At 59.9% G+C, this 57,671-nt stretch carries 48 protein-coding genes (2 of these 48 only partly in view); 31 read left to right on the forward strand and 17 right to left on the reverse strand.

Annotated features, from left to right (window positions below):
* The 3 genes in view from AC02Y0_RS19050 to AC02Y0_RS19060 are tightly spaced (at most 33 nt apart) and all read right to left on the reverse strand, a layout consistent with a single transcriptional unit that may run on beyond the window.
* Positions 1 to 464: the 5' portion of a shikimate dehydrogenase gene (locus AC02Y0_RS19050; RefSeq protein WP_476380479.1), read on the reverse strand. It extends 397 nt beyond the left edge of the window; the window shows 464 of its 861 coding nt (coding positions 1-464); the start codon lies at positions 462 to 464; its stop codon lies beyond the left edge, outside the window.
* Positions 457 to 1,056: a Maf family protein gene (locus AC02Y0_RS19055; RefSeq protein WP_476380481.1), complete on the reverse strand. Its 600-nt coding sequence runs from the start codon at positions 1,054 to 1,056 to the stop codon at positions 457 to 459. Before AC02Y0_RS19055 ends, AC02Y0_RS19050 begins: the two co-directional genes overlap by 8 nt.
* Before the next feature lie 33 nt (positions 1,057 to 1,089).
* Positions 1,090 to 1,911 carry a pyruvate, water dikinase regulatory protein gene (locus AC02Y0_RS19060; RefSeq protein WP_476380483.1) on the reverse strand — a complete coding sequence of 274 codons (822 nt, stop codon included), beginning with the start codon at positions 1,909 to 1,911 and terminating at the stop codon, positions 1,090 to 1,092.
* A 405-nt stretch (positions 1,912 to 2,316) separates the two neighbouring features.
* Between AC02Y0_RS19060 and hemE the strand changes: the two genes are divergently transcribed.
* The 8 genes from hemE to AC02Y0_RS19100 all read left to right on the forward strand — a co-directional run bounded on the left by hemE (position 2,317) and on the right by AC02Y0_RS19100 (position 10,962).
* On the forward strand, positions 2,317 to 3,348 hold the full coding sequence (gene hemE / locus AC02Y0_RS19065; RefSeq protein ID WP_476380484.1) for a uroporphyrinogen decarboxylase: 1,032 nt from the start codon (positions 2,317 to 2,319) through the stop codon (positions 3,346 to 3,348).
* 2 nt (positions 3,349 to 3,350) lie between these two features.
* Positions 3,351 to 3,887 (forward strand): protoporphyrinogen oxidase HemJ, encoded by a 537-nt coding sequence (gene hemJ, locus AC02Y0_RS19070; protein WP_476380486.1) that lies wholly within the window; start codon positions 3,351 to 3,353, stop codon positions 3,885 to 3,887.
* A 194-nt stretch (positions 3,888 to 4,081) separates the two neighbouring features.
* Complete coding sequence (rho, locus tag AC02Y0_RS19075; protein ID WP_102021196.1) at positions 4,082 to 5,347, forward strand: transcription termination factor Rho; 1,266 nt, start codon at positions 4,082 to 4,084, stop codon at positions 5,345 to 5,347.
* A gap of 51 nt (positions 5,348 to 5,398) precedes the next feature.
* On the forward strand, positions 5,399 to 6,721 hold the full coding sequence (gene mnmE / locus AC02Y0_RS19080; protein WP_476380488.1) for a tRNA uridine-5-carboxymethylaminomethyl(34) synthesis GTPase MnmE: 1,323 nt from the start codon (positions 5,399 to 5,401) through the stop codon (positions 6,719 to 6,721).
* Positions 6,722 to 6,746: 25 nt separating this feature from the next.
* The gene (gene mnmG / locus AC02Y0_RS19085; protein ID WP_476380490.1) at positions 6,747 to 8,618 is read left to right on the forward strand and encodes a tRNA uridine-5-carboxymethylaminomethyl(34) synthesis enzyme MnmG; all 1,872 of its coding nucleotides are present in this window, start codon (positions 6,747 to 6,749) and stop codon (positions 8,616 to 8,618) included.
* A 1-nt stretch (position 8,619) separates the two neighbouring features.
* Positions 8,620 to 9,249, forward strand: coding sequence for a 16S rRNA (guanine(527)-N(7))-methyltransferase RsmG (gene rsmG, locus AC02Y0_RS19090; RefSeq protein WP_476380492.1), 630 nt, complete (start codon positions 8,620 to 8,622; stop codon positions 9,247 to 9,249).
* 15 nt (positions 9,250 to 9,264) lie between these two features.
* Positions 9,265 to 10,059: a ParA family protein gene (locus AC02Y0_RS19095; protein WP_476380494.1), complete on the forward strand. Its 795-nt coding sequence runs from the start codon at positions 9,265 to 9,267 to the stop codon at positions 10,057 to 10,059.
* Positions 10,060 to 10,080: 21 nt separating this feature from the next.
* Positions 10,081 to 10,962: a ParB/RepB/Spo0J family partition protein gene (locus AC02Y0_RS19100; RefSeq protein WP_476380496.1), complete on the forward strand. Its 882-nt coding sequence runs from the start codon at positions 10,081 to 10,083 to the stop codon at positions 10,960 to 10,962.
* Here AC02Y0_RS19100 and holA read toward each other — a convergent pair whose 3' ends face one another.
* The 3 genes from holA to leuS are packed head-to-tail and all read right to left on the reverse strand — an operon-like array spanning position 10,963 to position 15,145.
* Positions 10,963 to 12,009 carry a DNA polymerase III subunit delta gene (gene holA / locus AC02Y0_RS19105; protein ID WP_476380498.1) on the reverse strand — a complete coding sequence of 349 codons (1,047 nt, stop codon included), beginning with the start codon at positions 12,007 to 12,009 and terminating at the stop codon, positions 10,963 to 10,965.
* 9 nt (positions 12,010 to 12,018) lie between these two features.
* Positions 12,019 to 12,534, reverse strand: coding sequence for a hypothetical protein (locus tag AC02Y0_RS19110; RefSeq protein WP_476380499.1), 516 nt, complete (start codon positions 12,532 to 12,534; stop codon positions 12,019 to 12,021).
* Positions 12,524 to 15,145 carry a leucine--tRNA ligase gene (gene leuS / locus AC02Y0_RS19115; protein ID WP_476380501.1) on the reverse strand — a complete coding sequence of 874 codons (2,622 nt, stop codon included), beginning with the start codon at positions 15,143 to 15,145 and terminating at the stop codon, positions 12,524 to 12,526. Before leuS ends, AC02Y0_RS19110 begins: the two co-directional genes overlap by 11 nt.
* Before the next feature lie 193 nt (positions 15,146 to 15,338).
* On the opposite strand from leuS, the gene AC02Y0_RS19120 reads away from it, so the two are divergent.
* Entirely contained in the window at positions 15,339 to 15,998 is a 660-nt protein-coding gene (locus AC02Y0_RS19120; protein ID WP_476380503.1) for a YggS family pyridoxal phosphate-dependent enzyme, read from the forward strand.
* Between the two features lie 110 nt (positions 15,999 to 16,108).
* Positions 16,109 to 18,046 (forward strand): propionyl-CoA synthetase, encoded by a 1,938-nt coding sequence (locus AC02Y0_RS19125; protein WP_476380505.1) that lies wholly within the window; start codon positions 16,109 to 16,111, stop codon positions 18,044 to 18,046.
* A gap of 70 nt (positions 18,047 to 18,116) precedes the next feature.
* On the opposite strand, the gene AC02Y0_RS19130 is transcribed toward AC02Y0_RS19125, so the two are convergent.
* Positions 18,117 to 18,818: a DUF1013 domain-containing protein gene (locus AC02Y0_RS19130; RefSeq protein WP_476380507.1), complete on the reverse strand. Its 702-nt coding sequence runs from the start codon at positions 18,816 to 18,818 to the stop codon at positions 18,117 to 18,119.
* Between the two features lie 233 nt (positions 18,819 to 19,051).
* On the opposite strand from AC02Y0_RS19130, the gene acs reads away from it, so the two are divergent.
* Positions 19,052 to 21,004 (forward strand): acetate--CoA ligase, encoded by a 1,953-nt coding sequence (acs, locus tag AC02Y0_RS19135; RefSeq protein ID WP_476380509.1) that lies wholly within the window; start codon positions 19,052 to 19,054, stop codon positions 21,002 to 21,004.
* Positions 21,005 to 21,059: 55 nt separating this feature from the next.
* On the opposite strand, the gene AC02Y0_RS19140 is transcribed toward acs, so the two are convergent.
* A complete protein-coding gene (locus AC02Y0_RS19140; protein WP_476380511.1) occupies positions 21,060 to 21,557 on the reverse strand; it encodes a thermonuclease family protein in 498 nt (165 codons plus the stop codon).
* A gap of 7 nt (positions 21,558 to 21,564) precedes the next feature.
* On the reverse strand, positions 21,565 to 21,771 hold the full coding sequence (locus tag AC02Y0_RS19145) for a DUF1674 domain-containing protein (RefSeq protein ID WP_476380513.1): 207 nt from the start codon (positions 21,769 to 21,771) through the stop codon (positions 21,565 to 21,567).
* 125 nt (positions 21,772 to 21,896) lie between these two features.
* On the opposite strand from AC02Y0_RS19145, the gene htpX reads away from it, so the two are divergent.
* The 4 genes from htpX (at position 21,897) to purH (ending at position 27,826) form a co-directional block, all read left to right on the forward strand.
* A complete protein-coding gene (htpX, locus tag AC02Y0_RS19150) occupies positions 21,897 to 22,859 on the forward strand; it encodes a zinc metalloprotease HtpX (RefSeq protein WP_476380514.1) in 963 nt (320 codons plus the stop codon).
* The gene (locus tag AC02Y0_RS19155) at positions 22,850 to 24,238 is read left to right on the forward strand and encodes an RsmB/NOP family class I SAM-dependent RNA methyltransferase (protein ID WP_476380516.1); all 1,389 of its coding nucleotides are present in this window, start codon (positions 22,850 to 22,852) and stop codon (positions 24,236 to 24,238) included. The genes htpX and AC02Y0_RS19155 overlap by 10 nt, the downstream gene beginning before the upstream one ends.
* Positions 24,239 to 24,431: 193 nt before the next feature.
* Positions 24,432 to 26,108, forward strand: coding sequence for a heparinase II/III family protein (locus AC02Y0_RS19160; RefSeq protein ID WP_476380518.1), 1,677 nt, complete (start codon positions 24,432 to 24,434; stop codon positions 26,106 to 26,108).
* Positions 26,109 to 26,209: 101 nt separating this feature from the next.
* Entirely contained in the window at positions 26,210 to 27,826 is a 1,617-nt protein-coding gene (purH, locus tag AC02Y0_RS19165) for a bifunctional phosphoribosylaminoimidazolecarboxamide formyltransferase/IMP cyclohydrolase (protein ID WP_476380519.1), read from the forward strand.
* Positions 27,827 to 27,886: 60 nt separating this feature from the next.
* Here the strand turns inward: purH and AC02Y0_RS19170 are convergent, their stop codons facing one another.
* Both AC02Y0_RS19170 and AC02Y0_RS19175 read right to left on the reverse strand, forming a co-directional pair.
* Positions 27,887 to 29,206 carry an MFS transporter gene (locus AC02Y0_RS19170; RefSeq protein WP_476384086.1) on the reverse strand — a complete coding sequence of 440 codons (1,320 nt, stop codon included), beginning with the start codon at positions 29,204 to 29,206 and terminating at the stop codon, positions 27,887 to 27,889.
* A 98-nt stretch (positions 29,207 to 29,304) separates the two neighbouring features.
* Positions 29,305 to 34,092 (reverse strand): NAD-glutamate dehydrogenase, encoded by a 4,788-nt coding sequence (locus AC02Y0_RS19175; protein WP_476380521.1) that lies wholly within the window; start codon positions 34,090 to 34,092, stop codon positions 29,305 to 29,307.
* 188 nt (positions 34,093 to 34,280) lie between these two features.
* Here AC02Y0_RS19175 and pdxY point away from each other — a divergent pair, with 188 nt between their 5' ends.
* Together pdxY and AC02Y0_RS19185 are read left to right on the forward strand one after the other, a co-directional pair.
* On the forward strand, positions 34,281 to 35,165 hold the full coding sequence (gene pdxY / locus AC02Y0_RS19180) for a pyridoxal kinase PdxY (RefSeq protein ID WP_476380523.1): 885 nt from the start codon (positions 34,281 to 34,283) through the stop codon (positions 35,163 to 35,165).
* A 62-nt stretch (positions 35,166 to 35,227) separates the two neighbouring features.
* Entirely contained in the window at positions 35,228 to 35,881 is a 654-nt protein-coding gene (locus AC02Y0_RS19185) for a carbonic anhydrase (RefSeq protein ID WP_102021178.1), read from the forward strand.
* Between the two features lie 68 nt (positions 35,882 to 35,949).
* Here AC02Y0_RS19185 and AC02Y0_RS19190 read toward each other — a convergent pair whose 3' ends face one another.
* Together AC02Y0_RS19190 and AC02Y0_RS19195 are read right to left on the reverse strand one after the other, a co-directional pair.
* Positions 35,950 to 36,771 carry a lytic murein transglycosylase gene (locus AC02Y0_RS19190; RefSeq protein ID WP_444556763.1) on the reverse strand — a complete coding sequence of 274 codons (822 nt, stop codon included), beginning with the start codon at positions 36,769 to 36,771 and terminating at the stop codon, positions 35,950 to 35,952.
* 179 nt (positions 36,772 to 36,950) lie between these two features.
* Complete coding sequence (locus AC02Y0_RS19195; protein WP_476380526.1) at positions 36,951 to 37,982, reverse strand: aspartate-semialdehyde dehydrogenase; 1,032 nt, start codon at positions 37,980 to 37,982, stop codon at positions 36,951 to 36,953.
* Between the two features lie 411 nt (positions 37,983 to 38,393).
* On the opposite strand from AC02Y0_RS19195, the gene AC02Y0_RS19200 reads away from it, so the two are divergent.
* Positions 38,394 to 38,945: an N-acetyltransferase family protein gene (locus tag AC02Y0_RS19200; protein ID WP_476384087.1), complete on the forward strand. Its 552-nt coding sequence runs from the start codon at positions 38,394 to 38,396 to the stop codon at positions 38,943 to 38,945.
* A 3-nt stretch (positions 38,946 to 38,948) separates the two neighbouring features.
* Here the strand turns inward: AC02Y0_RS19200 and AC02Y0_RS19205 are convergent, their stop codons facing one another.
* Positions 38,949 to 39,347: a DUF2794 domain-containing protein gene (locus AC02Y0_RS19205; protein ID WP_476380528.1), complete on the reverse strand. Its 399-nt coding sequence runs from the start codon at positions 39,345 to 39,347 to the stop codon at positions 38,949 to 38,951.
* A gap of 103 nt (positions 39,348 to 39,450) precedes the next feature.
* Positions 39,451 to 40,389 (reverse strand): LysR family transcriptional regulator, encoded by a 939-nt coding sequence (locus AC02Y0_RS19210; protein WP_102021174.1) that lies wholly within the window; start codon positions 40,387 to 40,389, stop codon positions 39,451 to 39,453.
* A 171-nt stretch (positions 40,390 to 40,560) separates the two neighbouring features.
* On the opposite strand from AC02Y0_RS19210, the gene chvE reads away from it, so the two are divergent.
* From chvE to AC02Y0_RS19255, 9 genes are all read left to right on the forward strand, one after another.
* The gene (gene chvE / locus AC02Y0_RS19215; protein WP_444556766.1) at positions 40,561 to 41,631 is read left to right on the forward strand and encodes a multiple monosaccharide ABC transporter substrate-binding protein; all 1,071 of its coding nucleotides are present in this window, start codon (positions 40,561 to 40,563) and stop codon (positions 41,629 to 41,631) included.
* Between the two features lie 120 nt (positions 41,632 to 41,751).
* Positions 41,752 to 43,287, forward strand: a complete 1,536-nt coding sequence (gene mmsA, locus AC02Y0_RS19220; RefSeq protein ID WP_476380530.1) for a multiple monosaccharide ABC transporter ATP-binding protein — start codon at positions 41,752 to 41,754, stop codon at positions 43,285 to 43,287.
* Positions 43,287 to 44,498: a multiple monosaccharide ABC transporter permease gene (mmsB, locus tag AC02Y0_RS19225; protein ID WP_102021171.1), complete on the forward strand. Its 1,212-nt coding sequence runs from the start codon at positions 43,287 to 43,289 to the stop codon at positions 44,496 to 44,498. Before mmsA ends, mmsB begins: the two co-directional genes overlap by 1 nt.
* 10 nt (positions 44,499 to 44,508) lie before the next feature.
* The gene (gene araD1 / locus AC02Y0_RS19230) at positions 44,509 to 45,474 is read left to right on the forward strand and encodes an AraD1 family protein (protein ID WP_476380532.1); all 966 of its coding nucleotides are present in this window, start codon (positions 44,509 to 44,511) and stop codon (positions 45,472 to 45,474) included.
* 49 nt (positions 45,475 to 45,523) lie between these two features.
* Positions 45,524 to 47,269 carry an L-arabinonate dehydratase gene (gene araD / locus AC02Y0_RS19235; RefSeq protein ID WP_476380534.1) on the forward strand — a complete coding sequence of 582 codons (1,746 nt, stop codon included), beginning with the start codon at positions 45,524 to 45,526 and terminating at the stop codon, positions 47,267 to 47,269.
* Between the two features lie 11 nt (positions 47,270 to 47,280).
* Positions 47,281 to 48,210 (forward strand): Gfo/Idh/MocA family protein, encoded by a 930-nt coding sequence (locus AC02Y0_RS19240; protein WP_476380536.1) that lies wholly within the window; start codon positions 47,281 to 47,283, stop codon positions 48,208 to 48,210.
* A 21-nt stretch (positions 48,211 to 48,231) separates the two neighbouring features.
* Positions 48,232 to 49,746 (forward strand): aldehyde dehydrogenase (NADP(+)), encoded by a 1,515-nt coding sequence (locus AC02Y0_RS19245; RefSeq protein ID WP_476380538.1) that lies wholly within the window; start codon positions 48,232 to 48,234, stop codon positions 49,744 to 49,746.
* Between the two features lie 9 nt (positions 49,747 to 49,755).
* Complete coding sequence (locus tag AC02Y0_RS19250; protein ID WP_476380540.1) at positions 49,756 to 50,685, forward strand: 2-dehydro-3-deoxygalactonokinase; 930 nt, start codon at positions 49,756 to 49,758, stop codon at positions 50,683 to 50,685.
* 4 nt (positions 50,686 to 50,689) lie between these two features.
* Entirely contained in the window at positions 50,690 to 51,322 is a 633-nt protein-coding gene (locus AC02Y0_RS19255; protein WP_476380542.1) for a 2-dehydro-3-deoxy-6-phosphogalactonate aldolase, read from the forward strand.
* 281 nt (positions 51,323 to 51,603) lie between these two features.
* On the opposite strand, the gene AC02Y0_RS19260 is transcribed toward AC02Y0_RS19255, so the two are convergent.
* Positions 51,604 to 52,392 carry a DUF1223 domain-containing protein gene (locus AC02Y0_RS19260; RefSeq protein ID WP_476384089.1) on the reverse strand — a complete coding sequence of 263 codons (789 nt, stop codon included), beginning with the start codon at positions 52,390 to 52,392 and terminating at the stop codon, positions 51,604 to 51,606.
* Positions 52,393 to 52,551: 159 nt separating this feature from the next.
* A complete protein-coding gene (acnA, locus tag AC02Y0_RS19265) occupies positions 52,552 to 55,245 on the reverse strand; it encodes an aconitate hydratase AcnA (protein ID WP_476380544.1) in 2,694 nt (897 codons plus the stop codon).
* A 273-nt stretch (positions 55,246 to 55,518) separates the two neighbouring features.
* Here acnA and ccmA point away from each other — a divergent pair, with 273 nt between their 5' ends.
* The 4 genes in view from ccmA to ccmD are tightly spaced (at most 59 nt apart) and all read left to right on the forward strand, a layout consistent with a single transcriptional unit that may run on beyond the window.
* On the forward strand, positions 55,519 to 56,166 hold the full coding sequence (ccmA, locus tag AC02Y0_RS19270; protein ID WP_476384090.1) for a heme ABC exporter ATP-binding protein CcmA: 648 nt from the start codon (positions 55,519 to 55,521) through the stop codon (positions 56,164 to 56,166).
* A complete protein-coding gene (gene ccmB / locus AC02Y0_RS19275) occupies positions 56,163 to 56,822 on the forward strand; it encodes a heme exporter protein CcmB (protein ID WP_102021163.1) in 660 nt (219 codons plus the stop codon). Before ccmA ends, ccmB begins: the two co-directional genes overlap by 4 nt.
* A 59-nt stretch (positions 56,823 to 56,881) precedes the next feature.
* Positions 56,882 to 57,649 carry a heme ABC transporter permease gene (locus AC02Y0_RS19280; protein WP_476380546.1) on the forward strand — a complete coding sequence of 256 codons (768 nt, stop codon included), beginning with the start codon at positions 56,882 to 56,884 and terminating at the stop codon, positions 57,647 to 57,649.
* Positions 57,646 to 57,671, forward strand: partial view of a heme exporter protein CcmD gene (gene ccmD, locus AC02Y0_RS19285; protein ID WP_476380548.1) — the beginning only. Its footprint extends 154 nt past the window's final position; only the first 26 of its 180 coding nucleotides appear in the window; its start codon is at positions 57,646 to 57,648; the stop codon falls past the right edge of the window. Before AC02Y0_RS19280 ends, ccmD begins: the two co-directional genes overlap by 4 nt.

Genomic DNA, 57,671 nt, shown 5'->3' on the forward strand with positions numbered 1-57,671 from the left:
TCAGAAATACCGCGGTCGCGAAGCGACTGAAGGATCGCCCTGCTGGCGCCCCCTGCCCCCAGAACAACAGCGCGTTCTGCCCGGTCCCAGCCAGGATGCTGCGTGTCGAGATTGGCGATGAAGCCGATGCCATCGGTATTGGTGGCATGCAGAAGCCCGTCCTTGCGCCACAAGGTATTGGCTGCACCGAGTTCCTCGGCGATCGGATCTACTCGATCCGCAAGCCGGCACGCGGCTTCCTTATGCGGGATCGTGACATTGCCGCCGCAAAACGAAATCGTCTCCTGCTTCAGCGCATTGACGAATTCCGCAAACCGATCGGGCTCCACTGCGATTTTCTCGTAGGAGCCAGGTAGGTCATATGTCTTCAGCCAGTGCCCATGGATGAGTGGCGAGCGCGAATGCTTAATCGGATAGCCGGCGACAAATGCACACGGCGAAAATGTTTCACGTGAATCACGCATGGTTAATCTCGTGTTCACGCAGGGCCTCGAGGAGCGGAAGAAGCGGCAAGCCGAGGATCGTGAAGTAGTCACCTCCGATAGCATCGAAGAGTTGGATGCCCTCCCCTTCGAGCTGGTAGCAGCCGACGCTGGAGAGGATCGTCTCGCCGTTGCGCTCCATATAGCCATCAAGGAATGCATCCGAGAAGTCCCGAACTTGCATGCAGGCGCGAACCACCTCGCTCCACAGCAACTCTCCGTCTCGCACGAGGCATACGGCGCTGTTCAGAAAATGCGCCTTGCCCCTCAGCTGCGTGAGGGTATCCCGTGCCTCGTCGACAGACGCTGCCTTGTGGAAGATCTGATCGCCGAGCGACATTGTCTGGTCGCAGCCGACTACGTAGGCGCCTGGATGACGCTGGGATACTTCGATGGCCTTGGCGAGTGCAAGGTGGCACGCGACCGAAACCGGATCCCGACCCGCCAGCGGCAGGTTCTCTTCTATGGCGCGTTCGTCCACCGCAGCCGGGACTGCCAGAAACTGCAGCCCCGCATTCTTCAGAAGCGCCTGGCGGGTCTTGCTGCCGGACGCCAGGATCAAAGGTGAACCCATGATAGATACCTTGATGATAGCAATAGACGTGGATTAGCGCGGCTTCGGACGGAGAGCAACAATGGCCGCCGCCGTCTCTTCGATCGATCGCCGGGTGACATCGATCAGCGGCCAGTTGTTGCGGGCGCACAATGCGCGGGCATATTTCAGCTCTTCGGTGATCGACGCGCGATCGACATATTCGCTTCGATCATAGCCTGGCGTTGTTCCCAGAATGCGGTTCTCGCGCACCTGAGAGATCCGGTCTGATGTTGCAATCAATCCGACGACGAGCGGCCGGGTCGCCTTCAAGAGACCGTCGGGCAATGGCACGCCAGGAACGATCGGCAGGTTTGCCGTCTTGATACCCCTGTTGGCGAGGTAAATGCTCGTCGGCGTCTTTGACGTCCTGCTGATCCCAATGATAACGACATCGGCCTGATCATAGTCTTCCGGCGCCTGACCATCATCATGGTCCATCGTGAAATTCAGCGCCTCGATGCGTGCGAAGTAGTCGGCGTTCAGCACGTGCTGGGCGCCCACCCGGCCGCGCGACGGTGCTCCGAGATAGGTTTGAAACTTTTCGATGATCGGCGCCAAGACGTTGACACAGGGCAGACCGAGCTCGTGACACCCTGTCTCGATCAGCGCCGCCAAGTCCTGATCGACAATCGTATAGAGGACGATGCCCGGTTCTCGGTCGAGTGCGTCGATCAGGGCCTTGATCTGTTTTTTGCTGCGGATCAGCGGATAGACATGCTCGATGGCATTGGATCCACGAAACTGCGCGGCTGCGGCGCGCCCTGCAGAGATGAGAGTCTCACCTGTTGAGTCAGAAATCAGGTGGAGATGGAAGAAGTTTTTCCGGTTCTCCACGTTGTTCACCGTACCCTGTTGATAGTTTGGGATAAACAGAGGTAGCGGCGACGACGGCCGGGGGGCAAGGGGAAAAGTGCCGATTTATCCACAATCCCGCACCACGATGGATGTGTTTGGCGAGGGTTGTGAATAACGGTGATCAAACGATGTCATCCTTTGGTGATCGACTCCTGATCCCCGGTTAAGAACGCGTTGGCGTGAAACTGAAGCCGCTGGAATCGCGGGTTAATTTCGACTTATCCCCACTATCCCCAAATTGCCGTCTGAGCGATGATGGGAGCTGTGACGGATCACGCGTCATAAGGAACAAGCTGTGATCCCGGATTAATCCTTGATAGTCAGAGACTCTTAGAAATAGAAGAAGAGTCTATATATCTTTTCTTTATTGAAAGGGCCTGAGCCTTGAGCACGCCGAACCGTAAAGTCCTCGACGTTCTGAATGGGAAGACGGTGACGCCGCCCCCGATCTGGCTCATGAGGCAGGCAGGCCGATACCTTCCGGAATATCGGGAAACGCGACAGAAAGCCGGAAGCTTTCTCGATCTCTGTTATTCGCCTGAGTTCGCCACCGAAGTGACGCTTCAGCCGATCCGGCGCTATGGCTTCGATGCGGCGATCCTGTTCTCGGATATCCTGGTCATCCCTGATGCACTGCATCGGAATGTCACCTTCACGGAGGGACATGGGCCACAGATGGATCCGATCGATGCCGATGGCATCGCCAAGCTGTCACCCGACGGCGTCATGGATCACCTGAAGCCAGTCATCGAGACCGTTGCGCGTCTTCGTGCAGAGCTTCCCGCTGAGACCACGCTGCTCGGCTTCTGTGGTGCGCCCTGGACAGTGGCGACCTATATGATCGCTGGCCACGGCACACCGGACCAGGCGCCTGCGAGATTGTTCGCCTATCGTCATCCGGAGGCATTCCGACGCCTGCTGGATTTTTTGGCGGAAGTTTCTGCGGATTACCTTGTCGCCCAGATTGATGCTGGAGCAGACGCGGTTCAGATCTTCGATTCCTGGGCTGGCGTGCTCGGTGAGGCCGAGTTCGAAGCCTTCGCAGTTCGGCCCGTTCGCCGCATCATCGATCTTGTCAAATCCCGTCGACCGCAGGCCAAGGTCATCGCCTTTGCCAAGGGCGCCGGGATCCTGTTGAAGCGATATCGCCAGGACACGAATGCGGATGCGATCGGTCTCGACTGGTCGATTCCGTTGAGCTTTGCAGTGGAGCTCCAAAAGGATGGCCCAGTGCAGGGCAACCTTGATCCGATGCGCGTCGTGGCGGGCGGTGTGGCTCTGAGGGACGGTATCGATGCCATCCTTCAGTCTCTCGGACATGGACCTCTGATTTTCAATCTCGGCCACGGGATTACGCCGCAGGCAGATCCTGCGCATGTCACCGAACTGGTCGCACAGGTCCGGAGTTTCGGCTGACGATGGAAAAGCAGATCGATGCCAAGCCGGGAGCTCGCGCTGCGCGGAAGGCAGCCACGGCCTTGCTGTTTTTCGGTCTCGTGGGTGGTGGCATCATGCTGGCGGGACTTGACCAGGCTTATCCCTGGATCAAGGCGCTTCACGTGATTGCCATCATCTCCTGGATGGCCGGCATGCTCTATCTGCCGCGGCTGTTCATCTATCATTCGGATTGCGATCCGGCCTCCGATCAGGCGCGGACATTTTCCGTGATGGAAAGCCGTCTGATGAACGTGATCATGAACCCTGCCATGGTCGTGTCATGGGTGTTGGGCCTTTATCTCGCCTGGCAGGTCTTTGGGTTTCAGGGTGGCTGGCTGCATGCGAAGATTGCCGCAGTGTTTGCGCTTTCTGGCGTGCATGGCTATTTCGCCAAGTCGGTGAAATCTTTCGGCCGGGGCCAATATGTTGGGTCGCCTCGCTATTGGCGGATGATGAACGAAGCCCCTACCCTTCTGATGATCCTCATCGTCGTGCTTGCCGTCGTCAAACCTTTCTGAGCATTTTCAGCACGGTCGTATTATTTTCGTGATCCCGGGCTTTTCGCTTGCGGTCGAATCCGCGAGTCGCTATTTTCGCGCCACTCCCTCTTTTGGCTTGCGTATTATTCAGTCATTTGCGGCCTTCGCGATCGTACCGAATTCCACCAGCTCGCCGTTCCCCTTGAAAATTCTATCTGACGTGGTCCCTCTTCATGGCTGAAATGAAGCTACAAGAACTCAAAAGCAAATCGCCGACCGATCTTCTGACGTTTGCCGAATCGCTCGAAGTTGAAAATGCGAGCACGATGCGCAAGCAGGAGCTCATGTTTGCGATCCTCAAGATGCTGGCGAGCCAGGATGTGGAGATCATCGGCGAAGGCGTGGTGGAAGTTCTGCAGGATGGTTTCGGCTTCTTGCGCTCCGCAAACGCAAACTATCTGCCCGGTCCTGACGATATCTACATCTCGCCCTCGCAGATCCGCCGTTTCTCGCTGAAGACCGGTGACACAGTCGAAGGCCCGATCCGGGGACCGAAGGAAGGCGAACGCTATTTCGCGCTCCTGAAGGTCAACACGATCAATTTCGAGGATCCCGAAAAGATCCGCCATAAGGTTCATTTCGACAACCTGACGCCGCTCTATCCGAACGAGCGCTTCAAGATGGAACTCGATGTTCCGACATCGAAGGATCTTTCGTCTCGCGTCATCGATCTCGTGGCACCGCTCGGCAAGGGCCAGCGCGGTCTGATCGTTGCTCCGCCGCGTACGGGTAAGACAGTTCTTCTCCAGAACATCGCCCATTCCATCACGGCCAATCATCCGGAATGCTACCTGATCGTTCTTCTGATCGACGAGCGGCCGGAAGAAGTGACTGATATGCAGCGATCGGTGAAGGGTGAGGTCGTCTCCTCCACCTTCGACGAACCCGCCGTGCGGCACGTCCAAGTCGCGGAAATGGTCATCGAGAAGGCCAAGCGCCTTGTCGAACATGGCCGCGATGTCGTCATCCTGCTGGATTCGATCACCCGCCTCGGCCGCGCTTACAACACCGTAGTACCGTCTTCGGGCAAGGTTCTGACCGGTGGTGTGGACGCCAATGCACTGCAGCGCCCGAAGCGCTTCTTCGGTGCTGCGCGTAACATTGAAGAAGGTGGCTCGCTGACGATCATTGCCACGGCTCTGATCGACACCGGCAGCCGTATGGACGAAGTCATCTTCGAAGAATTCAAGGGTACCGGTAACTCGGAAATCGTGCTGGACCGCAAGGTTGCCGACAAGCGTATCTTCCCGTCCATGGACATTCTCAAGTCCGGCACGCGTAAGGAAGACCTGCTCGTACCGCGCCAGGATCTGCAGAAGATCTTCGTTCTGCGCCGCATCTTGGCACCGATGGGAACGACCGATGCAATCGAGTTCCTCATCGACAAGCTCAAGCAGACGAAGAACAATGGCGATTTCTTCGACTCCATGAATACGTGAATGTCGACCGGCGATAGTCGGTCGGTTTCGTTCAGCGGCTGAGGTTGTCTCGTGACCACGCACTCTGACACGATTTTTGCTTTGGCTTCTGGTGCTTTGCCGGCCGGTGTTGCTGTTCTGAGGATCAGCGGACCGGCCGCTTTCACTATGGTACGGGCCCTCGCAGGGGAACTCCCTGCCCCGCGTGTAGCTGCCCTCCGCACGATCCGCACGCCCGATGGAATGTTCCTCGATCGTGGATTGGTCCTTGTCTTCCAGGGGCCTCATTCCTTCACGGGTGAGGACTGTGCTGAACTGCATCTCCACGGAGGGCGTGCAGTCGTGACCGCTGTTCTGACTTCATTAGCCGGATTCAATGGCGCCAGGTTGGCTGAAGCAGGCGAGTTCTCGCGGCGAGCCTTTGAGAATGGCAAGATGGATCTCGTGGAAGTCGAGGGTTTGGCGGACCTGCTGGCGGCAGACACCGAGATGCAGCGACGTCTGGCTGCCGAACAGGCAAGCGGTCAGTTGTCCAGCGTTTACGAAGGCTGGCGTGAAAAGCTCGTCTTTGCCCGCTCCATGCTTGAGGCAGAGTTGGATTTCAGCGATGAAGGCGATATTCCCGGCTCCGTGTCGGACCGGATCTGGAGTGAAGTCGCCAGGCTCAAGGGTGAGGTAGACGACGCACTCTCCAAACTGCGCGCTGGTGAGATCTTGCGTGATGGCTTCAGGGTGGCGCTCGCCGGCAAACCCAACGCGGGCAAGTCGAGCCTGATGAACGCGTTGGCGCAAAGGGATGTCGCGATTGTGACCCCCATCGCCGGCACAACGAGAGACATTGTTAGATGCGAGCTGGATATTGAAGGCTACAAGTTCGAGCTGTTCGATACGGCCGGGTTGAGAGATACGGACGATGTTATTGAGCGCGAAGGCATACGTCGCGCGGTGAAGACGATCAGCGATGCCGATCTTGTCCTCAATGTTATAGATCTTAGCGCGCTTGGCGATATTGGCCCTAGTGAGTATGCCGGGCTGCGGGTGGGGTCGAAACTTGATCTCGTCGATGGGGAAGTCGATCCCTCCATTCGCTTCGATGTGTCGGTTTCCTCGTCCACTGGGGCGGGTCTCAATGAGTTGAGAAGCCATCTACTGCAGGCCGTGCGAAGCAGTACGAATGTCGGCAGTCTTGCAATTCCCAGCCGTATGAGGCATGCAGAGCGGCTTCGCTCTGCATCTCAACATTTGCGGTCGGCTCTGGACGGGGTGTCTTATCCCCTCGAGCTGCGAGCTGAGGATTTACGGCTAGCTTCAGTTGAGTTGGCGCGTGTGACTGGTCGAATCGATACCGAAACGCTTTTGGGCAAAATCTTCTCCGAATTCTGTGTCGGCAAGTGATTCACGTGAAACAGGCTTACTGTACATGTCTCAGAGAGATTTTGATGTAATCGTTGTCGGTGGAGGCCATGCCGGTACGGAAGCTGCGGCGGCAGCTGCTCGTATGGGAGCAAAAACCGCTCTGGTTACCCACCGCTCCGATACAATTGGCGTTATGTCCTGCAACCCGGCAATTGGCGGCCTTGGAAAAGGACATTTGGTTCGGGAGATCGACGCACTCGACGGTCTGATGGGTCGCGCTGCCGATGAAGGCGGAATTCAGTTCCGCATGTTGAATAAGAAAAAAGGCCCTGCCGTCTGGGGACCCCGCACACAGGCAGATCGCAAGCTTTACCGACGTGCGGTTCAGCGCTTGATCCAGGAAACCGAAAATCTTGAAGTTATCGAGGGGGGTGTGACAGCCCTCATTCGTGACTCATCCGAAATAAATGGCGTTGTGCTCGGTGATGGAAGGCGCCTGCGAGCTTCGGCAGTGGTCTTGACGACCGGCACGTTCTTGAACGGGCTCATTCATATTGGTGATCGGAAAATTCCCGCTGGACGGGTTGGCGAGTCACCTGCCCTGGGCCTGAGCCATGATCTGGCCGACCTTGGACTGAAACTCGGCCGTCTGAAGACCGGTACGCCGGCGCGTCTCGACAGAAAGACGATCTGCTGGGAAGGGCTGGAGCTTCAGGAGGCTGATCCTGATCCCGTGCCGTTCTCCTTCATGACGGAGTCCATCACCACGTCTCAGATCGCCTGCGGGATCACGCGTACGACTGCCCAAACCCATGAAATCATTCGGGAAAATATCCACCGGTCCGCCATGTATTCCGGTCAGATCGAGGGTGTGGGCCCGCGCTATTGCCCGTCGATCGAAGACAAGATCAACCGTTTCGGCGATCGTGACGGCCACCAGATCTTCCTCGAGCCGGAAGGCTTGGACGACGATACGATTTATCCCAATGGGATATCCACGTCGCTACCCGAGGATGTCCAGGAGCTCTTCATCCGCTCCATTCCCGGTCTGGAGAATGTGCGAATTCTGCAGCCTGGCTACGCAATTGAATATGACTATGTGGATCCGCAGCAACTTGATCTCGGTCTTGCCGTGAAGGGCGCGAATGGTCTCTTCCTTGCGGGGCAGATCAATGGCACGACGGGTTATGAAGAAGCCGGGGCACAGGGCCTGGTCGCCGGTATCAATGCAGCACGGTTTGCTGCCAACGAACCAGGTGTCAAGTTCAGCCGCACGGATTCCTACATCGGTGTGATGATTGATGACCTGACATCGCGGGGGGTCGCTGAGCCCTACCGCATGTTCACCTCCCGGGCGGAATATCGGCTCTCGCTTCGTGCTGACAATGCTGACATGCGCCTGACCCCGTTGGGCCTTGCTGTCGGCTGTGTTCGCTCGGACAGGGCGGCCAAGTTCACTCGATATCAAGAGCAGCGTATTGGTCTTTATGACAGATTGGGCTCACTGACAGCTTCGCCAAACGATATGTCTGCGGTCGGCCTGAGTGTGAATCAGGACGGGCGCCGTCGCTCAGCGCGCGAGATACTCTCTTATCCCGATATCACCTGGGCTGACGTCGTCCGTGCCTGGCCAGATCTCTCCAGCGTAGATGCTACGATCGCGGCCGCGGTAGAGATTGATTGTCTCTACCATGTTTATCTGGAACGGCAGTCTGCAGATGTCGCCGGTTTGCGCGCTGAAGAGGAGCGCCAGATTCCGGATGAGTTCAGCTACGAAGCGTTGCCTGGTCTTTCGAATGAGCTGAAGTCAAAGCTCTCAGCACTTCGCCCAGCCAATGTGGCGCAGGCTAGCCGTATCGAAGGTATGACGCCAGCGGCGGTGGCTTTGTTGGTGGCACATCTGCGCAAAAACTCGATTGGTCGATTGGCTTCGTAAAATGAAATCTATAGTTCGAGATTACGGAATCGATGTTTCACGTGAAACGCAGGAACGCCTCGAGCGGTTTGCAGACCTGTTCCTGAAATGGGCTGCACGCATAAATCTGATCGCCCCTTCGACAATTGAACAGGTCTGGGCGCGCCATATCGTCGACTCGTTGCAGATTCGAAACATTGTGTCCCAACCAGGACGCTGGATCGATATTGGAAGCGGTGGCGGCTTCCCTGGCATCATTACCGCCATCACTCTTGCGGAAAGCCAGGACGGCTGGATTGATCTCGTTGAGAGCAACAACAAGAAGTGCAGCTTCCTGCGCATGGCCCTCACCGAGACGGGCGGTCGTGGCAAAGTCCACCCTGTGAGGATCGAAGAGGCGGTCAAGTCGCTCGCCGCTCCGGATTTCATTTCCGCCAGGGCGCTTGCCGACCTGGATAGCTTGTTCGGCCATGTTATGCCCTGGGCCGAAACCAATCCCGATCTCCGCCTGGTTTTTCATAAAGGCAGGGATTATCAGGCCGAAATCGATAAAGCGCGTGGTCGCTGGGACTTTGATCTGATAAAACATCAAAGCGTGGTCGAGGCAGATTCCGTCATCCTAGAGATCGCCTCCCTGACGCGCAGGGTTTAACGCTTCGGGTGCCAAATGAGTCTCGAGAAAAACCGTATCATTACCATTGCCAACCAAAAGGGCGGCGTGGGGAAGACCACGACGGCCATTAATCTGGCAACCGCGCTGGCCGCCATCGGCGAGCGCGTGCTCATCGTCGACCTCGACCCCCAGGGTAATGCGAGTACTGGCCTCGGAATCGACCGTCGAGATCGCCATCTGTCCTCCTATGATGTGCTGATCGGTACGCATTCGATCTCAGATGCAGTCTTGGACACGGCTGTGCCCAATCTGTCCATCGTCCCCTCAACGATGGATCTTCTCGGCTTCGAGATGGAGATTTCACAGCAGTCCGATCGCGTGTTTCGCCTCCGTAAGGCGCTCAATCTCGATGATGCGCGTGCCTACAGTTATGTTCTTCTCGATTGCCCGCCGTCGTTCAATCTGTTGACGATGAATGCCATGGCTGCAGCCCATTCCGTGCTTGTGCCCTTGCAGTGTGAGTTCTTCGCGCTGGAGGGTCTGAGCCAGCTCCTCGATACGATCAACCAGGTCCGGCAGACGGTCAATCCTACTCTGGATATCCAGGGTATCGTGCTGACGATGTTCGATTCCCGCAATAACCTCGCTCAGCAGGTGGTGAGCGACGTTCGCGAGCATCTCGGTGAAAAAGTCTACACGACCTTGATACCCCGCAATGTCCGGGTATCGGAAGCGCCGTCTTATGGTAAGCCGGCTATCCTTTATGATCTGAAATGCGCGGGTAGTCAGGCATATCTGCAGTTGGCTTCCGAGGTCATTCAGCGCGAGCGGCAGCGAAAAGCCGCGTAATCTTCGTACAAGGGTGTGAGTATGAGCGAAGACGTATCGAAACGCCGCCTCGGGCGCGGCCTGGCAGCGTTGATCGGTGAAATGGATCAACCGGTTCCCGCCGGCGAAGCGCGGCCGACCGTCAATCCGGATCGTACCGTTCCAATCGAGTTCGTCGCTCGCAGTCCGAGAAACCCCCGTCGTTATTTCGATGAAGCCGAGTTGCAGGACCTCGCCGGTTCCATTCGCCAGCATGGGATCGTGCAGCCTGTCGTCGTTCGCACTGTCGGAACAGACCGCTTCGAGATTATCGCAGGCGAGCGTCGTTGGCGTGCGGCCCAGCTGGCCGGGCTTGTCCAGATTCCCGTCATCGTCCGTGATGTTGATGATCGGACTGCTCTCGAACTGGCCATTGTCGAAAACGTTCAGCGTGCAGACCTCAATCCCCTCGAAGAAGCGCTTGGCTATGAGCAGCTGATTGCCGAGCATGGCTATACCCAGAATGATCTGGGTGAGATCATCGGCAAAAGCCGTAGCCATGTGGCCAACAGCCTTCGGCTGCTGAAGCTTCCCGATCCCGTCCGCGACATGTTGGCGGATGGAAGCCTGTCGGCCGGACATGCGCGTGCCCTGGTTTCCACGCCTGATCCAGTCGTTCTCGCGAAAACGATCGCACAGAAGGGCCTGTCCGTCCGTGATGCCGAGAAGCTGGCTCAGAACCACATCAAGGCACAGCAGGCGCCAGCCCCGACCGAGGTTCGTGAATCCAAGGATTCGGACACGATTGCTTTGGAGCGTAGCCTTTCGGATCGCCTGGGTCTGTCTGTCTCTATCAATCACAAGGGCGGCGGCGGGCAGCTCAAGATCAATTACAAGACGCTGGACCAACTCGAAGAGATCTGCAGGCTTCTGGAAGCCCGATAATCAGCCGCGGCGATTGCGGCGCGCGGATTGCAGCGTCGTTGCGAGCAGCGTCTGGATGGCAAGATTGTCTTCGAGTGCTGCGTTCTGACGGCTCTGCAGAATTGCTACGTTGAGGCGTGCCCCTTCGCGGGCCAGATCAGAACTGTTCCAGTTCCGTAACGCTTTCTCGATGATCGGCTTCCGTTTGAAATGGATGCCGCGCCCGAGGGTTTGAAGAACCTGCGCCGGCTGCTGCTGGCGCTCTTCCATTTCGATCCGCATCGTCTCGAGCAACTGGACCTGCTTCATCGTGCCTTGCAGCACGAGAAAGACGGCCGTCTTGGAGGCTATGACCTTTTGAATCGCATGCAGGAAGCCATCGGGGTCGCCGGATAGCACGGCATCGACGACCTCGTCCGTCGAGACGGCGCTGGCGTCTCCAACGATCTCGAAGACATGCTTTTCGTCGATGAGATCGTCATTCATGCAATAGAGAAGGAGCTTCTGGATCTCGTTGCGTGACGCGATCCGATCGCCGCCGATGGAATCGAGCAAGAGTTCGCGCGCAGCAGGCGTGATCCGCAAGTTCGCTGCGGCAAGCTCCGCGTCTATCAAGGCATTCAAGGCTCTCGCATCGTCCTGATAACAGGCGATACAAGCCACGCTGCGCTCCCCTTCCGCAACTTTGCGCAAGGCTGAGCCCTTCTTGAGGTCCCCCGCTTCGATCAGCAGGTAACTTCCTTCCGGCGGATGTGCGGCGAGATGCGCCAGCCCATCGACCAACTGTTTTTCATTGGCAGCGCCGCGCACCCATATCAGCTTCTCGCCGCCGAAGAGCCCAAACGCGTTCACCTCGTCGATCAGCCGACCGGGATCCGATTGAACATCAGATGCGTCCAGCCTGATCAGAGCAAACCCATCGCTTAGGTCAACGCCCGTTGTGGCAGCGACCTGCGCCGCGCGCTCCGCCACAAGCCCACGGTCGGGGCCATAGACGACAACCAGCCTGTAGTGCCTGGCCGACTTGGCCAGGAATCCATCAAACTCGTGGGATTTAACTTCCACCATGGTCGCCGATCAGCGACCAAGTGCCATTGCGAGATCGGCGTAAATGAACTCGGCCAGTTCACGGGCGGCGCGTGTCTCTGCGTCTCGCGCAGCACGGAGTTTGGCGAATTCCTGACGTGGATAGTCGAAGAGCGCCACACCGGTTCTGCGACCCGTCTTGACGACGGTGTCGTCCGAGATGCGCTTCAAGGTATACGTACCGACAATCGCTGCCCGACCCGCGTTTGGCGTGTCCGCAGCCTCGTCGAGCAGGATACCTTCGACGCCGCCGCTGACGACCAGCTCGACCCGGTATTCGGGGGTCTGCGATTCCTTGCCGCCGCTGGTCAGGAAGATCAAACGGTTACGCGTCTCCAGCCCGACGCGGCTGGTTGCTTCCGAATAGGAAATGGCGGCCAGAGCGCCACGGGTTTCCCCATTGGCGTCCTGGTACAGGGGACGTGCCTGGCATCCCGCCAGAAGCAGGGCGGCACCGATCAGAAGCGAGCGCCGAAGCACCGTGGATGGCTTGAGTTCAGAGGACAATATTCACGATCCTTAGCGGGACGACGATGATCTTCTTCGGAGCCTGACCGTTGAGCGCGGTCTTCACGGCATCGAGCGCGAGTGCGGCTGCCTGAACTGCATTCTGGTCTGCGTCGCGCGCGATTGTCAATTCAGTGCGCTTCTTGCCATTGATCTGCACAGGCAGAACAATTTCGTTTTCAGCGACCAGACCTTCATCGAATTGCGGCCAGGCTGCCTTGGCAATCAGGCCTTCGTTGCCGAGGATGGACCAGCACTCTTCCGCCAGATGCGGCGTCATCGGCGCAATCAACTGGACGAGAATCTCGGCCGCGTTGCGCACGGCTGCAATATAGGCGGTATCGCCCTGCCCTGCTGCGACATTGGTCAGCGGCGCGGCAAGTGCGTTGACAAGTTCGTAGATGCGCGCGATCGCCTTGTTGAAGGCAAGCTTGTCCAAGTCGCCCTGCACAGCCTTCAGGGTCTTGTGCGCGATCTGCGAGACGGCGAGCGCTTCGCCTTCCTTAGCCGGATTCGGTGCGACGGACTTCAGTCTGTCGGCCGCTTCCGAGACCAGGCGCCAGACGCGCTGCACGAAGCGGTGCGCACCTTCGACGCCGGCTTCAGACCAGATGACGTCACGATCCGGCGGCGAGTCGGAGAGAACGAAGAAGCGAGCCGTATCGGCGCCGTAGGAGCCTATGATGTCATCGGGGTCGACGACATTCTTCTTCGACTTCGACATCTTCTCGATAGAGCCGATCTTCGCTTCTTGGCCATTGGTCAGGAGATATGCCCGGCGCGCGCCGTCGGTTTCCTCGATCCGCAGATCGACAGGGGCAACCCATTCGCGCGTCAGGCCCTCTCCGATGCTATAGGTCTCGTGCACGACCATGCCCTGGGTGAAGAGACCCTTGAAGGGTTCCTTGATCCCTACATGGCCTGTCTCGCGCATCGCGCGGGTGAAGAAGCGCGAATAGAGCAGATGCAGGATCGCATGCTCGATGCCGCCGATATACTGATCGACCGGCAGCCAATGGCTGGCGACCGCCGGATCCGTCGGATTGTCTTCCCACGGCGCGGTGAAGCGGGCGAAGTACCAGCTGGAATCGACGAACGTGTCCATCGTGTCCGTCTCGCGACGGGCATCCTTGCCGCAGCAAGGGCAGGCCACATGCCGCCAGGTGGCATGACGGTCGAGCGGGTTGCCAGGCTTGTCGAAGCTGACGTCATCGGGCAGACGGACCGGAAGATCCTTCTTCGGGACCGGCACGACGCCGCAATCATCGCAGTGAATGACCGGGATCGGGCAACCCCAGTAACGCTGACGGGAGATGCCCCAGTCGCGCAGGCGGAAGTTGACCTTGCGCTCGCCCTGCGGCGCGCCGTTCAGCTGCTGCGAGGACAGGCGCTTGGCCACTTCCTCAAAGGCTTCCGTCGTGGACATGCCATCCAGGAAGCGCGAATTGATCATCACGCCGTCATCGGTAAACGCGGTGTCGCCGATCTCAAAGGTTGCAGCCTCGCTGTCCTTCGGCATGACGACCGGAACCACAGGCAAATCATATTTGCGGGCGAAATCCAGGTCGCGCTGGTCGCCGGAAGGGCAGCCGAAGATCGCGCCCGTGCCGTATTCCATGAGCACGAAATTGGCGACATAGACCGGCAGTTCCCAGCTCGGATCGAGCGGGTGCTTTACCCGGATACCGGTGTCGATGCCCTTTTTCTCGGCGGTTTCTAGCGCGGCCAAAGACGTGCCGGCATGACGGCATTCATGGCAGAAGGCGTCAACGGCTTCGTCACGCGCTGCAGCTTCTTTCGCCATCGGATGATCGGCGGCGATCGCCAGGAACGACGCACCGAACAGGGTATCGGGACGGGTCGTGTAAACAGTGACTTCCCCAGCCGCGCTGCCGGAGGCCACTTCCCAACGCACGGCCATGCCTTCAGAACGGCCGATCCAGTTTTTCTGCATCAGCCGGACCTTTTCAGGCCACTGGTCGAGCTCATCGAGCGCGTCGAGCAGATCCTGGCTGAAATCGGTGATCTTGAAGAACCACTGCGTCAGTTCGCGCTGTTCGACCAGCGCACCCGAGCGCCAGCCGCGCCCGTCGATGACCTGCTCGTTGGCGAGCACGGTCATATCCTCGGGGTCCCAGTTGACCTTGGAATTCTTGCGATAGACGAGGCCCTTTTCCAGGAAATCCAGGAAGAGGTGCTGCTGGCGATGGTAGTAGTCGACGTCGCAGGTCGCGAACTCGCGCGACCAGTCGAGCGACAGGCCCATGGACTTCAGCTGACCACGCATGGTGGCAATGTTTTCATAGGTCCAGGCCTTGGGATGAACCTTGTTCTTCATCGCCGCATTTTCGGCCGGCATACCGAAGGCGTCCCAGCCCATCGGATGCAGGACGTTGTAGCCGCGGGCACGCTTGTAGCGAGCCACAACGTCGCCCATCGCATAGTTGCGGACATGGCCCATATGGATGCGTCCCGACGGATAGGGGAACATCTCGAGGACGTAGTATTTCTCGCGCGGATCAGCATTGTCCGTCTCGAAGACCTTGTCTTCGGACCATTTCACCTGCCAACGGGGCTCGGCGTCGCGCGGATTGTAACGTTCGGTAGCCATGGATTGCATTTCCGGGAATAGCATCAAAAAGAGAGGGCCGACCTTCATCATGAAACCGGCCAAGCGTCAAGTTTTTGAGGCATTCGCGCGGCCTTTCCGCGCCTGCGCTTGCCATCGTCCAAGGCTGCGATTAACCCCTTGCAGAAAGTTCTGGTGACGCCAGATATCGAGCAGATCAAAACGAGGGTTTGGCATGTCAGTTGAAGAGCGGCTTCAGGACGTTCGGGACAAAATCGCGAAGGCAGCGGAAGAAGCAGGTCGTGAGCCGGATTCGGTTTCACTCGCTGCAGTGTCGAAAACCTTCGATGCCGAGCATATCAGGCCGACAATTCAACTCGGACAGCGGGTATTCGGTGAAAACCGGGTGCAGGAAGCGCAGGGCAAATGGCCAGCCTTGAAGGCTGAAACACCTGCCATCGAACTGCATCTCATCGGCCCCCTTCAGTCGAACAAGGCCGCCGATGCCGTGGCGCTTTTTGATGTCGTCGAGACTGTCGATCGCGAGAAGATCGCGCGTGCACTTGCAGAGGAAGTGAAACGCCAGGCGCGCAGCATTCGCTTCTACATTCAGGTCAACACGGGGCTTGAACCGCAGAAGGCCGGGATCGCGCCCGACGATGTGGCTTCGTTCGTCGGGCTCTGCCGGGATGAACTGGGCATGCAGATCGAGGGGCTGATGTGCATCCCGCCGGTCGATGAAAACCCGGGCCCGCATTTTGCACTTCTGGCAAAGCTCGCCGGGGAAAACGGTCTTGAGAAGTTGTCGATGGGCATGTCGGGTGATTTCGAGACGGCCATCGGCTTCGGGGCGACCAGTGTGCGTGTCGGTTCGGCGATTTTTGGCACACGTTAAGTCGCCTTAGACCTTCGGCATAGCGCTTTGGTCTCTCTTCCCTCCTCCCTTCGTCGATCCTAAAATGACGGTAAAGGCGAAAGCCGAAGCGTTGTCACGGGAGGATCGACATGCGCGACAGTTATCAGGACATCTATGATTCCTGGAAAGCGAACCCCGAGGGCTTTTGGGGTGGCGTGGCGGAGGAGATCCATTGGTACAAAGCCCCCGATGTTGTCTTCGATCCTTCACAAGGTAGCTACGGCCGCTGGTTTTCCGGTGGTGAGACCAATACCTGCTTCAACTGCATCGACCGCCACATTGAGACAGGGCGCGGGGCGGAGACGGCGGTCATCTACGATAGTCCGATGACCGGGCAGACTGCCCGCTATAGCTATGATGACGTGTTGACCGAGGTCTCGGCGATTGCCGCCGTGCTGCGCAATCATGGCGTCGGCAAGGGGGACCGCGTCATCATCTACATGCCGATGATCCCGGAAGCCGTTTTCTCCATGCTCGCCTGCGCGCGCATCGGTGCCGTGCACTCCGTAGTCTTTGGAGGATTTGCGGCGCACGAGCTTGCCACCCGTATCGATGATTCCGGGGCCAAGGTCGTGATCGGCGCGAGCTGCGGTCTTGAGCCGGGGCGTATCGTTCCCTACAAACCACTGCTCGACCAGGCGATCGACATGGCCAAGGTCAAACCTGATTTCTGCCTGATCCTTCAGCGTGACCAATATCATGCGCCGTTACGCTACGAGCACGGCGATGTGGATCTCGCCCAGGCGATCGAGCAGGAAAAGGTCAACGGGACCAAAGTCGATTGCGTGCCGGTGGCGGCAACCGATCCGCTCTATATCCTCTACACATCCGGGACGACGGGCCAACCCAAGGGCGTCGTGCGCGACAATGGCGGGCACATGGTCGCCCTCAACTGGACCATGAAGAACGTCTATGGCGTCAAGCCAGGGGAGGTCTTCTGGGCGGCATCCGACATCGGTTGGGTCGTCGGGCATTCCTATATCGTCTATGGCCCGCTGCTGGCCGGCAACGCGACAGTCATCTTCGAAGGCAAGCCCGTGGGGACGCCGGACGCTGGCACCTTCTGGCGCGTGGTGAGCGATCATGATGTCAAAGTCCTGTTCACCGCGCCAACGGCATTCCGTGCGATCCGGCGCGACGATCCCGAAGGTGACCATGTCGCCCGTTATGACCTGTCAGGGCTGCGCGCGCTCTTTCTCGCGGGCGAGCGGGCCGATCCGGAAACCCTCAAATGGGCGGAGCGGATCCTCAAAATCCCTGTGATCGATCACTGGTGGCAGACGGAGACGGGCTGGGCGATCGCCGCCAATCCGGCAGGTCTCGGTCTGCTTCCCGTGAAACACGGATCACCGACCAAGGCTATGCCGGGTTACGCGCTTGATGTTCTCGATGACGCCGGCCATCCGGTGGCCCCCGGCACGCTCGGCAACATCGTCGCAAAGCTGCCGCTACCCCCGGGTTGCCTTGTAACCTTCTGGAATGCCGACGAACGTTTCCGGACCTCGTGCCTCGAAGAATTCCCCGGCTACTACAAGACGGCCGATGCCGGTGTTATCGACGAGGACGGTTATGTCTTCGTCATGGCCCGCACCGACGACATCATCAATTGCGCCGGCCACCGCCTCTCGACGGGCGGGATGGAAGAAGTCTGCGCGATGCATCCCGATGTGGCCGAATGCGCTGTCATCGGTATCGCCGACGAGCTCAAGGGCCAGATCCCCTGCGGCTTCCTCGTGTTGAAGAAAAACGTGCACCGCGACCATGCCCTGATCGCCAAGGAAGTCGTTCAGCTGGTGCGGGACGAGATCGGCCCGGTGGCCGCCTTCAAGATGGTGTTGATGGTGGATCGTCTGCCGAAAACGCGTTCGGGGAAAATCCTACGCGGCACCATGCAGAAGATCGCCGATGGTCTGCCCTGGAAGATGCCGGCGACGATCGACGATCCCGCGATCCTGGACGAGATTACGGCCGTCCTGCAGGCGCATGGGCAGGTTCCTGCCGTCGCGAAGACAGCTGCTATCGTGTGACCTGATTTCAAGACAATAAAAAACCCCGGCTGCCATGGGCGGCCGGGGCTGAATTCGTCGATCAGGCAGCTCAGTACTGATCGTCTTCGTCGTCGTTGCGACGGTCGGACTTCAGCGACTGGAGCTTGGCGAAGACGGCGTTTGCGTCAATTTCCTTCTCTTCCTCGCGCTCATAGCTGAAACCGACATTCTCGGTTTCGCTAGCAGCCTGCAAGGTCGCGCCGAGTTCGGCAGCGGTCGGCAGCGGACGACCCTTGGAGGCCTTTTCGACTTCCAGGTCGAGGTCGATCTGGCTGCAGAGGCCGAGCGTCACGGGATCCATTGGCGTCAGGTTGGCAGAATTCCAGTGGGTGCGGTCACGGATCTGCTCGATCGTCGACTTGGTGGTGCCGACGAGACGGGAAATCTGGGCGTCCTTGAGTTCAGCATGGTTGCGAACCAGCCAGAGAATAGCGTTCGGGCGATCCTGGCGCTTCGAGACCGGCGTGTAACGCGGACCACGACGCTTCGAGTCCGGCACGCGAACCTTCGGCTCCGAAATCTTCAGCTTGTAGTTCACATCCTTCTCAGCGCGGGCGATCTCGTCGCGCGAAAGCTGGCCGGTTGCGATCGGGTCCAGACCCTTGATGCCCTGGGCTGCTTCGCCGTCCGCAATAGCCTTCACCTCGAGCGGGTGCAGCTTGCAGAACTGCGCGATCTGGTCGAATGACAGCGCGGTATTGTCGACGAGCCAAACGGCGGTCGCCTTCGGCATGAGCAGTGTCTGGGCCATGGATACAATCCTTCTGAGGGTCCGCGCCGGTTGTCGCGGGCCGTGGGTTTAAACCACTATTTCCGGGAATTCGGCGTCCTTATAGCGATTATGTAACGAAATTGCAATTCGCGAAGTCGCGAATGACCTTTGTCTAATTGCTGGCCATGTTGCACCTGCTATGTATGTCGGCGATAGGCCGGGGAGGACGGTCCTGGTCGCCAGTTGTGGCCCGTCAACATGAGGAGGAATTCATGTCAGCCAAAACCTATCCGGTGCTGAAATCGGCAAAAGTCCGCGCTCTGATCGATGATGACAAGTACCAGAAATGGTACCAGGAAAGCATCGAAGACCCCGAGAGATTCTGGGGTAAACACGGCAAGCGCATCGACTGGTTCAAGCCTTACACGAAGGTCAAGAACACGTCTTTCAAGGGCAAAGTCCCGATCAAGTGGTTCGAGGATGGGCTGACAAACGTCTCCTATAATTGCATCGACCGCCACCTGAAGACGCATGGGGAACGCACCGCCATCATCTGGGAAGGTGACAACCCGTATATCGACAAGAAGATCACCTATAACGAGCTCTACGAGCATGTTTGCCGGATGGCGAACGTCTTGAAGAAGCACGGCGTGAAGAAGGGCGATCGCGTCACCATCTACATGCCGATGATCCCGGAAGCCGCCTATGCCATGCTGGCATGCGCGCGCATCGGGGCCATTCACTCGGTCGTGTTCGGCGGCTTTTCGCCCGAAGCACTGGCCGGACGCATCGTCGACTGTGAATCGACTTTCGTCATCACTTGCGACGAAGGCGTGCGCGGTGGCAAACCGGTGCCGCTCAAGGAAAACACCGATATCGCGATCGACATTGCTGCCAAGCAGTATGTCATCGTCAACAAGGTTCTGGTCGTACGCCGCACCGGCGGCAAGATCGGTTGGGCGCCGGGCCGTGACATCTGGCATCACCAGGAAGTGCACACGGTCAAAGCCGAATGCCCGCCGGTGAAGATGAAGGCGGAGGATCCGCTGTTCATCCTCTACACGTCCGGTTCCACGGGCAAGCCGAAGGGCGTCATGCACACGACGGGTGGCTATCTCGTCTATGCCTCGATGACGCATGAATATGTCTTCGATTATCACGATGGGGACGTCTACTGGTGCACGGCCGACGTCGGCTGGGTCACCGGCCACTCCTACATCGTCTACGGCCCGCTCTCGAACTGCGCCACGACGTTGATGTTCGAAGGCATTCCGACCTTCCCGGACCAGGGTCGGTTCTGGGAAGTGATCGAGAAGCACAAGGTCAATATCTTCTACACGGCACCCACGGCCATCCGTTCGCTGATGGGCGCCGGAGATGATTTCGTGAAGCGGTCGGATCGTTCTTCTCTGCGCCTTCTTGGATCAGTCGGTGAGCCGATCAATCCGGAAGCCTGGGAGTGGTATTACAATGTCGTCGGCGAGCAGAAGTCGCCGGTTGTCGATACCTGGTGGCAGACGGAAACCGGCGGCATCATGATCACGCCGCTGCCGGGGGCAACTCCGCTCAAGCCGGGTTCTGCCACGCGTCCGTTCTTCGGCGTGAAGCCGGAGCTGGTCGATAACGAAGGCAATGTTCTGGAGGGTGCCACCGACGGCAACCTCTGCATTACCGAAAGCTGGCCGGGCCAGGCGCGATCCGTCTACGGCGATCATGATCGCTACATCCAGACCTACTTCTCGACCTATAAGGGCAAGTATTTCACCGGAGACGGCTGCCGCCGCGACGAGGATGGATACTACTGGATCACCGGTCGCGTTGATGACGTCCTCAACGTCTCGGGTCACCGGCTTGGCACCGCAGAAGTCGAATCGGCACTGGTGTCGCACCATCTCGTGTCGGAAGCGGCCGTCGTTGGTTATCCGCACAACATCAAGGGTCAGGGCATCTACTGCTACGTCACCCTGATGTCGGGTCATGAAGGCACTGATGCGCTGCGCGCGGACCTCGTGAAACACGTCCGTACCGAAATCGGCCCGATCGCAACCCCCGACAAGATCCAGTTCTCGCCTGGCCTGCCGAAGACCCGTTCGGGCAAGATCATGCGCCGCATCCTGCGCAAGATCGCCGAGGACGATTTCGGCGCGCTTGGTGACACCTCGACCCTGGCCGATCCGGCCGTGGTCGACGATCTCATCGCCAACCGGCAGAACAAGATCGGCTGATCATTCTTCGTAGAAAATGAAGAAAGGGGCTTCCGCAAGGGAGCCCCTTTCCTATTCAGTCATTCGGGCAGGGTCGTTTGCTCTTCGATCGTCCCTGGTATGGTTCGACAAGACCTTCATCGAGGAGATGTTGTGCCGGGCGCATTCCATCCTGAAGCGTGAGATCAGCGACCACGCGGCCAAAATATTTGTCGCCCGAGATGGCTGTCAGCGACACAACGTCCTGCCCGTCCATAAGGTCAGTCAGTTCTTCCTTGGCGCGCAGGGCTGCTTTTCGGAATGTTGGGCATTTCGATTTCAGTTCGGGTGCATCGATGCCGCGGAGCCTGACATAGGTGCTCACCTTGTGATCCGGCCAAGGCATGGCCTCAACCAGCACCGTATCGCCGTCCACGACCTTGACGAGATGCGCCAGAATCGGCCCCTCGATCTGTCGGCTGGCTGCCTGTCCCGGCGCTGCAACCGCCGAGGCAAGGAAAATCATCACATAAGCGAGCGCTGACCGGAACATAATAGGAACATATTCCGATAACTCTCGCAAATCAATAGGCAACTATTCCTCAGAAGTCGATGGCACGACCCTTGATCTCCCAGTCGCCAAATCGGGCGGGATCGGCACCTCCGCGCCCGCCGATCTCAGGCGGCATCTCGGCGGCTGCCTCCTTGCGGCGTCGCTCCTCCGCTTCCGCGAGTGCCCGCTTCGCAGCTGGGCTCAACTCACGTGGCTGTTCTTCCACGCTGACATCGGCTTCACGATCTTCTGACATCACATCGTCCTTTGCTGAGACGGCATTTCATGCGCAAACATTGAAATTGGGGTCGCCGCTTTTTAAATCAACAGGTGAAAACGGCAATAGAATTGCCTTGAGTGCTGCTTTGAGAGGACCACGCCATGAATACCATGCGGACTGCCATGCTGCTTGCCTTCATGACCGCCCTCTTCATGGGCGTCGGCTTCCTGATCGGTGGCAAGGGCGGCATGATGATCGCCTTTGTCGTTGCGGCAGGCATGAACTTCTTCTCCTACTGGAATTCCGACAAGATGGTGCTCCGGGCCTATCGGGCGCAGGAGGTCGATGAGCGGACGGCACCGGAATTCTACATCATGGTCCGGGATCTGGCCCGCAATGCGGGTCTGCCGATGCCGAAGGTCTATGTTTTCGATAATCCTCAACCGAACGCCTTTGCAACGGGTCGCAATCCGCAGAATGCCGCGGTTGCCGCTTCGACCGGTCTTCTCCAGCGCCTCACACCGGAAGAGGTGGCTGGCGTCATGGCACATGAACTCGCCCATATTGAGAACCGCGATACGCTGACCATGACGATCACCGCGACACTCGCCGGTGCCATCTCGATGCTTTCGAACTTCGCCTTCCTGTTTTCCAGTGGCCGCGATGATCGCAACAATCCCTTCGGTTTCATCGGCGTCATCATCGCCATGATCGTGGCACCGCTTGCCGCCATGCTGGTTCAGATGGCGATCAGCCGGACGCGCGAATACGCGGCCGATCGACGGGGGGCCGAGATCTGCGGTCAGCCCCGCTGGCTGGCTTCCGCCCTGCAGAAGATCGCAGGCGATGCCTCGCAAATCGAGAACATGGATGCCGAGCGCAATCCCGCAACGGCCCACATGTTCATCATCAATCCCTTGAACGGCCAGCGGATGGATAATCTGTTCTCCACCCATCCGAACACGCGAAACCGTATCGAAGCGCTTCTTGCTATGACGGATATCCGCTCTGGGGGATCGACGCCGCCGGAGGCCCCTGTTAAGGCAACGCGCACGGCGCGTTCCGTTCCGACCACCGGTTGGCGGCGCGGCAAAGCCGAACCACCCAAAGGACCATGGTCTTGAGCGATCGATCGACGGGCAAACCGAAAAACAATCAGGCCGGACGCAGGAGCTACGGCGAGCGCGCGCCTCGGCAACCTTTGAAGCCTGGTCTTGAGGCGCGCATCGCCGCGACACGCATTCTGGCGGCGGTTGTCGACCGAAAGACATCGCTCGACGGAATGCTCGATTCCGAGCATGGAAACCCTGCCTATCTGCCGCTCAACGAGGCTGACCGCGGTCTGGTGAAGGCCATTCTCCAGAGCGCCTTGCGTCATCTGCCGCGGATCGACGCCATCATCGCAGGGATGCTCGACAACCCGCTGCCGGAAGGCGCGCGCTCCCTCCATCACCTGCTGGTCGTTGCGGCCGCCCAGATGCTTTATCTCGATGTCCCGGATCACTCGGCCGTCGATCTTGCTGTGGAGCAGGCTAATGGTGATCCGCGCAGCCGTCGTTTCGCCAAGCTGGTGAACGCCATCCTGCGGCGCATCGGGCGGGAAAAAGAGGAACTGCTCGCGGCTGTCGACGATCTTCCCAGCATGCCCGACTGGTTCATGAAGCGGCTCGAAGCGGTCTATGGTCAGGAGCATGCGTTGGCAATTGCTGCCTCGCAGCTCCAACCGCCAACGATCGACCTTACCGTGAAATCCGATGCTGCCGGCTGGGCCGAACGGCTGGGCGGTCAGGTTATGCCGACCGGCACTGTGCGGCTTGATCGTTTTCGCGGCGCGATTACCACCCTCGAGGGGTTCGAGGACGGTGTCTGGTGGGTTCAAGATGCCGCTGCTGCCATTCCGGCAAAGCTGTTCGGCGATCTTCACGGAAAGCGCGTTGCCGATCTCTGTGCCGCTCCCGGCGGCAAGACTGCCCAGCTTGTGCTGGCTGGGGGCGATGTTGTCGCCATCGAACAGTCCAAGTCGCGGGTCAAGCGGCTCGAAAGCAATCTGGCGCGGCTCGGTCTGCCAGCCGAGACCCGATGCGTCGATCTTCTGACCATCGGTGCCGAGGACAGCTTCGATGCGATCCTGCTCGATGCTCCCTGCTCGTCCACGGGCACCACGCGTCGCCATCCCGATGTCCTGTGGACCAAGGATGCCGCAGATATCGCGAAGCTGGCTGCTCTTCAGGAGAAGCTACTTCGCCACGCGGTCACACTCCTGAAGCCGGGTGGTCGCCTCGTGTTTTCCAACTGTTCGATCGATCCCTCTGAGGGCGAAGAAATCATCGATCGTCTGCTGGTCGACTTCCCTGATTTGCGCCTGCTGCCGATCGCTCCAGAGGACTGGCCAGGGCTCGAGGCGGCGATCACGCCGAAGGGCGAGTTCCGGACCACGCCCGCGATGCTTGCCGATCAAGGTGGCCTCGACGGTTTCTACGCGGCGGTCGTTGCTAAAATTTAACTAATATCTCAATAAACCTGTTGGCAAGTCTGCGTGGACATCACGGGTCGCTCCGCATGTCCGCGACATGGCGGTATGACATGAAATTTCGTGCCCCAGAAAATCGGGTTCGGAGGACCCTTGTCCTTCCGGCTCACGATTGTCGGACAACAGGAATTGGCTGGATCATCAGGATCCGGTTACAGGAACCAGTATGCGAATCAATGATCGCGCTCGACTGATTTCGCTTCACATTGCCGAAGCCTGGCGGCAGATGCGGCAGACGGCTGCCGTTTTGACCCCGCCATTCGTTCTCCTGGGTCGTTTCCGGATCAATCGTGTGGTTGTTGCACCGACCGATCTGAGGGCGGTTGATTCCTTCGTCGCCGAAGAAATTCTCAACGGTCGCTATCCGCTTGCCGGTCGGGTTCTCGATGCCGGGCAGCAATCCCCGTTTGAACTGGAGCTGCCGTCTGTGCAATTTGCGCGGCGTCTCCATGGTTTCGGCTGGTTGCGGCATGTTCGTGCCGACAAGAGCAGTGTTGCCTGCAACAATGCCCGCTGGATTACGGATCAATGGATTGGCCTTCATGGCAATCGCACTCGCGGTCTGGCCTGGGACAGCGAGGTCGTTTCGCGGCGTATCATCAGCTGGCTATCCCATTCGCCGGTCGTGCTTCAGGATGCCGATGCCGGGTTTTATCGTCGGTTTACAGCTTCCCTCGGTCAGCAGGTGCGTTTCCTCCAGCGGCGCGTCGATTCACTCCCGGAGGGATTGCCCCGTCTGAAGGCGCGCATCGCAATTGCCATGGCATCCATTGCCGCGGAAGCCCGTCCAGCCGCCGTGCGCCGTGCCGGCCGTTTGCTCGACCGGGAACTGGAACGGCAAGTCTTGCCGGATGGGAGCCACATTTCTCGCAACCCGCAAGCTTCGGTTGATTTGCTCTTCGACCTCCTGCCGCTGCGCCAGAGCTACATCAACCTCGGTCACGACGTACCATCCAAGCTGATCCCCGTGATCGACCGGATCTTTCCGGCGGTCCGCTTCTTCCGGCACAGCAGTGGTGATCTTGCCTTGTTCAATGGGGCCAGTTCCTCGCTTGCAACAGATCTGATGAGTGTCTTGCGCTACGACGAGACATCCGGCCAACCGTTCAAGGCCTTGCCCCACGGCGGCTTTCATCGATTGTCGGCCGGGGATACGGTGATCCTCGTCGACACCGGAAAGCCGATTTCGGCCCGGCTGTCGACAACAGCTCATGCTGGCTGCCTTTCGTTCGAGCTGTCTTCCGGGCGCAACCGTTTCATGATCAACAGCGGATCGCCCAGGTTTGCCGGAGAGCGGTTGCGGCAGCTTGCCCGTACCACGGCGGCGCACAGCGCCGTCTGCATCGGCGATATGTCGTCTGCGCGCATCGCGCATTCCTCCCATCTCGGCCCCATCATCGTGGCTGGTCCATCGCGGATTGAGGTTGATCGCCAGACGGGCCCCGATGCCAGCGATCGTCTCTCCGCCCGGCACGACGGCTATGTTGAGCGTTTCGGCGTCTTGCATGAGCGGGAAATCCGCATCAACGAGCAGGGCACCAAGATTGCCGGTCGCGATCGTCTTCTCCTGCCTGATGGGCTTCCGACACCGAACCTGCCCGGTGCCGAAGTCGTCGCGCGTTTTCACATCCATCCGTCGATCACTGTCGAGCGTTCCGACGATCGCAAAGTGCGTCTCGTCGCACCCGATGGGGAAAGCTGGTCCTTCTCCATTCCGGTCGGTGAGATCTCCGTCGGAGAGGACGTATTCTTTGCCGATGTCTCCGGCATCCGGCCGTCGCAACAGTTGGAGATCGTCTTCCAGGGGCCGGAAATACGCTGGTTTCTGGCGCATCACGCCTAATGGCAGCGATCTTGCAGTTTCCTCACACATGAAGCTGTGCTAGGCGGCGGCATCGCGCCCGCTGCCGATTGTCCGGGCGCCCGCCAGCTCGGAGTGAACCCATGGCCGTCGTATCCAAGAAGATCCCCGCCCCTGACCTCGTGCGCGTGCGTACCGCGCTTCTTTCGGTGTCCGACAAGACCGGCATCGTCGAGTTTGCGCAGGCACTGCACCAGCGCGGTGTTCGCCTGCTGTCGACGGGCGGCACCCACAAGACGCTTGCGGCTGCCGGTCTGCCGGTGATCGACGTTTCCGAAATCACGGGTTTCCCGGAGATCATGGATGGGCGCGTAAAGACGCTTCATCCGCTCGTTCACGGTGGCCTCCTCTCGATCCGCGATGATGCCGAGCATGTCGAGGCCATGAAGGCGCATGGCATTGAAGCCATCGACCTCTCGGTCATCAATCTCTATCCGTTTGAGCAGGTCCGTGCGGCGGGTGGCGATTATCCGACGACCGTCGAGAACATCGATATCGGTGGCCCCGCGATGATCCGCGCTTCCGCAAAGAACCACGCTTATGTCACCGTCGTCACCGACGCTGCCGATTACGCCGAGGTGATTGCTGCGCTTGGCGAAAACGATGGACAGACGACCTATACGCTGCGTCAGCGGCTGGCTGCCAAGGCCTATGCCCGTACGGCTGCCTATGACGCCGCGATCTCGAACTGGTTTGCCGAAGCGCTCGAGATCGATATGCCGGCCTACCGCGTGGTTGGCGGCGTCTTGAAGGAAAAGATGCGCTACGGCGAGAACCCGCACCAGAGCGCTGGCTTCTACGTGACCGGCGAGAACCGGCCCGGTGTCGCCACGGCCACCCTGCTCCAGGGCAAGCAGCTCTCCTACAACAACATCAACGATACGGACGCTGCCTTCGAACTGGTCGCCGAATTCCCGCCGGAGAACGGCCCGGCCTGCGCGATCATCAAGCACGCAAACCCCTGCGGCGTTGCCACCGGCTCGAGCCTTGTCGAGGCTTACAAGCGGGCACTCGCTTGCGACAGCACCTCGGCCTTCGGCGGCATCATCGCGCTAAACCAGATCCTCGATGCTGAGACGGCGCAGGAAATCGTCAAGCTCTTTACCGAGGTTATCATTGCGCCAGAGGTGACCGATGAAGCCAAGGGCATCATCGCGGCCAAGCCGAACCTGCGCTTGCTGACGACTGGCGCCCTGCCCGATCCGCGTTCGCATGGCATCATGGCGAAGACCGTCTCCGGCGGCCTGCTCGTCCAGAGCCGTGACAATGTCATGGTGGAAGATCTCGACCTGAAGGTCGTGACCAAGCGCGCGCCGACGGCGACCGAACTCGAAGACATGAAGTTTGCCTTCAAGATCGCCAAGCATGTGAAGTCGAACGCGGTGATCTATGCAAAGGATGGCCAGACGGCCGGTATCGGCGCTGGCCAGATGAGCCGCGTGGATTCGGCTCGCATTGCCGCTCTGAAGGCCGAGGATGCCGCCAAGGCACTGGGACTTTCCGAGCCTCTCACCAAGGGTTCGGCGGTCGCTTCAGAGGCCTTCTATCCCTTCGCAGATGGCCTGCTGGCCGCCATCGCCGCGGGTGCTACGGCCGTCATTCAGCCAGGTGGCTCTATGCGGGATGAAGAAGTCATCGCCGCTGCCGACGAACACGGCGTTGCCATGGTCTTTACGGGCGTTCGCCACTTCCGCCACTGAAGACGATCGAGTTTGGACAGAGAAACGGCCGGTGGAGCGATCCGCCGGCCGTTTCTGTTGTCATCGGTCTGTAGCCGGATATCTGGTCGTCCAGAGCATCAGCAACCCGCCTATCAGGAAGACCAGCAAGGTGGCCATGCCGGCACGCGCCGAACCCGACCATGCGGTGACGACAGAGAAGCTAAGCGTTGCAAGAAAGCTCGTTGCACGCCCAGACAGGGAATAGATGCCGAAATAGCGGCCCGCCTCATGGAGTTCCACGCTGCGCGCCAGATAGGAGCGCGACGAGGCCTGGACGGGGCCGAAGGACATCCCGATCAGCAGGCCATAGAGGATATAGGCCTTCTCTGCCGGCGTGGCGAAGAGACCTTCCGTTCCGGTGATCGGCAAGCTCACGAGCCCGAAAAGGGTGAAATCGACGCCTGTCGAGATGATGCCGAATGTCGCGAGAATGAGCATGACCAGGCTCACGAGAACGACGACCTTCGAGCCGAGTGCTCTGTCGACGCGGCCGGCGACGAGGCAACCGAAGATGGCGACGACGTTGAGGATGATGCCGTAAATCCCGATCTCCATCGTCGACCAGCCGAACATGGCGGCGGCGAAAACGCCGCCCAGAACGAGCAGGCCGTTGACACCATCCTGATAGATCATGCGCGCGATCAGGAAGCGCAGGATATTGGTGCGGTGGCGTAATTCCCCAAGCGTCGAGCGGATTTCCCGGAGCCCCGAGCGAACGGCAGCCCCCAGCGGCTTTCCCTTGGCCACATCCGGCGTGAAGAAAAACATCGGCAGGATGAACAGGAAATACCAGACCGCTGAGATCGGGCCCGTGATGCGGGCGTCTTCGCCGGCTGCAGGATCCAGTCCGAAGAGAGGATCGAGCCCGATCAGCGTTTTACCCGTCGTGGGGCTGCCGGCCAGGAAAAGAACGACAAAGATCAGAACGATGATGCCGCCCATGTATCCCATGCCCCAGGCGATGTTGGAGACGCGACCGACATCCTGCTGACTGACCAGCCGCGGCATCATGGAATCGTTGAAGACGATGGAAAACTCGGCGGCCACGCTCGCCAGGATGATCAGGAGCATCACCAGAGCGACGGATGATCCGGGCGCTGCAGTCCACAAGAGCGCGAGGCACAGGATCTTGATGAACGCGAAGAAGGCAATCCAGGGTTTTCGTGCGCCGGATTCGTCGGCGATCGAGCCCAGGATCGGGGCAAGAACGGCGATGATGACGCCGGAAATTGTTGCCGCGTTGCTCCAGTCTGTCTGCGCGCTGACCGGATCATCCGTCATGCGCGACACGAAGTAGGGACCGAAGATGAACGTGGTCACGACCGTGAAGAATGGTTGTGCCGCCCAGTCAAAGAACATCCAGCCACGGACCCCCCTGTTAATGGGGTCGTGGCTGGTCTTTGTCACTGCACTTGTCGTCACGCACACCCCCACAGGCTATCAGGCCCGCGACAGTGTCACCTCACATGCTCTTGTGCAAGATCACCCAAAAGGCCGGCAGCGACTGCCAGTTTGGAAATGCTCGGCTCGCCGCTGTCGACGATCGAGGCCAGCTCCTTGCCGATGCGCTCGACACGGGTCTTGTCCGTCGCAATCCAGGCCTGAACCGGCTGGGCGTCCTTTCCGTGGCTGGTCAGAGCTGCACAAACGATCTGCCGGCGTGCCTGGCCAATCCGGTCCAGGCTGCGTGTCAGAGCCAGGCTGTCGTAGTGATCGGTCGTCTGGATCCGGCTTGCATTTTCGATGATGCGGCCGATCCGGAACGCTTCGGAGACTGCGAAGAAGCCACGCATCGCCGAGGCGAAGTCTGCTCCTGTTCTTTCCGCGATCTGCAGGATCTCCGGCAGAAGCTGCATGGTCTGCAGGTTGACGACGTCTGCCGCCAGTGCTGCCGGTGCGCCAGCTTCGGTCAGTTCCGTGATCTGGTCGTCGAAATGCTGACGGAGCGCTGTTGGCAAGGCTTTCTTGAACACTGGGGAAGCTGCCGCAACAGCGGCCGTCAGCTGGGACACGGCATCGCCGACCGATCCCTTGACCAGACCGGTGTCGATCAGAAGCCGGGTCATTGCCGTGTAGACGTCCGCAATGATCGCATAGAGCCGGTTCTGCGTGTGACCCGGCATCTTGGCATCCAGCGCGTCGATCTTGTCCCAGAGAGCGGATAGACCAAGGGCGTCGCGTGTTACCAGAGCGGCCTTGACGGCTTCATCTGGGGCGCTGCCCGTCGCATCGCAAACCGAAACCACGAAGCCCGGGCCTCCGCGGTTGATCGCGTGGTTGGCGAGAACCGTTGCAATAATCTCCCGGCGCAGGCGGTGGCCGGCGATGTCGTTCGCGAAGGCCTTGCGCATAGCTGCAGGGAAGTAATTAGCAAGCGTCGTCTCGCAATAGGGATCGTCCGGCAGATCCGACTCGATCAACTGGTCGAAGAGCACGATCTTCGCGTAGGACAGGAGCACACCGATTTCGGGGCGGGTAAGTGCCTTGCCGGAAACATAGCGTTCTGCGACGGCAGCAGAATCCGGCAGCATCTCGACCTTGCGGTTGAGACGCCCCATGCCCTCGAGATAATCCATCAGCCGGCTCAGTTCCTCCCGGTTGCCGGCGCCCTTGGCTTCGGTCAGGGAGATGGCCAGCGACTGCAGATAGTTGTTGCGCAGCACGAGGCCCGCCACTTCATCCGTCATCTCGGCCAGCAGCACGTTGCGCTTTTCGCGGGGCAAGCGGCCATCCTGCATCGCGGGGCTCAGCGCGATCTTGATGTTGACCTCGACGTCCGACGAATTCACGCCAGCCGAGTTGTCGATCGCGTCGGAATTGCAGCGTCCGCCGTTCAATGCATAGGCAATACGGCCCTTCTGGGTGACGCCCAGGTTGGCACCTTCACCGATCACCTTGGCGCGCACGTCAGTGCCATTGATACGGATCGCGTCATTGGCCCGGTCGCCGACGTCTGCATCCGTTTCCGCAGCAGCCTTGATGTAAGTGCCGATCCCGCCGAACCAGAGTAGGTCGACCGGTGCCTTCAGGATGGCCGTCATGATGTCCATCGGTGTCGCGGTCGTTGTTTCAAGCCCGATGGCAGTTGCGGCTTCAGGCGTGAGTTTGACGGACTTCTCGGCGCGAGAAATGATCATTGCGCCGGCCGAGAGGGTGGACTTGTCGTAGTCCTGCCAGCTGGAGCGCGGCAGGTTGAACATGCGCTTGCGCTCCGCAAACGAGATCGCCGGATCCGGATTGGGGTCGATCACGATGTCGCGGTGGTCGAATGCAGCGATCAGCCTGATCTTTTCCGACAGCAGCATGCCGTTGCCGAAAACGTCACCCGACATGTCGCCAACGCCTGCCACGGTGAAAGGCGTCGTCTGAATGTCAGTATCGATCTCGCGGAAGTGACGCTTCACCGTCTCCCAGCCGCCGCGGGCCGTGATGCCCATCTTCTTGTGGTCGTAACCTGCAGAACCACCCGAAGCGAACGCGTCGTCCAGCCAGAAGCCTGCTGCCTGGGCCAGACCGTTCGCCGTGTCGGAGAAGGTCGCCGTGCCCTTGTCGGCTGCCACGACGAAATAGGGATCGTCACCATCCGGGCGCAGCGTGTCGGCAGGCGGTGAAATCTCGCCACCGACGATGTTGTCGGTGATCGACAGGAGCGTCCGGATGTATGTCTTGTAGGCTTCCGTTCCGGCGGCAAGCCATGCCTCGCGGTTGGTTTGGGGCGGCAGGAGTTTCGGGAAGAAGCCACCCTTTGCGCCGACGGGAACGATGACCGCGTTCTTTACCTGCTGTGCCTTCACCAGGCCCAGAACTTCCGTGCGGTAATCCTGCGCGCGATCCGACCAGCGGAGGCCACCACGGGCAACCTTGCCGAAGCGCAGGTGTACGCCTTCCACTTCGACGCCATAGACGAAGATTTCGCGGAATGGGCGCGGCTCAGGCAGACCTTCGAGCTTGTGGGGATCGAACTTGAAGGCGAGCATCGGACGCTCGCTCTGCTGGTAGCCCTTCTGGAAGAAGTTGGTGCGCAGCGTCGCTTCGATCGCATTGATGTAGCGACGCAAAATGCGGTCTTCGTCCAGGCTCTTGACGTCGGTCAGCCTGCTTTCCAGCGTTTGCAGTAGTTCTGCGTGACGGCTCTTCCGGATTTTCTCCGCCACGGCAACATCGAAACGATTGCGGAAGAGCGCCACCAGATCCGAGGCGATGGCCGGATGCTTGGTCAGCGTTTCTGCCATGTAGGTCAGCGAATAGACTGCGCCTGCCTGGCGAAGATAGGCGGCATAGGCTCTGAGCACCGATGCCTCGCGGGCGCTCACGCCGGCAGCGAGGATAAGGCGGTTGAAAGAGTCGTTGTCGACCGCACCGGTGAAGGCGGCGAGGAAGGCTTCCTCGACCTGGCTCCCGTGCAGCTTGTTGTCGAAGTTCACGCCTTCCGGGATCTGCAGTTCCATGTCGTGCAGGACGATCGCTTGCTGCTCGTCTTTAGAGCCCGCGATGTCGATATCGAATGTGCGCTCGCTGATCACCCGGAAGCCGAGGTTTTCGAGTAGCGGCACGCGCCTGGAGAGCGGCAGATGGTCGCCAGCGTGGAAGATCTTCAGATAGAGCAGTGGCCCGTCTTCTGCCGCGACCTGATGGAATTCCAGCGAGAGCGGTGCGCCGGCCATGCAGGCCTTGATATGCTTCAGGTCGCTGACGGCTTCTTCAGGCGTGAAGGCTTCCTGGAAAGCCTGTCCGACATCGAGCGTCGGGGCTCCGGTGCCGGCGAGTGCTGCAAAGCGATCCGTCCAGCGGGCCGTGATTTCGCGCACGGCATCTTCAAGGGTCTGCTGCGGGATCTGAGGCGTTTCGCCTTCCCGACGGCCGATAATGATGTGAACGCGCGCTACGCCGCCTTCAGGAAAGGCCGGGTAGAAGGCGGACACATGTCCCTTGTAGACGGATTGGAAATAGAGCCCGATCTTCTCGCGGACCATGGAGTTATAGTCTTCGCGCGGTACATAGACGATCAGGGAGACGAAACGGTCAAAGTGATCGATGCGCGGCAAGACGCGGACGCGGGGGCGTTCAGACAGATCGTTGATCTGTTCGCAGAATTTGGCGAGGAGATCCGGCGTAATCTGGAAGAGGTCGTCGCGAGGATAGTTCTCGAGCGTATTCTGCAGCATGCGGCCTGAATGGCTGCGGGGGTCGAAATCGAAGTGGGACACCACTTTCTCGACCTTGGCGCGCAGGAGCGGGATTTGGTTGACAGAGCGCGTGTAGGCCGTGGCGGTAAAGAGGCCGACAATGCGCAATTCGCCGATGACCTTGCCATTCGGGCCGAAGCGCTTGATGCCCACATAGTCCATATAGGCACGGCGATGGACGACCGATTTGACGTTGGCCTTCGTGACGATCAGATAGTCTGGCCCCTGCAGGAATGCCAGGATTTCGGGTGTGGTCGTCACATGGTTCTGCCCCTGGCGAAGGACCAGGACGCTGGGGTCCGACAGGATACCGAGGCCGCTTCCCTTGTCGCGTTCCACCGTGGCGTCGGCGCCTTCGCCGGAATAGACGTATTCCCGCATGCCAAGGAAGGTGAAATTGTTGTTGCGCAGCCATTCCAGGAAGGCGACTGCCTCGTCACGTTCTGCTTCGCTTCTTCCGGCCGAGAGATCCCGCAGCTCCGAAAGCGTCCTCTCCAGGAGGTTGAGCATCGGCTTCCAGTCGGTGGCGGCCATCTTGACCTGGCCCAGCACGTGCTGAAGCCTCTGGACAAGCTCGGCCGACTGTTCTGCCGTGAGCGGTGCCAGATGGAGCTGGATGTAACTGACCTTGATTGCGCCTTCCGGATCCGAATCCGGGTTCGACAGCGAGATGTCGCCTCGCGGTGTCACAGCCAGGATAGGATGCACCGCCATGTAGATGTCGCGGTAGTGGCTGGTGACCTCTCCCATCAGGGAGTCGTAGAGGAAAGACTTGTTGTGATCGACGATGGAGAGAACGCTGACGGGGATCCCGCCGGGGCTGACACCTTCGATTGTCTCGATGCGGATATGAGGTGTCTGGCGATCCCAGGCAGCAATGTCGCTGGCCGCTCGCACCGATGCGCGCGCAAGCATCGCGTCGTCGTAGCGGTTGATGTCGTCATTGCTGGCTCTGCTGAAAATGACCGTTGGCGGGACAAATGCATGGTCGAGCCTGCGAGCCTCCTCCGTTGCTCTCTCCAGAAGCTCCTCGCGCTTCGTTTTCCCAGTCACGCCCATTGACCCCTCCGTAGCTCGCGTCGTTTCGCGTCATGTTCCCGCAAATGATTTGCGAAATTATGTATGGAACAGGAATATAAAGAATTCGGGCAAAAATATGCGGCCAGATTTATGTGATCCGAGAAATTTTCACACAGATCGGTCGTTGAACGCTTCGAATGCCGGATTTGAGAAGGGAATCACGCAAAATGCACGAAATGGCCAGGGGTGCTGTCATCGTCATATCCAGCCATGTTGTCCGCGGATCGGTCGGAAATCGAGCCGCGGTCTTCGCTCTGGAGGTCCTTGGTCATCCCGTCTGGGCACTTCCGACCATCGTCCTTCCCTGGCATCCGGGGCACGGACCGGCCACGCGGCTGCGGTTTCCGGACGATGATTTCGAAAGTGCCATCGACGATCTGATCCGGGCTCCGTGGCTTGGAGAAGTCTCTGCGATCCTGACTGGATATTTCGGCAGTCCGCGGCAGCCGGCGGCAGTGGCGCGATTGGTTCGCGCTGCCAAAGAGTGCAATCCGAAACTCACCTATGTCTGCGATCCCGTGATGGGGGATCTGGGCGGATTGTACATACCCGTCGAAACCGCAACTGCCATCCGTGATCACCTGATCCCGATCGCAGATATTGCGACCCCCAACCGCTACGAACTTCAATGGATGGTCGGCGGTGAATTGCTGAGCAATCCGCAGATCATCGACGCCGCCCTGTCGCTCGGACCGAAGCGCATGCTGGTGACTTCTGCCGTGCCGATGATGGCTGGAGGTACGGGCAATCTCCTGCTCAGCGGTCGCTCCGCGCTTCTGGCCGAGCACAGGTTGATCGACAATCCGCCGAATGGACTGGGTGATCTGCTGGCGGCCGTCTTCCTTGCCCGCCTGCTCGACGGTGTCGATGAAGAGACCGCGCTTCGCACTGCGACAGCCAGTGTCTTCGAGATCCTTGCCCGCACCGCCAAACGTGGAGGAGACGAACTTGCCCTGGAAAGCGATGCGTCCAGCCTCTCCACACCCATGGCGATGGTGCAGATGCGTCGTCTCATGCATCCGGCACAGCGCAAGCCCGTCCGCTCAGACTGATCGCTCAGGCAAACCTTGTTCCCGGTGTTGCAACGGCTGGTCACGCGCTGTAATCGGTAACAATGACCAGTTTTCCTCCCGCACTCCTCAACGGCTACCGCAATTTCATGGGTGGCCGCTACCAAGACCAGCGTGATCGTTACCGGGTTCTCGCCGAGCAGGGGCAGAAGCCCAATACGCTGGTGGTTGCCTGTTGCGACTCCAGAGCCGCCCCGGAGGTGATCTTCGATTCCATTCCGGGCGAACTTTTCGTGGTGCGCAATGTCGCGAACATGGTGCCGCCCTACGAGCCGGACGGGCAGTACCATTCGACATCTGCGGCACTCGAGTTTGCTGTGCAGGCGCTGAGGGTCCAGGACATCATTGTCATGGGCCATGGTCGTTGCGGCGGCATTCGGGCTGCACTCGATCCGAATGCGGAGCCTCTGTCCCCGGGCGATTTCATCGGGAAATGGATGAACCTTCTGGCGCCTGCCGCCGAGCAGATCCAGGGCAATGCCAATATGACCCCTGCGGAACGGCAGACAGCGCTTGAGCGCATCTCGATCCGCAATTCGATTGCGAACCTGCGGACCTTTCCGTGTGTGAAGATCCTCGAAGAGCGGGGGAAGCTGCGCATCCATGGCGCATGGTTCGACATCAGCAATGGCGAGCTTTGGCTGATGGATCCGAAGAGCCAGGATTTTGCCCGGCTGGATGTCGACGCGGCCGCCTGAGGGCGGGTGCGCTGTCTTACATCTCTGAGTAAGTATGCGGCGGCCCATCAGCCGCCGCATTGCGTTTGTTATTCTGCGTCGATCCGGGCCGCGATATGGGCAATCGCCTGCTGGTAGACGGTCGCGGCGTTCCAGCCCTGAATAGCGACAAAATTCGGCTCGCCCTGCTGGTAACCGGCGCCCGGCTGCCAGCCATGGCCGCGCAGGAAGTTCGCGGTCGAGGCAAGCGCGTCGGAACGCGAACGCACCATATCGATGTGGCCGTCGCCATCGCCGTCAACACCGTAGCGAACGACATTGCGCGGCAGGAACTGGGTCTGGCCGATTTCCCCGTGGGCGGCGCCCTTGGCGTTCACTTCGAGATTGCCGGCCTGCACGAGCTCAAGAGCGGCGTAGAACTGGTCGGTGAAGAACTCGCTGCGGCGGCAATCAAACGCCAGAGTGGCGACAGCCGACAGGGTGTGTTCCTTGCCGAGGAAGGAGCCGAAGCCGGTCTCCATGCCCCAGATGGCGATCAGCGGACCTGCAGGCACGCCATAGCGCTGCTCGAGACGGGAGAACAAAGCGGCGTTGTTCTTCTTCATCGTCTTGCCGCGATTGATGATCGTCTGGCCACCACGCTTCTGCATGAACTGATCGAAGGAGAGCTTGAAGCTCTTCTGGCCGCGGTCGGCGCTGATCGTACTGCGGCTGTAGCTCACGCTCGAAAAGACTTTGTCGAGCATGCGCGGGCTGAAGCCCTGGCCTTCGGCCTGCTGCTTGAAGGCAGCAGCCCATTCCTCAAAGCCGGCGGATGTATTGCTGCAGGCGGCCGCTGCCGCGGATTGCGTGCCGGCCAAAAGGGCGACTACGGAAACCAGGGCTGCCGACAGAGTGGAAGTCAGTCGCATTGATGCCTCATAACGGACTTTGAATGGGTACGAATCGGCGGCACCATGCCAGTGAAAGCGGATGCTGTCATCCATCTCACGCTAATGTATGGCGCCCGACCTCTCAAATCGGATCACTTTCAGCTGAAAGGTCCAGCTGAGGCTCCCGGGCCGAACCCGGAAGCCTTAGGATTGTTGTCTCAGGCGGCGGCGCGTGGCTTGATCAGCCCGCGATTGACCAGAAGCTCAGCAATCTGGATCGCGTTCAGAGCAGCGCCCTTACGCAGGTTGTCGGAGACGACCCATATGTTGAGGCCGTTTTCGACAGTTGCGTCTTCGCGGATGCGCGAGATGTAGGTCGCGTCTTCGCCGGCGCATTCGAGCGGGGTGATGTAGCCGCCGTTCTCATGCTTGTCGATGACCAAGCAACCCGGGGCGTCGCGCAGGATGTCGCGGGCCTGATCGGCGGTGATTTCGTTTTCGAACTCGATGTTGACCGATTCCGAGTGGCCGATGAAGACCGGTACGCGCACGGCCGTGCAGGTTACCTTGATCTTCGGATCGAGCATCTTCTTGGTTTCGGCCAGTACCTTCCACTCTTCCTTCGTATAGCCGTCTTCCATGAAGCTATCGATGTGCGGGATGACGTTGAAGGCGATGCGCTTGGTGAACTTCTTGGATTCGACCGGGTCGGCCACGAAGACAGCGCGGGTCTGGGTGAAGAGTTCGTCCATGCCTTCCTTGCCGGCGCCCGAAACGGACTGGTAGGTCGAAACCACCACGCGCTTGATCTTCGCGAAATCATGCAGCGGCTTCAGAGCCACGACCAGCTGGGCAGTCGAGCAATTCGGGTTGGCGATGATGTTCTTCTTCTTGAACCCGGCAATGGCGTCCGGATTGACCTCGGGCACGATGAGCGGCACTTCGGAATCGTAGCGCCAGGCCGAGGAGTTATCGATGACGACGCAGCCCTGCGCGCCGATCTTCGGCGACCACTTCTGGGAGATCGTGCCGCCGGCCGACATCAGGCAAATGTCGGTGTCGGAAAAATCGTAATTGTCGAGGTTGGAAACCTTGAGAACCTTGTCCCCGAAAGAGACTTCGGTGCCCTGCGAACGCGCCGAGGCGAGCGCCACGACTTCCGATGCCGGGAATCCGCGTTCGGAAAGGATGTTCAGCATTTCGCGACCGACATTGCCGGTGGCGCCTACGACTGCAATCTTGAAACCCATGTCTATGCTCTCTTTCTGTCTCTCCGCGGATGGTGAGGGGGAAGCTCGCGACAGGACGCAACCTTCCTTGTCCCCGGCCGTGCCGGGGAGAGAGCGGTGGCCGAAGACGTCAGACGGTTTTCGTCGTCGTTTTGGCCTTGGTCGTGGATGCAAGAGAATGGCATGCGCCGCCGGCAGCAGACTGCTGCAGGAGGTGGAAGACCGCAATGGGTTGCCCGAAAGCGTGCATGGACCGAATTCCTCTTCGCGGCGAGGGATTACAAGGTTTTCAGCGCGAGTCAAGCCGACAGGCCGCCGGCTTTGGCGAAAAGCGAATGTCGCTTGGCCGATCGCCGTGTCACCGTGACACCCAAAGGCTTGTCTGCCCTCTTTCATCATGGAAATAAGGACCATTCCGAACGGAGCAACTGCATGAGCCTCGACATACGTGACCTGACCCCCGACGATCTTTCAGAGGTGACGTTGATTTATGCCGATGCGGTGGCGAACGGAACGGCGAGCTACGAGCTAGTGCCTCCCGATCTTTTGGAAATGACCGAGAGATATCGAGCGCTCAAGGCAAAGGGCTATCCCTACCTGGCGGCTGTCGACGAGCAAGGTTCTCTTGCGGGTTACGCATATGCTTCAGCCTTCCGGACGCGTCCGGCCTATCGATGGCTGGTGGAGGATTCCATCTACATCCATCCATCCGCGCGTGGCCGGGGCGTGGGAAAGGCCTTGCTGAACGCGCTACTCGACCGCTGCGAAACAGCGGGCTTCCGACAGATGGTCGCGGTGATCGGCGGTGCCAGCGAGGCATCCATGGCGGTTCATCGCAGCTGTGGTTTCGAGTTTTCGGGCAGAATGGTGGGGACCGGTTTCAAGCATGGGCTCTGGCTCGATACCGTCTTCATGCAAAAGGCGCTGGGTGAGGGCAATACGACCTTGCCCGATCTTTCGACCTATCCTGGCGTGATGCCTTAAGCCTCAGTCCAGAGCTTTCAGCGCCTTGTCGAAGACCTTCAGAACCTGGCGGAGGTCATGCCCACGCTTGAGAATCCGTCCGTCCGTGCCGACCACGGAGAAGGCGCCCTGCTTGGCTGCAAGTTTCGGGTTCTTCTCGATCCGGTAGAGCGGATATTCGCCCGATCGCTTGAAGACGGAAAACACCGCCTTGTCCTTCAGGTGATCGATCGCGTAGTCGCGCCACTCGCCATCTCCGACCATGCGGCCGTAGATCCAGAGGATGGCGTCGAGTTCGCGACGGTGAAAGGTGACGGGTAGAGGGTCGAGCGATTGTCTGTAGACACCCAGGTCAACAACGGGAGTGGCGCTTCTGTCTGCACCCTCGTCGTCGCGGCGCTGCCCTTCCGGCTGCTCTGTCATCAATGCTCCACGAGCTCCGATTCATGACGGATGGGTGACAGTGTGCCTGACATGCCCGAAATTGCAAGCTTCGACGGACAGGCTCTGTCCGGAGCTGCCCTCCTTAGCGGCTTCGGCTGAGGAAGTGGCCAAGCAAAAGTTCGCGCAGGCGTGCTGCGATCGGCGACAGTCGTTTACCGCTTAAGGTGATGAGGTGGTACGGCGTCACCTCGATCGGTGTGTCCAGTCGGAGCGTCGTCAGATCGCCGACCGGCGTCTGCCGACAGAGAAGGTCTGAAACTTCCCGCGACATCGGCGCAATCGCGTTGGAGGAGGCGAGCATGGCAATCATCACCAGCAGCGAGGTCGTGTTGACGATGTTGCGGGGGATCGGGGCGCCTTCCTCGATGAAGACATTCTCGACCGCCTGACGCAGAGGCGTGCCAGGGGCCTGCATCACCCAGGGGAAATGCGTCATGTCCGAAATGTTCAGCCGGTCGACATTGACCAGGGGATGGCTGCGGTGGACGACGATCTCCACTTCTTCCATGGTCGCGCCTTCGACATGAAACTGCCTAGCGTCGATGCCGGCGGGGATGCGCCCCAGGACAAAGTCGTATTGGCCAGACAGGAGGTCCCGGATCATTTCGCCGCTGGGGGCGACATCGACGTGAATGTCGACGGTCGAGGCTTCTGCCTTCAGGGCACGAATGGCAGGAACGACGTGCCCGACGGCGCCGCCTGTGACCGCGCCAATCCTGACCTTACCCGTCAGGCCCCGCTGGATTGCTTCCACTTCTCTTGCTGCTTCGCGCATTTCCTCAAGCACGTTCAAAGCCCGGCGGGCGAGCGCGCTCCCGACAGCCGTGGGCTCCATGCCCTTCGGTGTGCGGACGAAAATTGGTGAGCCGACATAGCGCTCAATTTCCCCCAACATGCGGGAAGCCGCAGGCTGTGTCAGCGCAAGTGCCTGAGCGGCCAAGCTTAATTGACCGAGCTCCGCGATGGAGCGGATCAGGTTCAAATGCTTGGGCTGCAATCGGTGGATATGAATCTCGGCCATTAAGCACATATCAACTACGGTATGCAGAAAGTCAAAATAATCATTTGATCGGTATATTGGCCACGATAAGACTCGCCACGGAGCTGGGGGCTGCCGTGTCAGCCGTCCGTTCTTGTTTCAGCGAGTGCCAGGAGGAGCTTGGCCTCGCACGGTATGACCAGGGAGGTTACCATGAAGAAACTTGGCGCCCTGATTGCGTCGCTCGCAATCGGCATCGCATCATTCGCGCCCATGTCCTACGCACAGGACAAGGGTATGGTCGGCATTTCCATGCCGACGAAGACGTCGACCCGTTGGATCTCGGATGGCGAGACAATGGAAAAGCTGTTCACGGAAGCCGGCTACACTCCGGACCTGCAGTTTGCTGACGACGATATCCCGAACCAGCTCGCCCAGATCGAAAACATGGTCACCAAGGGTGCCAAGGTTCTCGTCATCGGCGCCATCGACGGCACCACGCTTTCCGACATCCTGCAGAAGGCTGCCGATGCTGGCGTCAAGGTCATCGCTTATGACCGCCTGATCCGCGACTCGGGCAACGTTGACTACTACGCCACCTTCGACAACTTCCAGGTTGGCGTTCTCCAGGCAACCAGCCTCGTTGACGGCCTGAAGGCGAAGTTCCCGGACACCAAGCCGTGGAACGTCGAACTCTTCGGCGGTTCGCCGGACGACAACAACGCCTTCTTCTTCTACGATGGCGCAATGTCGGTTCTGCAGCCCCTGATCGACAGCGGCGACATCGTCGTCAAGTCGGGCCAGATGGGCATGGATCAGGTTGGTACGCTGCGTTGGGACGGCACTGTCGCCCAGGCTCGTATGGAAAACCTGCTCTCCTCGACCTACACCGAAGACAAGCTGCACGGCGCTCTTTCGCCGTATGACGGTCTCTCGATCGGTATCCTGTCCGCTCTGAAGGGCGTTGGTTACGGTTCGGGCGACATGGTCATGCCGGTCGTTACCGGTCAGGACGCCGAGCTTCCTTCGATCAAGTCGATGCTTGCCGACGAGCAGTACTCGACCGTGTTCAAGGACACCCGCGAACTCGCCAAGGTCGCTGTTTCCATGGTTGACGCCATCATGGGCGGCAAGGCTCCGGAGATCAACGACGAGAAGACCTACAACAACGGTGTGAAGGTCGTTCCGTCCTACCTGCTGAAGCCTGTCGCTCTCGACAAGGCCAATGCCAAGGAAGTTCTCGTCGGCGCCGGTTACTACACCGCCGAGCAGATCGACAACTGATCCTTCGGATCGCATCCGGGTCCGCGACATGTCGCGGACCCATTTTCTATACGCATTGAGGGAGCTCGCGCCTCCAGCTGGATCTTTCGGGATCGCTGGCCTGGCGCCGGAATTCTGCACATGGACAACATCATTCTCGAGATGCGCGGCATCACAAAGACATTTCCCGGCGTGAAAGCGCTGGACAATGTCAGCTTCAAGGTGCGCGAGGGCGAGATCCACGCGCTGGTCGGCGAAAATGGCGCCGGCAAGTCTACGCTGATGAAGGTCCTGAGCGGTGTCTATCCCGCCGGCGCCTATGACGGCGACATCTTCTACGACGGCGAAGTCCGTCGCTTCGGCCGGATCTCCGACAGCGAAGAGCTCGGCATCATCATCATTCACCAGGAACTGGCGCTCGTGCCGCTCCTGTCGATCGCCGAGAACATCTTCCTCGGCAATGAAATCGCCCAGAACGGCGTGATCCACTGGCCCCAGACATTTGCGCGGACGAAAGAGCTGCTGGCAAAGGTCGGCCTGAAGGATGCGCCGTCGACACGCATCACCGACATCGGTGTCGGCAAGCAGCAGCTCGTCGAAATCGCCAAGGCCCTGTCGAAGAAGGTTCGTCTGCTGATCCTCGACGAGCCGACCGCTTCTCTGAACGAAACGGATTCGGACGCGCTGCTGACGCTGCTCATGGAGTTCCGCAAGCAGGGGATGACCTCGATCATCATCTCCCACAAGCTGAACGAAATCCGCAAGGTTGCTGACCAGATCACCATCCTCCGCGACGGCGGCACGGTCGAAACGCTCGACTGTCACACCCAGGAGATCACGGAAGATCGGATCATCAAGGGCATGGTCGGCCGTGACATGGAAGACCGCTATCCGAAGCGCGACCCCAAGATCGGCGACGTCCTCCTCGAGGTGAAGAACTGGAACGTCTTCCATCAGAACCACCGCGATCGCCAGTTCCTGCACGATGTCGCCTTCAATGTCCGCGCCGGCGAAGTCGTCGGTATCGCGGGCCTGATGGGGGCCGGACGGACCGAGACGGCGATGAGCATTTTTGGCAAGTCCTGGGGTCACAAGATCACCGGTGACGTCTCGATGCATGGGAAGCCGGTCGATGTTTCGACGATCCCGAAGGCGATCGAGGCCGGTCTTGCCTATGTGACGGAAGACCGGAAACATCTCGGTCTCGTGCTGCAGAACAACATCAAGGAAAACACCACGCTCGCCAATCTCGACGGCGTTTCCAGCGGCACGATCATCGATGACCGCAAGGAAGCCAAGGTGGCGTCCGACTATCGCCAGAAGCTCCGGATCCGGTCGCACTCGATCTACCAGGAGGCCGTGAACCTCTCCGGTGGCAACCAGCAGAAGGTTGTTCTGTCGAAGTGGCTGTTCACGAACCCTGAGATTCTGATCCTCGACGAGCCGACGCGCGGCATCGACGTCGGGGCGAAGTTTGAAATCTACACCATCATCAACCAGCTTGCCGCCGAAGGTAAGGGCATTCTGATGATCTCGTCGGAAATGCCCGAACTGCTCGGCACCTGCGACCGCATCTACGTCATGAACGAAGGACGCATCGTCGCGGAACTGTCCAAGGAAGAAGCAAGCCAAGAGTCCATCATGCGTGCCATCATGCGCTCTGGGGAGAAACACTAATGGCTATCGACACAAGAACCGAAACCCCCAAGGTCTCCGTAGGCGACTATCTGCGCAACAACATCCGCGAATACGGACTGCTGCTCGCGCTCGTCGTCATCATGCTGTTGTTCCAGTTCCTGACCAATGGCGTTCTGTTCCGTCCGGTCAACATCACCAACCTTGTGCTGCAGAACTCGTTCATCGTCATCATGGCGCTCGGCATGTTGCTGATCATCGTGGCGGGGCACATTGACCTCTCGGTCGGCTCGATCGTTGCCTTCATCGGCGGCATATCGGCGATCATGCTGGTCAAATGGGGCTGGCATTTCTCGCTGGTCGTGCCGCTGTGTCTGGTGCTCGGTGGTGTCATGGGTGCTGCCCAGGGTTACTGGGTCGCCTATCAGAAGATCCCGTCCTTCATCGTGACGCTCGCCGGCATGCTGGTTTTCCGCGGCCTGACCTATGTCGTGCTGCAGGGTCGCCCGATCGGTCCCTTCCCGAAGGAATTCACGCTGCTGTCGACCGGCTTCATCCCGGACTTCCTGCCGCTGACCGATGTAGCGACCACCGGCATTGCCAACCATGTTGCTATCATTCTGATCGTGCTTCTCGTCGGTATGGCGATCTATAACGGCATGAAGAACCGCCGCCTGAACGAAGAGCATGGCACCGAAAACGAACCTTTCGTGTTCTTCGCCGTGCAGATGGGCATCATCAGCGCAGTTGCGATCTTCCTCGGCTATCAGCTCGCCACCTATCGCGGCCTGCCGAACGTGCTCGTCGTCATGGGCGTTCTCATCGCGCTATATTCCTTCGTCACCACCCGCACCACGATCGGTCGACGCATCTATGCGCTCGGCGGCAATGAAAAGGCTGCGAAACTTTCCGGTATCAATACCGAAAAGCTGGTGTTCCTGACCTTCGTCAACATGGGCGTGCTTGCAGCTCTCGCTGGCATGATCATCGCGGCTCGCCTCAATTCGGCGACACCGAAGGCGGGCGTCGGGTTCGAGCTCGACGTTATCGCGGCCTGCTTCATCGGCGGCGCCTCGGCGTCCGGCGGCGTTGGCAAGATCACCGGTGCTGTCATCGGCGCCTTCATCATGGGTGTCATGAACAACGGCATGTCGATCATGGGTATCGGCATCGACTACCAGCAGCTCATCAAGGGCCTCGTGCTTTTGGCTGCTGTCTTCTTCGACGTTTACAACAAGAACAAAGCAGTCTGAGGATAGGCTTATGTTTCTCTCGCAATTGAAGACTGGCGGCGTCATCTGCCGCCAGGGTGAGGCCGCGCGCCTTGTCCCAGGTTACAAAACCACTTACGAACTCGCGAAGGCAGCCATTGCTGCCGGCACCGATGTAGCGACCCTCATCGAAAAGCAGGGTGCTGGCGATGCCGTCGATCTCGTCGCTCTGGCGGCCGAAGGCAAGCTCGACTGCCCCGTGCGTCATCCTGATCCGGCTCACATGTACCTGACGGGTACGGGCCTGACACATACCGGTTCGGCATCTGCCCGTGACAGCATGCATGCGGATACCGCTGGCATGAGCGATTCCATGAAGATGTTCCGCATGGGCATGGAAGGCGGCAAGCCGAAGCCCGGCGAAATCGGCGTTCAGCCGGAGTGGTTCTACAAGGGCAACGGCTTCAACGCGGTCGCTCCTGGCGAAGATCTCGTCTCGCCATCCTTCGCGCTCGATGGCGGTGAAGAGCCTGAAATGGCTGGCTACTACATCATCGGCGAGGACGGCACCGCGCATCGCCTCGGCTTCTCCGTTGCCAACGAATTCTCCGACCACGTGACCGAGAAGATCAACTACCTCTTCCTCGCACACTCCAAGCTGCGTCCGGCCTCCTTCGGTCCGGAACTGCGTGTCGGCGCCCTGCCCGATCACGTCGAAGGCATTTCGCGCATCGTGCGCGCTGGCCAGACCGTCTGGGAAAAGCCGTTCCTCTCGGGTGAGGCCAACATGTCCCACACGATCGCGAACCTGGAGTATCACCACTTCAAGTATGCGCTGTTCTGCCAGCCGGGCGACCTGCATGTCCACATGTACGGGACGGCTACGCTTTCCGTCGCGGATGGATTCGTCACGCAGGAAGGCGATGTCTTCGAAATCGAGTCCCCGCAATTCGGTCTCCCACTGCGCAACCGCCTGGCAAAGGCTGTTGCGGAGACCGTCAAGGTGAAGATGCTCTGAGCGGATCGGTCAACCGACCCGCCCATTTCCCAGAGACAGGACGAAAGCCATGAGCAAGTTCAAACCGGCGGCCTGGCCGCGCCAACTGAGATCCCAGCATTGGTATGGCGGGACATCCCGCGACACGATCTATCATCGTGGCTGGATGAAGAACCAGGGCCACCCGCACGACCTCTTCGACGGTCGCCCGGTGATCGGCATCCTGAATACCTGGTCCGACCTCACCCCCTGCAACGGCCACCTGCGTGAGCTCGCTGAAAAGGTGAAGGCTGGTGTCTGGGAAGCTGGTGGTTTCCCGGTCGAGATCCCGGTCTTCTCGGCCTCCGAAAACACCTTCCGCCCGACGGCGATGATGTACCGCAACCTTGCGGCGCTCGCTGTCGAAGAAGCCATGCGTGGCCAGCCGATCGATGGTGCTGTCCTGCTGGTCGGCTGTGACAAGACAACACCGTCGCTGGTCATGGCGGCTGCTTCGACCGACCTTCCGTCGATCGTCGTCACCGGTGGCCCGATGCTGAACGGCTATTTCCGCGGCGAACGCGTCGGGTCCGGCACGCATCTCTGGAAGTTCTCCGAAGCCGTGAAGGCTGGCGAGATGACCCAGGAAGAATTCGTCGAAGCCGAAGCTTCCATGTCCCGCTCCAGCGGCACCTGCAACACGATGGGCACTGCTTCGACCATGGCGTCGATGGTTGAAGCCCTCGGCATGGCACTCTCGGGCAACGCCGCGATCCCGGCTGTCGACAGCCGCCGCAAGGTGATGGCTCAGCTTTCGGGGCGCCGGATCGTGCAGATGGTCAAGGACGACCTGAAGCCCTCCGACATCATGACCAAGGAAGCCTTCGAGAACGCGATCCGCGTCAACGGTGCGATCGGCGGCTCGACCAACGCCGTGGTGCATATCCTCGCGATGGCTGGCCGCGTCGGCATCGATCTGACGCTCGACGACTGGGATCGCCTCGGCCGCGACATCCCGACGATCGTCAACCTGATGCCGTCGGGCAAGTACCTGATGGAAGAGTTCTTCTATGCTGGCGGTCTGCCTGTCGTCATCAAGCGTCTCGGCGAAGCCGGCAAGCTGCACAAGGATGCGCTCACCGTCTCTGGCGAAAGCATCTGGGACGAGGTCAAGGACGTTCGCAACTGGAATGAGGACGTCATCCTGCCGGTCGACAAGGCACTGACCCAGCAGGGCGGTATCGTCGTTCTGCGCGGCAACCTCGCGCCGAAGGGCTGCGTTCTGAAGCCGTCGGCCGCTTCTGCCCATCTGATGAAGCATCGTGGCCGCGCCGTGGTCTTCGAGGACATCGACGACTACAAGGCGAAGATCAACGACGAGGCGCTCGATATCGACGAGACCTGCGTCATGGTGCTCAAGAACTGTGGTCCGCGCGGCTATCCGGGCATGGCCGAAGTCGGCAACATGGGTCTGCCGCCGAAGGTCCTGCGCAAGGGCATTACCGACATGGTCCGCATTTCGGATGCGCGCATGTCCGGCACCGCCTATGGCACCGTTCTTCTGCATACCTCGCCGGAAGCGGCGCGTGGTGGCCCGCTCGCCATCGTGCGCGACGGCGACTTCATCGAGCTCGATGTCGAATCACGCCGCATTCACCTCGACATCTCGGAAGAAGAGATGCAGCGCCGTCTTGCAGACTGGCGCCCGTCGGTTGAGCCGCCGGCCAGCGGTTATGCCCGCCTCTTCCACGATCACGTTGAGGGTGCCGATACGGGTGCCGACTTCGACTTCCTGAAGGGCTGCCGCGGTTCGCCGGTCGGCAAGGACGCACACTGAGGACCTCGACGATGGCAGATCGTATTCCGCTCGCGCTTGTCGGTATCGGCAAGATCGCCCGCGACCAGCACATCCCGTCGATCGAAGGCGGTCAGGACTTCGTCGTTGCCGTCGGCGTCAGCCGTCACGGCAAGGTCGAGGGTGCCGAGAACTTCACCGACTTCGATGCGTTTCTGGCCGCGCGTCCTGATATCAAGGTCGTGTCGCTCTGCACCCCGCCTGAAGTGCGCTTCGACATGGCAAAGGCTGCGATTGCAGCAGGCCGCCATGTCCTGATGGAGAAGCCGCCGGCCACCACCCTGGGTGAGGCAGAGGCTCTGACCGAGCTTGCTGCCAAGGCTGGCGTGACGTTGTTTGCCACATGGCACTCGCGCTTTGCGCTTGGTGTCGAGCCGGCTCGGCAGTGGCTTTCCGACAAGGTCATCCAGTCGATTTCGATCGTCTGGAAGGAAGACGTGCGCCGTTGGCATCCCGGCCAGGCCTGGATCTGGGAACCGGGTGGCTTCGGCGTTTTCGATCCGGGTATTAACGCACTCTCCATCCTGACGGAGATCGTGCCTGGCCACATCATGGTGGAAAAATCCACCCTGGAGTTCCCGGAAAACAAGAAGCAGCCGATCGCCGCTTCCATCGCCATGCGGACCGTCGAAGGCGCGCCAATCACGGCCGAATTCGACTGGCGACAGGAAGGGCCGCAGACGTGGGATATCACAGTCCAGACGAATGCCGGCGAGCTGCGTCTTTCAAAGGGCGGTTCGGAACTCTATATCGGGGGTAGGGAACAGGCGTCCGGCCCGGACCGCGAATATGCGGGAATCTACGAACGCTTCGCCCATCTCATCCGCTCTCGCCAGAGCGATACCGACTATCAGCCGCTGCGCATCGTGGCGGATTCGTTCCTTTGCGGGGAACGAAAAGTCGTCGCTCACTTCGAAGACTGAAATCAAAAGGAGGCCCATCCCATGGCCTATACACCGACTGGAAAACACCTGATCGCCGGCAACTGGGTTGCCAGCACGGATACTTTCACCTCGTCGCCTGCCACGGGCTCCTCCCACACCTTCTCGAAGGGCACCCCTGCCCTCGTCGATCAGGCGGTGAAGGCCGCTGAAGAGGCATTTGAAACCTTCGCCTACTCGACGCGCGAAGAGCGTGCCGCCTTCCTCGACGCCATCGCCGAGGAAATCGATGCACGTGGTGACGCGATCACCGAGATCGGCTCCCAGGAAACCGGTCTGCCGGAAGCACGCCTGATCGGCGAGCGTGGCCGCACCGTCGGCCAGCTTCGCCTCTTCGCCGCCCATATCCGCAAGGGCGACTATCTCGACCGTCGTCACGACGAAGCCCTGCCCGATCGCAAGCCTCTGCCGCGTTCGGATCTCAGGATGGTCCAGCGTCCGATCGGCCCGGTCGCCGTCTTCGGTGCCTCCAACTTCCCCCTCGCCTTCTCCACGGCTGGCGGTGATACGGCAGCGGCACTCGCTGCTGGCTGCCCTGTCGTCGTCAAGGCGCATGATGCCCATCCGGGCACCGGTGAAATCGTCGCCTCCGCGATCGATGCTGCCATCAAGCGCTGCGGCGTGCACCCGGGCGTTTTCTCGCTCGTTCACGGCGGCAGCCGCGACGTCGGCCAGGCGCTGGTTCAGCATCCGCTGATCAAGGCTGTCGGCTTCACCGGCTCGCTCGGTGGTGGCCGCGCTCTCTTCGATCTCTGCGCGCAGCGTCCGGAGCCCATCCCGTTCTTCGGCGAGCTCGGCTCGGTCAACCCGATGTTCATGCTGCCCAAGGCCATCGCCACCCGTGGCGAAGCCATCGCCAAGGGCTGGGTCGGTTCGCTGACCATGGGTGCCGGACAGTTCTGCACCAATCCGGGTATCGTCGTGCTGCTCAAGGGCGCCGATGCGGACAAGTATGTCGAGACGGCGACGGAAGCTCTCTCGGCCGTTGGTCCGCAGACGATGCTGACGGATGGGATCGCTGATGCCTACCGTAAGGGTGCCACCAAGATCGCCGGCACCGAAGGTGTTCGTTCGGTTCTCACCTCGACCTGCGACCTGCGCAATGCCACGCCTTACCTGTTCCAGACGACGGCCAAGGACTGGCTCGACAACCATGTGCTCGGCGAAGAAGTGTTCGGTCCGCTCGGCCTGATCGTTATCGCCGAGAGCGAAGACGAAATGGTCGCCATGGCCCGCAGCCTTTCCGGCCAGCTGACGGCTTCGATCCATCTCGCCGATGGTGACGAGACGCTTGGCAAGCGCCTCATGCCGATCCTGGAGCGCAAGGCGGGTCGTGTGCTTGCCAACGGCTTCCCGACCGGCGTCGAAGTGGCTGATTCCATGGTTCACGGTGGCCCCTACCCGGCTTCCACGAACTTTGGCGCCACGTCTGTCGGCACGCTCTCGATCCGTCGCTTCCTGCGGCCGGTCTGCTTCCAGGATATTCCGGCGGCGCTTCTGCCGACCGATCTCGCCTGAGGACATGCCGTGACGACATCACCGTTTGCCGCGCTCGTCGACTGGGGCACCAGCAACCTTCGGATCTGGCTGACCGACAGCCAGGGCGAGGTGATCGGTGAACGTCAATCTGCAGAGGGTATGGGCAGCCTCGACAAGGCTGCCTATCCCGCCGTGCTTGAAGGGCATCTCACAGCGCTTGGTGCGTCTTCCGATCTTCCGGTGGTTATCGCCGGTATGGCTGGCGCCCGCACAGGCTGGCGTGAAGCGCCCTATGTGGAAACGCCGGCGCCGCTGGTCGGCCTTTTCCAGCATGCAGTCCAGCCGGAGGGCGTCAGCCGTCCGGTCTATATCCTGCCTGGCGTCTGCCAGCGCGAGGGCGGTGCCTTTGACGTCATGCGGGGTGAGGAAACCCAGCTTGCCGGCGCCCTCGAGCAGGGTCTGGACAACGCTCTCTTCTGCCTTCCGGGCACTCATTCGAAATGGGCTCTCGTGGAGGGTGGACAGGTTCGCAATTTCTCGACCGTGATGACGGGCGAGCTTTTCAATTTGATCAGCCGGCAGTCCATCCTGCGCCTTTCCGTTCCCGAGGACGGTGACGCCGAGGCGGATCCTGAAATCTTCGACGCTGCCGTGCAGCAGGCGCTCGAGCCTGGATTTGCGCTGACATCGGTTCTCTTCTCGATCCGAGCCGAGGGGCTGCTTGCTTCGAATACGAAGATCAATCCGGCGGCGCGCCTCTCCGGTCTGCTGATCGGCGCCGAGATCGCAGCGATCCGCAACGATCTCACGCGGTATGGAAAGGCCTACCTTATCGGTACGGGCAAGCTGACGCGTCTCTATGCCCGTGCCATCGTCCAGGCTGGCGGGGAACCGGTTCTCCTTGATGGGGGAATGTTGGTCCGTCGCGGTCTGCTTGCCTCGGCACTTTCTCTTTTCGACCACGAATTCAAGGATTGACCTGATGACCGCATCCGTTGCCTGGCCCGCGCTTCGCCGCAATCTTGTTGCCATCCTGCGCGGCATCAAGCCGGAGGAGATCGAAGCTGCAGTGGATGCGCTGCTGGAAGCAGGGTTCGAGGCGATCGAAGTGCCCTTGAATTCGCCCGATCCGTTCGTTTCCATCGAGAAGGCCCGCAAACTTGCACCGGCAAATGTGCTGATCGGGGCAGGGACAGTTCTCGAAGCGTCCCAGGTGGACCGGCTGAACGATGTCGGCGGCAATCTGCTGGTGACACCGAATGTCGAGCCTGAAGTGATTCGCCGTGCGGTTTCGCATGGGATGGTCGCAATGCCGGGCGTCTTCACGCCGACGGAATCTCTGCTTGCCGCCAAGTGCGGCGCGTCGGCGCTCAAGTTCTTCCCGGCCAGCGTGCTCGGCACAAGCGGCATTTCCGCCATCAAGGCCATTCTGCCGCCGCACCTGCCTCTCGGTGCCGTCGGCGGCGTATCCGACGCGAACTTCGCCGACTACTGGAAGGTCGGCGTTCGGGCCTTTGGCCTGGGCTCCAGCCTCTATAAGCCGGGCGATAGTGCCGCGGTGATCGGTGAGCGCGCCATCAAGAACGTTCAGGCTTACGACGCGCTCGTCGGCTAACTATTCCTCGACCACGAATTCATTGAGGCCTGTCCGGCATCCACCGGGCGGGCCTTTTCGTTGGCTCTGCTGACGCACCGGTTGTGACAATAATCACGCTGCAAATCAGATAAACGTCGCCGCGCCCAAATTTGAACATACGTGCGCCGCTTTTTGAGATATAGTATAACTAACTTGGTTGGCGCGATGCGCCAAAAGGTCCGGTCTGGCGCATTGACCCCTTACCCCCAGCCCCCCAATGTTTCCAGGCCGGACCACACCAAGTTTCCAGCACCCTGAAATCAGAGAGTCTTTGGCGTGGTCATCATGACGGTGGCCCCAATGATTCGGGACGGATTGCCGCCCTCATCGGCAGCCTGCAGGAGAATGGCGATGCCGTCGCTCTCTTCGTCGCCCATGGGCTTTGCCGGAAGCGTCAGATCAAGCGACTTTCCATCCCACATGCCAACGGTCTGAACATCGGTTACACTGTGCCAGTAGTTCAGGCTCTGCCCCAGGTTTTCGCCCTTGAGCACCTCGACGGTCTGGTTCTGGCGGAAATAGACGACCACGACATTTGCCTTGCCGGCGCCCTTACCGATCGTAATCGACAGCTGGTCGTCGTGGCGCGAGGCCTTTACCGGCACGATCAACCCGTTTCCGCTCGACTTCATGCGGTCCAGTCGCTGGTTGACCTCCGACGCGTCGGTGCCCTTCAGATGTTCACGACCATTGAGCACCGCCTGCGGGGTGTAGACCCCGTTTCGACCGAAGGTCTTGGCATAGGCATATTGCCTTGCGGTGTTTTCCTTGGTCGCCAGGGTATCGGCCCAGCCGAGGTAGTTCCAATAATCGACGTGGTAGGACAGTGCCACGACCTTGCCTTCGCGGACGAGCTGCTCGAAAGCGCGGTCCGCAGGAGGGCATGAACGGCAACCCTGTGAGGTAAAGAGTTCCACGACGCCCTTCGGCGTCGACACGTCGTCAGCCTTCGCTGCAGGGCCGGAAAGGATGATGAATGGCGCGAGGACCAAAGCAATTAGCTTTGCCCTTAGCTTTCCTCGACCCGTGCTTTTGCTTGCCTGCAACATGCTGATGCGATGCCTTTTCTGCATGGTGCACTTGATACTCTCTCGTGCCCTGTGCGCAAAGTCACGATGGGGTGAAATTTTGGTCAACGGTCCAATTCCGTCACCCACGAAAAAAGCCGCCGGTCACCCGGCGGCTTTTCATCTGTCGTATTAGAACTTTTAGGCAGCGAGATCGCGCAGAACGGTCTGCAGAATGCCGCCATTGTTCATGTAGGTGACCTCATCGAGCGTATCGATGCGGCAGAGCAGCGGGACATCCTTCACGGTGCCGTCGGAGTAGGTGATCTTGGCGATCTTCTTTTCGCGCGGCTTGATGTCGCCTTCCAGACCCTCGATCGTCACGATCTCGTCGCCCTTGAGGTTCAGCGAAGCCCAGGTGGTGCCGTCCTCGAAGGTGAAGGGCACGACGCCCATGCCGACGAGGTTCGAGCGGTGGATACGCTCGAAGGACTGGGCGATCACGGCCTTGACGCCGAGAAGGTTGGTGCCCTTGGCTGCCCAGTCGCGCGACGAACCATTGCCGTATTCGACGCCTGCAAAGATGACGAGCGGAACGCCCTCTTCCTTGTACATCATGGCTGCATCGTAGATCGACAGCTCTTCCTTGGACGGATAGTGGACCGTGTAGCCACCTTCCTTGCCGTTCGGACCGAGCATGTGGTTGCGGATGCGGATGTTGGCGAAGGTGCCGCGCATCATCACTTCGTGGTTACCGCGGCGCGTGCCGTACTGGTTGAAGTCGGCCACGGCCACGCCGTTGTCTGTCAGGTAGGCACCCGCCGGAGACGCTGCCTTGATCGAACCGGCCGGAGAAATGTGGTCGGTGGTGATCTTGTCGCCGAAGAGACCGAGGACGCGGGCGCCGTTGATGTTCTTCAGGCCCGAACCGGTCTTGCCCATGCCGACGAAGTAAGGCGGGTTCTGGACATAGGTCGACTTGTCATCCCAGGCATAGGTCTGACCGGCCGGGACCTGAACGGCCTGCCAGTTTTCGTCGCCCTTGAACACGTCGGCATACTTCGATTCGTAGAGTTCGCGCGTGACGTATTTCAGGATGAATTCCTGGATCTCGTGCGACGTCGGCCAGATGTCCTTGAGGAACACAGGGTTGCCGTCCTGGTCTTCACCGAGCGGCTCGGTGGTCAGATCCTTCTGGACGGTGCCGGCAAGCGCGTAGGCGACGACCAGCGGCGGCGATGCCAGGTAGTTGGCCTGGACGTCCGGCGAGATGCGGCCTTCGAAGTTACGGTTACCCGAAAGTACGCCTGCGGTGATCAGGCCCTTGTCGTTGATCGTCTTCGAGATTGGCGCCGGCAGCGGGCCGGAATTGCCAATGCAGGTGGTGCAACCAAAGCCGACCAGGTTGAAGCCGAGGGCATCCAGAGAGGTCTGAAGGCCAGACTTGGCCAGATATTCGCCAACGACCTGAGATCCGGGCGCGAGTGAGGTCTTCACCCACGGCTTGGACTTCAGGCCCTTGGCAACGGCGTTGCGGGCGAGAAGGCCGGCCGCAATCAGCACGCTCGGGTTCGAGGTGTTGGTGCAGGAGGTGATGGCGGCAATCGCCACATCGCCATGGCCCAGGTCGAAGTCCGTGCCTTCAACCGCATAACGGTTGGAGAGCTGGCCGGGCTTCTTGTAATCACCCTCGAGAGCCGTTGCGAAGTTCGGAGCAATGGTTTCGAGCGGCAGGCGGCCTTCGGGACGCTTCGGGCCGGCCATGGACGGGACAACGTCGCCGAGGTCGAGTTCGAGCGTGTCGGTGAAGACGAGGTCCGAACCGTCGCTGTCGCGCCACATGCCTTGCGCCTTGGAATAGGCTTCAACGAGGGCAATACGGTCCTTGGTGCGGCCAGACATCGTCAGGTAGTTGATGGTTTCGCCGTCAACCGGGAAGAAGCCGCAGGTCGCACCATATTCCGGGCCCATGTTGCCGATGGTCGCACGGTCGGCCAGCGTCATCGAATCAAGGCCGGGGCCGTAGAATTCGACGAACTTGGAAACAACGCCCTTCTTGCGCAGCATCTGCACGACGGTCAGGACGAGGTCGGTCGCGGTCACGCCTTCCTTCACCTTGCCGGTGAGCTTGAAGCCGATGACTTCAGGCAGCAGCATGGAGACCGGCTGGCCGAGCATGGCGGCTTCGGCTTCGATACCGCCAACGCCCCAGCCGAGAACGCCGAGACCGTTGATCATCGTGGTGTGGCTGTCCGTGCCGACGCAGGTGTCCGGGTAGGCGGTCGTTTCGCCGTCCTCATCCTTGGTCCAGACGGTCTGGCCGAGGTATTCCAGATTGACCTGGTGACAGATGCCGGTACCCGGGGGAACGACGCGGAAGTTTTTGAATGCCTGCTGGCCCCACTTCAGGAAGCGGTAGCGCTCGCCGTTGCGCTCGTATTCGAGCTCGACGTTGCGGGCGAAAGCTGTCGGTGTGCCGAATTCGTCGACGATAACAGAGTGGTCGATGACGAGGTCGACGGGAACCAGCGGGTTGATCTTTTCCGGATCACCACCGAGATTGACCATGGCGTCGCGCATGGCGGCGAGGTCGACAACGGCGGGAACGCCGGTGAAGTCCTGCATCAGCACGCGGGCCGGGCGATAGGCGATTTCCGCTTCGGTCAGGCCCTTGTTAACAAGCCATTCGGCGACGGCCTGAATGTCCTTCTTGGTGACCGAGCGGCCATCTTCGTTACGGAGAAGGTTCTCGAGAAGCACCTTCATCGAGTAAGGGAGCTTCGATACACCGGCAAGACCGTTCGCTTCGGCCTTCGGGATGCTGTAGTAGACATAGTCCTCGCCGTCGACGGTCAGGACCGACCGGCAATTGAAGCTGTCGAGAGATTTAGCCACGGATAGAAACCCCGCATATTCTGATAGCCAACACAATCGTGCGGACGCCTATGCACTTCATGCACATCAGGATGCGGGTACGACCATTTCCGCTGTCCGCCCGTGAAAATCGCTCCTCGCGATGTCCAAGTTCGGCACAAGGATGAACTTCACGCCGGCCGCTGGCGTGGTTGCAGGTCTTATAGATAATTTCTAAGAAAGGCGCCAGACCGACGAAGGACGAAATCGGAAATTTTTATGAGGCAGGCCTCATCCTGCCAGAAGGCGATCATGATCAGGCTTGAAGCCGAAAATCTCTCAGCGCGCCGTGGCGAGGACCTGATTTTCGTTAATGTTTCCTTTACGTTGGCTGCCGGAGAGGCATTGGTTCTCACGGGCCGAAACGGCTCTGGAAAATCGACCTTGTTGCGTGTCGTGGCAGGGCTCCTTCGCCCTGAAACGGGACGTGCCGTTTGCTTTTCGCAAGCCCATGACGAAGCGCGACCTGCGGGTGAGCTCAGCCATTATCTCGGTCATCGCAACGGTATGAAACGAGAATTGACGGTTGCAGAAAATCTGACCTTCTGGAAATCCTTCCTGGGTGATCTCGGCATGGGGCAAAGCCTTGAGGTCGAAGAGGCGGCAGCGGCCGTCGATCTGGCTGGGATCACGCATCTTCCCTATGGCTATCTCTCTGCCGGTCAGCAGCGCCGCTTCGCCATGGCGCGGCTTCTGGTGGCGTATCGGCCGGTCTGGATCCTCGACGAGCCGACAGCTGCTCTCGACCGTCGCGCTGACACCATGTTCGAAGAGTTGGTGCGGCGACACAGGCAGGCCGGCGGTATCGTGCTTGCGGCAACCCACCAGCCTCTCGGCATGGAAGGCGCGGCGAACCTGGAGATGCTCGGCTTTGATGGCGTCGATGAGGAGTATGCGGCATGATGGCGCTCTTCCTCCGAGACCTGAAGCTCTCGGTGCGTGCCGGTGGCGGCGCACTGATCGGCGTACTTTTCTTCACGACCGTCGTTGCCGTCATCCCCTTCGGTGTCGGTCCGGATCTCAATCTGCTTTCCCGCATTGGTCCGGCCATCGTCTGGATCGGAGCGCTGCTGTCGGCTCTGCTCGGTCTCGACCGGCTGTTCCAGGCCGAACGCGATGATGGATCGCTGGACATCCTGCTGATGCAGGAAACACCCCTCGTTCTCACCGTGCTGGTCAAGTGCCTCGCCCACTGGGTGGCAACCGGGTTGCCGCTGGTCGTTGCCTCCCCCCTGCTCGGCCTGTTCATGAATATGGATGAAGTCGCCATCGGCGCTGTGATGCTGACCCTGCTGGTCGGGTCGCCTGCCATCACCTTTATCGGAGCGGCGGGTGCAGCGGTGGCTGTCGCCTTGCCCCGTGGCGGTCTGCTGGTGTCCATTCTCGTGCTGCCGCTTGCCGTTCCGGTGCTGATCTTCGGGGTCAGTGCTTCCTATGCAGCGGTTGAGGATCCGGCGCCGTTCATGCCGCCCTTCCTCTTCCTGACAGCCATCACACTTCTCTTTGCCGTGATCGGACCTGTCGGTGCAGCCGCTGCCTTGCGCAGCTCCGCTGACTGAGGCATTTCAGCTTGACCAGGATCAATTGCAGGCGGGATTGAGACAGGCTAAAACACATCATGACCGACAACAGCCTTGCCATCACAAAAATCGGCGACCTCGCCAATCCCACCCGATTTCTCGCGCTGGTCGCGCGGATCCTGCCCTGGTTTGCGGGCATTACGGTGCTGCTCTTTGCGGTCGGGCTCTATCTCGGCTTTGCCTCGGAAACCGACTACCAGCAGGGTGATACGGTGCGGATCATGTATGTGCATGTGCCGGCAGCCTGGCTCTCGATGATGTGTTACTCCGTGATGGCGCTCTCGGCGATCGGCACGCTCGTCTGGCGGCATCCGTTGGCCGATGTCAGCCACAAGGCCGCAGCTCCGCTGGGCGCGGCCTTCACGCTGATCGCGCTCGTCACCGGTTCGCTCTGGGGCAAGCCGATGTGGGGCACATGGTGGGTGTGGGATGCGCGCCTCACCTCCGTCTTTGTACTCTTCCTGATGTATCTCGGACTCATCGCCCTCAACCGCGCCATGGACGATCCGTCCAAGGCAGCCAGGCTCAGTTCGGTTCTGATCCTTGTCGGCTTCGTCAACATTCCGATCATCAAGTTCTCGGTCGACTGGTGGAACACGCTGCATCAGCCGGCGAGCGTCATGCGGCTTGACGGTCCGACCATCCATCCGGAATTCCTCTGGCCGCTGCTCGTGATGGCGGTGGCCTTCACTCTCCTCTTCTTCACGCTGCATCTGATGGCGATGCGCAATGAGATCTGGCGCCGCCGGGTCGGTGCGCAGCGTCGCCTGGCCGCGCGTCAGGCCGGTCGGGAGCATTCGGCATGAGCCACGCCTTTTACGTCATCGG

It is taken from the genome of Allorhizobium sp. nf9_anc (genome assembly GCF_056323085.1).

Bases quoted from the DNA above. Each gene is read 5' to 3' on its own strand.
- AC02Y0_RS19055 (WP_476380481.1), bottom strand. From the start codon at position 1,056: ATGGGTTCACCTTTGATCCTGGCGTCCGGCAGCAAGACCCGCCAGGCG.
- hemJ (WP_476380486.1), top strand. From the start codon at position 3,351: ATGGAAAAGCAGATCGATGCCAAGCCGGGAGCTCGCGCTGCGCGGAAG.
- rho (WP_102021196.1), top strand. From the start codon at position 4,082: ATGGCTGAAATGAAGCTACAAGAACTCAAAAGCAAATCGCCGACCGAT.
- mnmG (WP_476380490.1), top strand. From the start codon at position 6,747: ATGTCTCAGAGAGATTTTGATGTAATCGTTGTCGGTGGAGGCCATGCC.
- rsmG (WP_476380492.1), top strand. From the start codon at position 8,620: ATGAAATCTATAGTTCGAGATTACGGAATCGATGTTTCACGTGAAACG.
- AC02Y0_RS19095 (WP_476380494.1), top strand. From the start codon at position 9,265: ATGAGTCTCGAGAAAAACCGTATCATTACCATTGCCAACCAAAAGGGC.
- AC02Y0_RS19100 (WP_476380496.1), top strand. From the start codon at position 10,081: ATGAGCGAAGACGTATCGAAACGCCGCCTCGGGCGCGGCCTGGCAGCG.
- holA (WP_476380498.1), bottom strand. From the start codon at position 12,009: ATGGTGGAAGTTAAATCCCACGAGTTTGATGGATTCCTGGCCAAGTCG.
- leuS (WP_476380501.1), bottom strand. From the start codon at position 15,145: ATGGCTACCGAACGTTACAATCCGCGCGACGCCGAGCCCCGTTGGCAG.
- AC02Y0_RS19120 (WP_476380503.1), top strand. From the start codon at position 15,339: ATGTCAGTTGAAGAGCGGCTTCAGGACGTTCGGGACAAAATCGCGAAG.
- AC02Y0_RS19125 (WP_476380505.1), top strand. From the start codon at position 16,109: ATGCGCGACAGTTATCAGGACATCTATGATTCCTGGAAAGCGAACCCC.
- AC02Y0_RS19130 (WP_476380507.1), bottom strand. From the start codon at position 18,818: ATGGCCCAGACACTGCTCATGCCGAAGGCGACCGCCGTTTGGCTCGTC.
- acs (WP_476380509.1), top strand. From the start codon at position 19,052: ATGTCAGCCAAAACCTATCCGGTGCTGAAATCGGCAAAAGTCCGCGCT.
- AC02Y0_RS19145 (WP_476380513.1), bottom strand. From the start codon at position 21,771: ATGTCAGAAGATCGTGAAGCCGATGTCAGCGTGGAAGAACAGCCACGT.
- htpX (WP_476380514.1), top strand. From the start codon at position 21,897: ATGAATACCATGCGGACTGCCATGCTGCTTGCCTTCATGACCGCCCTC.
- AC02Y0_RS19155 (WP_476380516.1), top strand. From the start codon at position 22,850: ATGGTCTTGAGCGATCGATCGACGGGCAAACCGAAAAACAATCAGGCC.
- AC02Y0_RS19160 (WP_476380518.1), top strand. From the start codon at position 24,432: ATGCGAATCAATGATCGCGCTCGACTGATTTCGCTTCACATTGCCGAA.
- purH (WP_476380519.1), top strand. From the start codon at position 26,210: ATGGCCGTCGTATCCAAGAAGATCCCCGCCCCTGACCTCGTGCGCGTG.
- AC02Y0_RS19170 (WP_476384086.1), bottom strand. From the start codon at position 29,206: ATGTTCTTTGACTGGGCGGCACAACCATTCTTCACGGTCGTGACCACG.
- AC02Y0_RS19175 (WP_476380521.1), bottom strand. From the start codon at position 34,092: ATGGGCGTGACTGGGAAAACGAAGCGCGAGGAGCTTCTGGAGAGAGCA.
- pdxY (WP_476380523.1), top strand. From the start codon at position 34,281: ATGCACGAAATGGCCAGGGGTGCTGTCATCGTCATATCCAGCCATGTT.
- AC02Y0_RS19185 (WP_102021178.1), top strand. From the start codon at position 35,228: ATGACCAGTTTTCCTCCCGCACTCCTCAACGGCTACCGCAATTTCATG.
- AC02Y0_RS19190 (WP_444556763.1), bottom strand. From the start codon at position 36,771: ATGCGACTGACTTCCACTCTGTCGGCAGCCCTGGTTTCCGTAGTCGCC.
- AC02Y0_RS19195 (WP_476380526.1), bottom strand. From the start codon at position 37,982: ATGGGTTTCAAGATTGCAGTCGTAGGCGCCACCGGCAATGTCGGTCGC.
- AC02Y0_RS19200 (WP_476384087.1), top strand. From the start codon at position 38,394: ATGAGCCTCGACATACGTGACCTGACCCCCGACGATCTTTCAGAGGTG.
- AC02Y0_RS19205 (WP_476380528.1), bottom strand. From the start codon at position 39,347: ATGACAGAGCAGCCGGAAGGGCAGCGCCGCGACGACGAGGGTGCAGAC.
- AC02Y0_RS19210 (WP_102021174.1), bottom strand. From the start codon at position 40,389: ATGGCCGAGATTCATATCCACCGATTGCAGCCCAAGCATTTGAACCTG.
- chvE (WP_444556766.1), top strand. From the start codon at position 40,561: ATGAAGAAACTTGGCGCCCTGATTGCGTCGCTCGCAATCGGCATCGCA.
- mmsA (WP_476380530.1), top strand. From the start codon at position 41,752: ATGGACAACATCATTCTCGAGATGCGCGGCATCACAAAGACATTTCCC.
- mmsB (WP_102021171.1), top strand. From the start codon at position 43,287: ATGGCTATCGACACAAGAACCGAAACCCCCAAGGTCTCCGTAGGCGAC.
- araD1 (WP_476380532.1), top strand. From the start codon at position 44,509: ATGTTTCTCTCGCAATTGAAGACTGGCGGCGTCATCTGCCGCCAGGGT.
- araD (WP_476380534.1), top strand. From the start codon at position 45,524: ATGAGCAAGTTCAAACCGGCGGCCTGGCCGCGCCAACTGAGATCCCAG.
- AC02Y0_RS19240 (WP_476380536.1), top strand. From the start codon at position 47,281: ATGGCAGATCGTATTCCGCTCGCGCTTGTCGGTATCGGCAAGATCGCC.
- AC02Y0_RS19245 (WP_476380538.1), top strand. From the start codon at position 48,232: ATGGCCTATACACCGACTGGAAAACACCTGATCGCCGGCAACTGGGTT.
- AC02Y0_RS19255 (WP_476380542.1), top strand. From the start codon at position 50,690: ATGACCGCATCCGTTGCCTGGCCCGCGCTTCGCCGCAATCTTGTTGCC.
- AC02Y0_RS19260 (WP_476384089.1), bottom strand. From the start codon at position 52,392: ATGTTGCAGGCAAGCAAAAGCACGGGTCGAGGAAAGCTAAGGGCAAAG.
- ccmB (WP_102021163.1), top strand. From the start codon at position 56,163: ATGATGGCGCTCTTCCTCCGAGACCTGAAGCTCTCGGTGCGTGCCGGT.
- AC02Y0_RS19280 (WP_476380546.1), top strand. From the start codon at position 56,882: ATGACCGACAACAGCCTTGCCATCACAAAAATCGGCGACCTCGCCAAT.